Annotated in this window: 46 protein-coding genes (2 of these 46 cut by a window edge); 37 read left to right on the forward strand and 9 right to left on the reverse strand. The window is 53.4% G+C overall.

All coding sequences use genetic code 11. The features are described from left to right. From DK507_RS17860 to DK507_RS10255, 11 genes are all read left to right on the forward strand, one after another. Positions 1-45, forward strand: the 3' end of a protein-coding gene (locus DK507_RS17860) for a hypothetical protein (RefSeq protein ID WP_162558996.1). The gene continues 120 nt to the left of window position 1, outside the view; 45 of the gene's 165 nt are visible here — the last part of the coding sequence; its start codon lies beyond the left edge, outside the window; it ends in the stop codon at positions 43-45. Positions 46-65: 20 nt separating this feature from the next. Continuing rightward, positions 66-632 carry a cytochrome c oxidase assembly protein gene (locus DK507_RS10210; RefSeq protein WP_254054337.1) on the forward strand — a complete coding sequence of 189 codons (567 nt, stop codon included), beginning with the start codon at positions 66-68 and terminating at the stop codon, positions 630-632. 34 nt (positions 633-666) lie between these two features. Next, entirely contained in the window at positions 667-1,536 is an 870-nt protein-coding gene (locus DK507_RS10215) for a cytochrome c oxidase subunit 3 (protein ID WP_109356318.1), read from the forward strand. 21 nt (positions 1,537-1,557) lie between these two features. Further along, positions 1,558-1,950, forward strand: coding sequence for a DUF983 domain-containing protein (locus DK507_RS10220; protein ID WP_109356319.1), 393 nt, complete (start codon positions 1,558-1,560; stop codon positions 1,948-1,950). Between the two features lie 29 nt (positions 1,951-1,979). Next, positions 1,980-2,537, forward strand: coding sequence for an SURF1 family protein (locus DK507_RS10225; protein WP_254054338.1), 558 nt, complete (start codon positions 1,980-1,982; stop codon positions 2,535-2,537). A 42-nt stretch (positions 2,538-2,579) separates the two neighbouring features. Beyond that, positions 2,580-3,983, forward strand: coding sequence for a threonine synthase (gene thrC / locus DK507_RS10230; RefSeq protein WP_109357608.1), 1,404 nt, complete (start codon positions 2,580-2,582; stop codon positions 3,981-3,983). A 22-nt stretch (positions 3,984-4,005) separates the two neighbouring features. Beyond that, positions 4,006-4,860, forward strand: coding sequence for a class I SAM-dependent methyltransferase (locus DK507_RS10235; protein ID WP_254054339.1), 855 nt, complete (start codon positions 4,006-4,008; stop codon positions 4,858-4,860). Positions 4,861-4,939: 79 nt separating this feature from the next. Next, on the forward strand, positions 4,940-5,311 hold the full coding sequence (locus DK507_RS10240) for a dihydroneopterin aldolase (RefSeq protein WP_109356322.1): 372 nt from the start codon (positions 4,940-4,942) through the stop codon (positions 5,309-5,311). Continuing rightward, positions 5,308-6,081, forward strand: coding sequence for an SDR family oxidoreductase (locus DK507_RS10245; protein WP_109356323.1), 774 nt, complete (start codon positions 5,308-5,310; stop codon positions 6,079-6,081). The genes DK507_RS10240 and DK507_RS10245 overlap by 4 nt, the downstream gene beginning before the upstream one ends. Before the next feature lie 114 nt (positions 6,082-6,195). Then, the gene (locus tag DK507_RS10250) at positions 6,196-6,753 is read left to right on the forward strand and encodes a fasciclin domain-containing protein (RefSeq protein ID WP_254054340.1); all 558 of its coding nucleotides are present in this window, start codon (positions 6,196-6,198) and stop codon (positions 6,751-6,753) included. Positions 6,754-6,858: 105 nt separating this feature from the next. After that, positions 6,859-7,266, forward strand: a complete 408-nt coding sequence (locus DK507_RS10255; RefSeq protein ID WP_109356324.1) for an EVE domain-containing protein — start codon at positions 6,859-6,861, stop codon at positions 7,264-7,266. A 64-nt stretch (positions 7,267-7,330) separates the two neighbouring features. Here DK507_RS10255 and DK507_RS10260 read toward each other — a convergent pair whose 3' ends face one another. From DK507_RS10260 to DK507_RS10270, 3 genes are all read right to left on the reverse strand, one after another. Next, on the reverse strand, positions 7,331-7,834 hold the full coding sequence (locus DK507_RS10260; RefSeq protein WP_216822380.1) for a VOC family protein: 504 nt from the start codon (positions 7,832-7,834) through the stop codon (positions 7,331-7,333). Positions 7,835-7,913: 79 nt separating this feature from the next. Further along, positions 7,914-9,563: a thiamine pyrophosphate-binding protein gene (locus DK507_RS10265; RefSeq protein ID WP_109356325.1), complete on the reverse strand. Its 1,650-nt coding sequence runs from the start codon at positions 9,561-9,563 to the stop codon at positions 7,914-7,916. A gap of 11 nt (positions 9,564-9,574) precedes the next feature. Then, positions 9,575-11,011 (reverse strand): NAD-dependent succinate-semialdehyde dehydrogenase, encoded by a 1,437-nt coding sequence (locus DK507_RS10270; protein ID WP_109356326.1) that lies wholly within the window; start codon positions 11,009-11,011, stop codon positions 9,575-9,577. Between the two features lie 85 nt (positions 11,012-11,096). On the opposite strand from DK507_RS10270, the gene DK507_RS10275 reads away from it, so the two are divergent. From DK507_RS10275 to gspM, 12 genes are all read left to right on the forward strand, one after another. Then, entirely contained in the window at positions 11,097-12,017 is a 921-nt protein-coding gene (locus DK507_RS10275) for an SMP-30/gluconolactonase/LRE family protein (RefSeq protein ID WP_109356327.1), read from the forward strand. Beyond that, a complete protein-coding gene (locus DK507_RS10280) occupies positions 12,014-12,676 on the forward strand; it encodes an HAD-IA family hydrolase (protein ID WP_254054341.1) in 663 nt (220 codons plus the stop codon). The genes DK507_RS10275 and DK507_RS10280 overlap by 4 nt, the downstream gene beginning before the upstream one ends. Before the next feature lie 185 nt (positions 12,677-12,861). After that, positions 12,862-13,236: a hypothetical protein gene (locus DK507_RS10285; RefSeq protein ID WP_109356328.1), complete on the forward strand. Its 375-nt coding sequence runs from the start codon at positions 12,862-12,864 to the stop codon at positions 13,234-13,236. Positions 13,237-13,535: 299 nt separating this feature from the next. After that, a complete protein-coding gene (locus tag DK507_RS10290) occupies positions 13,536-15,056 on the forward strand; it encodes a hypothetical protein (protein ID WP_109356329.1) in 1,521 nt (506 codons plus the stop codon). Positions 15,057-15,133: 77 nt separating this feature from the next. Continuing rightward, positions 15,134-17,830 (forward strand): TonB-dependent receptor, encoded by a 2,697-nt coding sequence (locus tag DK507_RS10295; RefSeq protein ID WP_109356330.1) that lies wholly within the window; start codon positions 15,134-15,136, stop codon positions 17,828-17,830. Between the two features lie 119 nt (positions 17,831-17,949). Next, positions 17,950-18,789 (forward strand): type II secretion system protein N, encoded by an 840-nt coding sequence (locus DK507_RS10300; RefSeq protein ID WP_254054342.1) that lies wholly within the window; start codon positions 17,950-17,952, stop codon positions 18,787-18,789. Then, positions 18,789-20,993, forward strand: coding sequence for a type II secretion system secretin GspD (gspD, locus tag DK507_RS10305; protein ID WP_109356331.1), 2,205 nt, complete (start codon positions 18,789-18,791; stop codon positions 20,991-20,993). Before DK507_RS10300 ends, gspD begins: the two co-directional genes overlap by 1 nt. Further along, positions 20,993-22,558, forward strand: a complete 1,566-nt coding sequence (gene gspE / locus DK507_RS10310) for a type II secretion system ATPase GspE (protein ID WP_109356332.1) — start codon at positions 20,993-20,995, stop codon at positions 22,556-22,558. The genes gspD and gspE overlap by 1 nt, the downstream gene beginning before the upstream one ends. Further along, complete coding sequence (gene gspF, locus DK507_RS10315; RefSeq protein ID WP_109357613.1) at positions 22,551-23,765, forward strand: type II secretion system inner membrane protein GspF; 1,215 nt, start codon at positions 22,551-22,553, stop codon at positions 23,763-23,765. Before gspE ends, gspF begins: the two co-directional genes overlap by 8 nt. 55 nt (positions 23,766-23,820) lie before the next feature. After that, positions 23,821-24,273 carry a type II secretion system major pseudopilin GspG gene (gene gspG / locus DK507_RS10320; RefSeq protein ID WP_109357614.1) on the forward strand — a complete coding sequence of 151 codons (453 nt, stop codon included), beginning with the start codon at positions 23,821-23,823 and terminating at the stop codon, positions 24,271-24,273. Positions 24,274-24,426: 153 nt separating this feature from the next. Next, the gene (locus tag DK507_RS10325; RefSeq protein ID WP_109356333.1) at positions 24,427-25,554 is read left to right on the forward strand and encodes a hypothetical protein; all 1,128 of its coding nucleotides are present in this window, start codon (positions 24,427-24,429) and stop codon (positions 25,552-25,554) included. Continuing rightward, positions 25,551-26,033, forward strand: coding sequence for a type II secretion system protein GspM (gene gspM, locus DK507_RS10330; RefSeq protein ID WP_109356334.1), 483 nt, complete (start codon positions 25,551-25,553; stop codon positions 26,031-26,033). The genes DK507_RS10325 and gspM overlap by 4 nt, the downstream gene beginning before the upstream one ends. Before the next feature lie 4 nt (positions 26,034-26,037). Here the strand turns inward: gspM and DK507_RS10335 are convergent, their stop codons facing one another. After that, positions 26,038-27,135, reverse strand: a complete 1,098-nt coding sequence (locus tag DK507_RS10335) for an acyl-CoA desaturase (RefSeq protein WP_109356335.1) — start codon at positions 27,133-27,135, stop codon at positions 26,038-26,040. Positions 27,136-27,390: 255 nt separating this feature from the next. Next, the gene (locus DK507_RS10340) at positions 27,391-27,816 is read right to left on the reverse strand and encodes a MarR family winged helix-turn-helix transcriptional regulator (protein ID WP_109356336.1); all 426 of its coding nucleotides are present in this window, start codon (positions 27,814-27,816) and stop codon (positions 27,391-27,393) included. 79 nt (positions 27,817-27,895) lie between these two features. Here DK507_RS10340 and DK507_RS10345 point away from each other — a divergent pair, with 79 nt between their 5' ends. Continuing rightward, positions 27,896-28,945: a zinc-binding dehydrogenase gene (locus DK507_RS10345; RefSeq protein WP_109356337.1), complete on the forward strand. Its 1,050-nt coding sequence runs from the start codon at positions 27,896-27,898 to the stop codon at positions 28,943-28,945. A gap of 20 nt (positions 28,946-28,965) precedes the next feature. Here DK507_RS10345 and DK507_RS10350 read toward each other — a convergent pair whose 3' ends face one another. Beyond that, positions 28,966-29,769 carry a hypothetical protein gene (locus DK507_RS10350; protein ID WP_109356338.1) on the reverse strand — a complete coding sequence of 268 codons (804 nt, stop codon included), beginning with the start codon at positions 29,767-29,769 and terminating at the stop codon, positions 28,966-28,968. 219 nt (positions 29,770-29,988) lie between these two features. Between DK507_RS10350 and DK507_RS10355 the strand changes: the two genes are divergently transcribed. Next, positions 29,989-31,383 (forward strand): cytochrome P450, encoded by a 1,395-nt coding sequence (locus DK507_RS10355; protein WP_254054343.1) that lies wholly within the window; start codon positions 29,989-29,991, stop codon positions 31,381-31,383. Positions 31,384-31,399: 16 nt separating this feature from the next. Here DK507_RS10355 and DK507_RS10360 read toward each other — a convergent pair whose 3' ends face one another. Further along, complete coding sequence (locus DK507_RS10360; protein WP_109356340.1) at positions 31,400-32,014, reverse strand: TetR/AcrR family transcriptional regulator; 615 nt, start codon at positions 32,012-32,014, stop codon at positions 31,400-31,402. A 73-nt stretch (positions 32,015-32,087) separates the two neighbouring features. On the opposite strand from DK507_RS10360, the gene DK507_RS10365 reads away from it, so the two are divergent. From DK507_RS10365 to DK507_RS10375, 3 genes are read left to right on the forward strand one after another with little or no spacing between them, the layout of a single operon-like run. After that, on the forward strand, positions 32,088-32,483 hold the full coding sequence (locus DK507_RS10365) for a cytochrome c5 family protein (protein WP_162559001.1): 396 nt from the start codon (positions 32,088-32,090) through the stop codon (positions 32,481-32,483). Continuing rightward, positions 32,483-33,895: a D-arabinono-1,4-lactone oxidase gene (locus DK507_RS10370; protein ID WP_109356342.1), complete on the forward strand. Its 1,413-nt coding sequence runs from the start codon at positions 32,483-32,485 to the stop codon at positions 33,893-33,895. The genes DK507_RS10365 and DK507_RS10370 overlap by 1 nt, the downstream gene beginning before the upstream one ends. Before the next feature lies 1 nt (position 33,896). After that, positions 33,897-35,180 carry an alanine racemase gene (locus tag DK507_RS10375; RefSeq protein ID WP_109356343.1) on the forward strand — a complete coding sequence of 428 codons (1,284 nt, stop codon included), beginning with the start codon at positions 33,897-33,899 and terminating at the stop codon, positions 35,178-35,180. Positions 35,181-35,454: 274 nt separating this feature from the next. On the opposite strand, the gene DK507_RS10380 is transcribed toward DK507_RS10375, so the two are convergent. Next, on the reverse strand, positions 35,455-36,369 hold the full coding sequence (locus DK507_RS10380) for a LysR family transcriptional regulator (RefSeq protein WP_109356344.1): 915 nt from the start codon (positions 36,367-36,369) through the stop codon (positions 35,455-35,457). A gap of 705 nt (positions 36,370-37,074) precedes the next feature. Between DK507_RS10380 and DK507_RS10390 the strand changes: the two genes are divergently transcribed. The 3 genes from DK507_RS10390 (at position 37,075) to DK507_RS10405 (ending at position 47,241) form a co-directional block, all read left to right on the forward strand. Next, positions 37,075-45,609, forward strand: a complete 8,535-nt coding sequence (locus DK507_RS10390; RefSeq protein WP_109356346.1) for a hypothetical protein — start codon at positions 37,075-37,077, stop codon at positions 45,607-45,609. Between the two features lie 347 nt (positions 45,610-45,956). Continuing rightward, on the forward strand, positions 45,957-46,430 hold the full coding sequence (locus DK507_RS10400) for an invasion associated locus B family protein (RefSeq protein WP_301950674.1): 474 nt from the start codon (positions 45,957-45,959) through the stop codon (positions 46,428-46,430). A gap of 19 nt (positions 46,431-46,449) precedes the next feature. Continuing rightward, positions 46,450-47,241 (forward strand): EAL domain-containing protein, encoded by a 792-nt coding sequence (locus tag DK507_RS10405; protein WP_162559003.1) that lies wholly within the window; start codon positions 46,450-46,452, stop codon positions 47,239-47,241. A gap of 342 nt (positions 47,242-47,583) precedes the next feature. Here DK507_RS10405 and DK507_RS10415 read toward each other — a convergent pair whose 3' ends face one another. Further along, on the reverse strand, positions 47,584-48,525 hold the full coding sequence (locus DK507_RS10415) for a LysR family transcriptional regulator (RefSeq protein ID WP_109356350.1): 942 nt from the start codon (positions 48,523-48,525) through the stop codon (positions 47,584-47,586). Between the two features lie 509 nt (positions 48,526-49,034). Between DK507_RS10415 and DK507_RS10420 the strand changes: the two genes are divergently transcribed. The 6 genes from DK507_RS10420 to DK507_RS10445 all read left to right on the forward strand — a co-directional run. Beyond that, positions 49,035-51,611: a LuxR C-terminal-related transcriptional regulator gene (locus DK507_RS10420; RefSeq protein ID WP_162559004.1), complete on the forward strand. Its 2,577-nt coding sequence runs from the start codon at positions 49,035-49,037 to the stop codon at positions 51,609-51,611. 339 nt (positions 51,612-51,950) lie between these two features. Next, positions 51,951-53,378, forward strand: coding sequence for a hypothetical protein (locus DK507_RS10425; RefSeq protein ID WP_162559005.1), 1,428 nt, complete (start codon positions 51,951-51,953; stop codon positions 53,376-53,378). Positions 53,379-53,442: 64 nt separating this feature from the next. Next, complete coding sequence (locus DK507_RS10430) at positions 53,443-54,393, forward strand: hypothetical protein (RefSeq protein WP_109356353.1); 951 nt, start codon at positions 53,443-53,445, stop codon at positions 54,391-54,393. Positions 54,394-54,428: 35 nt separating this feature from the next. Then, positions 54,429-54,950: a peptidylprolyl isomerase gene (locus DK507_RS10435; RefSeq protein WP_301950669.1), complete on the forward strand. Its 522-nt coding sequence runs from the start codon at positions 54,429-54,431 to the stop codon at positions 54,948-54,950. 167 nt (positions 54,951-55,117) lie between these two features. Continuing rightward, on the forward strand, positions 55,118-57,364 hold the full coding sequence (locus DK507_RS10440; protein WP_109356355.1) for a TonB-dependent receptor: 2,247 nt from the start codon (positions 55,118-55,120) through the stop codon (positions 57,362-57,364). Between the two features lie 92 nt (positions 57,365-57,456). Continuing rightward, positions 57,457-57,671, forward strand: the 5' end (the start) of a protein-coding gene (locus tag DK507_RS10445) for a hydantoinase/oxoprolinase family protein (RefSeq protein WP_109356356.1). 1,846 nt of this gene lie beyond the right edge of the window; only the first 215 of its 2,061 coding nucleotides appear in the window; its start codon is at positions 57,457-57,459; its stop codon lies off the right edge, out of view.

Genomic DNA, 57,671 nt, shown 5'->3' on the forward strand with positions numbered 1-57,671 from the left:
TTTTACTTCATCACCTTCGTAAAAATAAACAGTTCGATATCATGAGCCACGCCCAGACGAGAGATATGTCGACTAAGAACCTGCGCATTGCGGCAATGGCGGGTGCGATGGGTATCGCGATGCTGGGTATGGGCTATGCCGCTGTACCGCTCTATGAAATTTTCTGCCGGGTCACAGGATATGGCGGAACCACTCAGCGGGTGGATGCGGCCCAAGCTGCCACGGTTCAGGCCACGTCGCGTGTCATGTCGGTTCGGTTCGATTCCAATGTCAATTCTGCCTTGCCATGGGCATTTAAACCGGAAAACCCGGTAGACCGGGTTAGTGTAGGCGCACGTGACATGGCGATCTACATTGCAACAAATAAATCAGATCAGCCGGTTGTGGGTACTGCGACCTTCAACGTGACACCGGTGCAAGCCGGAAAATATTTTCACAAAGTGCAGTGTTTCTGTTTCACGGAGCAACTTCTGGAGCCTGGGCAAACGATGCGGATGCCTGTGCTTTATTATGTTGATCCGGCGATTATGGATGATCCGGAAACGCGGGATATTGAAGAAATCACACTAAGCTATACATTTTATCGCTCGAAAGACGGCATTGCGGTAGACCCCGCAACTGGCGAGAGCTAAGAACAGTAACGAATAAAATCTGGGGAATAAAACCATGGCTGGAGCCAAAAACCACGATTACCATATTTTGCCGCCAGACATTTGGCCTTTTTTTGGCGCCTTTTCTGCGCTTACCATGGCGTTTGGCGGTGTAATGTGGTTGCATCCGGATGTCTTTGGATCATTTGGTCCGATGGTATTTGCAATTGGCGTCGCCACCGTTGCCCTGACTTTTTATGCATGGTGGTCGAATGTGGTCAAAGAGGCACATGCCGGTGATCATACGCCCGTGGTGCAATTGCATCTGCGTTATGGGATGATCCTTTTCATTGCCTCAGAGGTGATGTTCTTTGTTGGCTGGTTCTGGGCTTGGTTCGACTATTCCCTGTTCCCGCAGCCAATTGACTTTGCCGATGGTATAGCCACCAACCTGATCGGCCAGGAGGGCGCCGCGGCGCTTGTGCAATGGCCGCCAAAGGGCATTGAAGTTCTGAATGCTTTTGAGCTTCCGCTTCTCAACACTCTCATTCTGCTCTGCTCCGGCACAACAGTGACATGGGCGCACCACTCTTTGATCCATGGCAATCGTAAGGGGCTGATTACCGGGCTGTGGCTGACCATCATACTGGGCTTGGTGTTCAGTGGCATCCAGGCTTATGAATATAGCATCGCTCCGTTCCCGTTTGCCGGCGTGAACTATAGCAGCGCTTTCTACATGGCGACCGGTTTCCACGGCTTCCACGTGCTTGTCGGTACGATCTTCCTGATCGTTTGTCTGGCACGGGCTTACAAAGGCCATTTCACGCCTAAACAGCATTTTGGTTTCGAGGCTGCTGCCTGGTATTGGCATTTTGTCGATGTCGTGTGGTTGTTCCTGTTCATTGTTGTCTATGTATGGGGCGGCTGGGGCGCACCGGTTCACTAGGACATTTTCTGGGACAGTTTTTTGACGGATACCGAAAACTCAAAAGGGCAGCCGGATGTTTTTCCCGCTGCCCTTTTTGGACTCTGCCCCCATTGCGGTCAGAAAACCCTGTTTCGCAGTGTGACTGCGTTTGCGGAAAAATGCCGCGCGTGTGGACTGGATTACGACAAGTATAATGTCGGTGATGGCCCGGCCGCCTTTTTGACATTGATTGTCGGAGGGGTAGTGCTGGCGTTGGCATTGATCGTGGAGCTTAATTATTATCCACCGATGTGGCTTCATGTGCTGTTGTGGGTTCCGCTCACCGTCGCTGCTGTTGTGGGTGCCCTGAGAATATCCAAGGGAGTATTGCTGATTTTGGAACATCGTAATCAAGCCCGTGAGGGCAGTATCGATGACGGTGTTGAGAAATGAAAGGCCTGCCAATCATTGGAACTGTCCTTATGCTGGCCGCCGTTGCTACGATGGTAGGGCTCGGTATCTGGCAGTTGCAGCGCGCTGACTGGAAAAACAGCCTGCTGGCAAGTTATGAAGCGGCGCGTGATAAACCCGCCATTAGCTATCCCGCGGTTCCTGTTGAAGATGACCCATCCTATTTTCGCCGATCATCGGTAAATTGTCTGGAGGTCATTGATTGGCGAGCGGTTAGCGGCCGCAATGCCAATGGTCAGGCGGGCTGGGCCCATATTGCGCATTGCAAAACATCGGGAGGCGAAGGGCCTGGGGCGCATATTGTTGCTGGCTGGTCCAAATCACCGGAGGATCCGGAATGGGGAGGCGGCTTGGTCGACGGCATTGTCGCGCCGGATAGCCAATATATGGTGCGTCTTGTTGCCAGCGAGCCGGTGGCTGGATTACAAAAAAGCCAAGAGCCTTCAACAGACGACGTTCCCAACAATCATATGGCCTATGCGGTTCAATGGTTCCTGTTTGCCGGTATAGCACTGGTCATCTATTTTCTGGCTCTCAGAGGGCGCAACAAGGCTGCCAGCCAAGCTTAAAACTTGCCCTTGGCGAATGAGGCCGCTAACCCGCTGGCCATCATGGAATATATCTCAACCCGCGGTGGTGCACAGCCGCTGAATTTCGAACAGGTGACACTTGCTGGTCTGGCTGGTGACGGCGGCCTTTATGTGCCGACTCATTGGCCCAAACTGACCGAAGCGGAAATTGCCGACATGGCCGCGTTCCCCTATTCGGAAATTGCCGTTCGTGTGATGCGGCCGTTCATCGGCGATGTGCTGACCGAGGAGGAACTGCGCGATTTGTGTGAAAAGGCATATGGCCGTTTCGCGCACAAAGCCGTGACACCTCTGGTACAATTGGATGGACAACATTGGCTGCTGGAGCTGTTCCATGGGCCAACATTGGCGTTCAAGGATGTGGCGCTGCAATTGCTCGGGCTGTTGTTCGAGACTTTCCTGGCTCGGCAGGACAGACATCTGACAGTTGTGGGGGCAACATCGGGTGATACCGGATCGGCGGCCATTGATGCGCTGGCCGGACGGGAAAAAGTCGATATCTTCATGCTCCATCCCGATGGACGCATATCGGATGTGCAGCGGCGTCAAATGACAACGGTGCTCGCACCCAATGTTCACAATATCGCCATTGACGGCAGCTTTGATGATGCTCAGGCCATGGTGAAGCGGATGTTTGCGGACACCGAGGTAACCGACCGGTTTGCCATTTCTGCGGTGAACTCCATCAACTGGGCGCGGCTGATGGCCCAGATTGTCTATTATTTCTATGCGGCCTCGCAATTGGGAGCACCGCACCGCAAAGTGGCATTCTCTGTACCGACGGGCAATTTTGGCGATGTATTTGCCGGTTACGTGGCCGCGCAAATGGGATTGCCGGTGGAGCGGCTGATTGTCGCAACCAACGTGAATGACATTCTTCACCGCGCCTTGAGTGCGGGTGACTATTCTGCCGGAACAGTAACGCCAACAGCTGCGCCATCGATGGATATTCAGATAAGCAGCAATTTTGAACGGTTATTGTTCGACCTTGAAGGTCGTGATGGTGCCAAAACCGCTGCCCGGATGAAAGCGTTTGAAGAGACGCGTGACATGCAGATTGACCCGGATATGCGGGCCAAGGCGGCATCGCTCTTCACCAGCCAAAGAGTAGATCCGGATAGCATGACCCTGGCGATGAGCAAGGCGCAGGAAGAGGCTGGGCAGGTGATTGATCCGCACACAGCAATCGGTCTGGCGGCAGCACGGGCGAGCGACATTGATCCATCGGTACCGGTCGTGACTTTGGCCACCGCCCATCCCGCAAAATTTCGCGAAGCGGTAGAGCGGGCCACCGGCACGCGCCCGATCTTGCCGCGCCGGATTGGCGATCTGTTTGACCGGGAAGAGGCATGCGACAAACTGCCGGGAGATTATGATGCGGTTAAGGCATTTGTAACCGGCAAAGCAACACCTGCCGATGGTTGAGGCGGCGTCAAGGCCCGGCGTGATGATCAGCGATCCGCGCAGCGACTATGCGCTGATCGATAGTGGCCATGGCCGCAAGCTGGAACGCTATGGCGATTATCGGTTCATTCGCCCCGAACCGCAGGCGATGTGGTCGCCTGCGCAGAATGAATGGCAGGCGGATGGCGAGTTTATTCCGGCTTCGGATGATGACGGCGGCGGGCGCTGGCATTTCAATCGACCTGTTCCCAAAGAAGGATGGCCGCTCACTTGGGAAGAGGTCACCTTTACCGCCCAATGCACACCGTTTCGCCATCTCGCCTATTTCCCGGATATGGACCCGGTGTGGCGCTGGATCCGTTCCAATCTGGAAGGCGTTGAGGAAGCACAAGCGCTTAATCTCTTTGGCTATACCGGTGTCGGCACGCTGGCTCTATCCGCGGCCGGCGCAAAGCTGGTTCATGTTGATGCATCCAAAAAATCGGTGTCAGCGGCGCGGGATAATGCGGCTCTTTCTGGCATGTCGGAACGTCCGGTGCGCTGGATTATCGATGATGCGGCGAAATTTGCCGCAAGAGAAGTGCGGCGCGAGCGACGCTATGACGCGATCCTGCTCGACCCACCCAAATATGGCCGCGGGCCGGATGGTGAAATCTGGCGGCTCGAGGAAGATTTGGCTCCGCTGATCGAGAGCTGCGGGCAGCTGCTGGATGAGAATAGCAAGTGCCTGTTCCTGACCGTCTACGCGGTACGTATGTCCGCTCTCGCGCTCGGCTCGCTCCTTGAAGAGAAGCTAGCTCATTTGGGCGGCACGATAGAGGTTGGCGACCTTGCGGTAAGGGAAGAAGCACGCGGTCTGCTGCTGCCAACAGCAATCTATGCGCGGTGGTCCAGATAGAAGCTCTCAGCAGCCAGCCAGATTAAACAAAGCGGCTGCATGGCTTGCCAATAGGGCCGCAACATGGTGAAGACATATTATGACAGATACACTTACATTAGAGGTCAATGATCTGGAGGTCGATGTCCTGACCGGCATCTATTCCGAAGAGACCCATTTGCCGCAACCTTTGCGTATTTCCATCGCGGCAGATTTGAAAATTCAGGAACGCTATGAAGCGGACACACCGCTGGAAAGCTCCAAAAACTATATGGACCTGAAGGACGCCGCCACGACCGCTTTGCCGGAAGGCGTGCATTTCAAGCTGATTGAAGCGGTGGCGGATCATATTATCGAAACCCTGTTTTTGCAGGACGAGAGCGTGTTGCGGGTTACCGTGAAAATTGTGAAACTGCTGATCTCCGAAAAGGGAGAAGCAATCGGGATCACTTTGTCCCGGGCGCGTAAATGAGTGACTGCGCGGTGAAGTTGGCACTGATCACTGGCGGTGTTCGCCGTCTGGGCGCCTATATTGCGGCTGAACTGGCGGATGCGGGCTATGCGCTTGCGCTTCATGGCCATAGCGATGCAAAACCGGATGAAGGGCTTAAGAAAGCACTTGAGCGCAATGATACCCGCTGGGAAGGCTTTGTTGCGGATTTCAGCGATGATGGTGCGGCGGCCGGGCTACTGGGCGCCGTCGGCGAGAATTTCGGGCGGATGCCGGACTTGCTGGTGAACAATGCATCCCTGTTTGAATATGACGATGCCAGCAGCCTGAACGGTCAATCGCTTGAAAGCCACATGAAGATCAACATGATGGCACCAACCATGCTGACCACCTTGCTGGCACGCCAAGTGCCAGAGGGAGAGCGGGCGGCGGTTGTCAATATTGTCGATCAACGTGTTCGCAATCCCAATGGCGATCAGCTGAGCTATACATTGTCAAAACAGGCTTTGGCCGAATCTGTGCGAAGTCTGGCAGTCGCCTGTGCTGACAAATTGCGTGTAAATGGTGTGGCTCCCGGGTTGACGTTGGAGACTGAGGATTATAGCGAAGACCAGATGGACCGCTTGGCGACCAATATGCCGTTGCAACGGCTTTCCTCACCCGATGACATTGCTGCGGCAGTGCGTTATCTGGCCGGGGCGGGCAGTGTTACAGGTCAGATATTGTTTGTCGACGGCGGTGCGCATATGAAAAGTTTTGATCGCGATTTCATGTTCATGGAGCATCGTTAAGTCCCCAGTTAACACTCTACTCATCGATAAATACCTTACATGGCGGGGATCTGTCCCCACCCTGCCGTGCGGGCTTTCAGCTAAAACGGGGGACTTATTAGTGAAAGGACCATTGTGCGTAATATTTCTAAATTCCTCCTGGCTAGTGCAGCCTCCATTTCTCTAGTTGCTTGCGGCGAGCAGGCTGCGGAACCCGAAGAGGTCGCGGTAGTGGAACCTGCAGAACCGACCGATATTGTTGGTGTTGCACAAAATAAATCAGATTTGTCGACCCTGGTAGTGGCGATGACGGCCGCTGAATTGGGCAAAACCCTGTCCGGAGAAGGCCCGTTCACGGTGTTCGCGCCAACCAACGAAGCTTTTAACAAGGTTGATCCGGCAGAGTTGAGCGCTTTGCTATCCCCCGAAAAGAAAGACGATCTTGCAGCCTTGCTGAACTATCATGTCATTTCCGGCAAGATGACCGCGGCCGATGTGACCAAGGCTATTGCAGACGGTGATGGCACCGCAACATTGACCACGGTTCAGGGCGCGAAGCTGAAAGCGCATCTGGAAGGTCAGAAAGTCATTCTGGAAGACGCAACGGGCGGCAAATCAACCGTCACTCTGGCTGATGTTGATGCGACCAATGGCGTTATTCACGCGATCGACACGGTTGTGATGCCCGGTTAAAATCAAACCGAACAAGTCTTGAAAGGCCTCGCCCTGCGGCGGGGCCTTTTTTGTTGGCTTTGACAGGATTATTGATAGGTTGGTTTTTGAACGAGGAGCCGATACATGGCACAATATTGGTTGATGAAATCAGAGCCCGATGAATATGGTTGGGATGACTTGATCGCGGAAAAAGAAGGCACCTGGGACGGCGTTAAAAATGCGCAGGCCAGCAACAATATGAAAAAGATGAAGATCGGGGATCAGGTCTTTTTCTATCACTCGCGCCAGGGGCTGGAAATTGTCGGGATCATGGAAGTCAGCGAAGAACAATTCCCCGATCCGTTCGACGATACCGGGCGCTGGATCGCGGTGAAGGTAAAGCCGGTGCGTAAACTGGACAAAGCCGTGCCGCTGAAAGAAATGAAGCAAAATCCAAAGCTCGCCAATTTGGCGATTATTCGTCAGACGCGCCTGTCGGTAGCGCCCGTGACCGAGGCGGAATGGGATGCCATATTGGCGATGGCGACATGAATCATTGCCGGCAAGACTGCGCAGACGCAATTTAACGCCGACGCCAACTTTTCGCCCAAAAATCCTAGTCCTTTGGTTTGATCCGGCTCGCCGGAACAATAAATTCCAGCCGCAATCCGGATGGTTCGCGGATCATCATATGGGTTGTGGGGCCGTCGCCCAGAAATTCTGGTGCAAATTCAACGACCACATCCTCATGCGCAACAAATTTGCGATGCAGATCGTGCAGGGTTGGCAAATCGCGCACAGTGATCGCCATATGATGCAGGCCGACATTATTCTTGCGGTCAAAGGTGACGGCCTTGGCCGGGTCATTGACCTGCCACAGGGTGACAAACATTTTTCCGTTAGTGACAAACTTTGCGGGATATTCCGGACGCCCGCCCGCCGGTTTCCATCCCAGCGTGTCGACAAAGAAGGACGCCGTATCGTCGAGCTTCGTCACAGCAAAACCGATATGATTGAGGTCAAGTGTCGCAGCTTCTTCCTGTGAAGCGGCTTCGGTCTGAGCCAGAGCAGGAGATGCAAACAACATGCCAGCGATCAGCAGCGGCGAAAGAGGTTTCATTTTATGATTCCTTTGATCAAATATCAGAGCGCTAACAGGTCATATTCGCTTTTGAAGCAGCCAATGTTACAGTCGGCCTCTATTTGTTTCGCAGTCCGCTGACCGTGGCGCCGGCGGCGGTCAGAAATTCCACTTCAGTCTTCAGATGCAGCAGGCGCAGGCCTTTGTGCTGCATGGCCTGTTCCAGAGCCGGGGCAAATTGGTCTGTACTCTCGACCGTCGCACTCCATCCGCCATAGGCTTCCGCGAGCATTGCAAAATCCGGGTTTTGCAGGGATGTGGCGGACAGCCTTGCGGGATATTCGCGTTCCTGGTGCAGGCGGATGGTACCGAAGCTGCCATTGTCGATGACCAGCACAAGCAGGTTGGCATCATATTGGACCGCTGTTGCGAGTTCCTGACCGTTCATCATGAAATCGCCGTCGCCTGCAATCACCACTGAGACACGCTCCGGGAAGCGAAGGGCTGCCGCGATTGAGGCGGGCACACCATAGCCCATTGCGCCGGATGTCGGAGCCAGCTGGCTGGGAAAATTGCCATAGGTCCAGTAGCGATGCCACCAACCGGAGAAATTGCCCGCGCCGTTGCAGATAATCGCGTCGGCAGGCAGCATGTCCTGCATCGCCGCAACGCAGGGCCCGAGATCGAGTTTCGCATCGGTGGGTTTCACCGTTGTCCACTGCTGATAGTCGGCATGGGCAGATTTGCCAGCGTCGAAACTCAGCAGGTCATCCTCCCAGAGCGCCGCCTGTTCGGCAAATTCGTGCATCTCCGCGCAGATCGGCAGATCGATGCGATAGACATGGTTGAGTTCGTCCGGATCGGGATGGATATGGACGAGTGTCTGATCGGGATGGTCCGGCGTGATCAGCGTATAACCATCGGTGGTTGCCTCGCCGAGCCGCGCACCGACTGCGATGACGAGATCAGCGGCCTTGACCCGCTCGACAAGTTTGGGATTGGGACCGTAGCCGAGGTTGCCGGCATAGACCGGGCTGGTATTGGGATAATTATCCTGCCGCCGGAATGCGCAGGCGACCGGCAATCCAATCCGCTCAGCATAGGCCGCAAAATTTTCGCGCGCACTCGCGCACCAGCCGGCCCCGCCAATAATGGCAATCGGGTCGGTGGCATCGCGCAGCAAATCGGTGAGTGTCGTCATCGCATTGGCGCACATGGGCTGTACCGGTGCGACCACTTTCGGGCGGTCGAGTGTTTCGACAACATCGCGCAGCATATCTTCGGGCAGGCTCAGCACCACCGGGCCGGGGCGCCCGGAACTGGCCGTATCAAAGGCCCTCGCGATATATTCCGGGATCCGCGCGGCATTGTCGATCCGCGCCGCCCATTTAGCGAGCGGGGTGAACATGGCAGTGAAATCGACCTCCTGAAAGCCCTCTCGATCCCGATCATCGCGGGCGACATCGCCTATGAACAGGATCATCGGCGTGCTGTCCTGCATCGCGGTATGAACCCCGATGCTGGCATTGGTCGCCCCGGGGCCGCGGGTGACAAAGGCGATGCCAGGGCTTCCGGTCAGTTTGCCATCGGCTTCGGCCATGAACGCGGCGCTGCCATCCTGACGCGTGGAAACGGTTTCAATGGTGCCGCAATCATGCAGCGCGTCGAGAACGGAAAGGAAGCTTTCACCGGGGACGGTGAATATCCGGTCGGTGCCCTGTATCACCAGTTGATCGACCAAAACCTGCGCGCCGGTACGTTTTTTCATCTTGCTTGTCCTCAACTCTGGTGAATGGCTTTGGTCACCATATAGGCTTTCAGGCCATCGGGGCCATCCTCTGATCCGTGCCCGGATTGTTTCACGCCGCCAAAGGGTGCATCGCCTGGGCTGACGGTGAGATTATTAATCGCGACCATGCCCGCTTCCACCATGTCTCCGACAATATTCGCGGTACGCAGATTTTCGGTAAAGGCATAGGCGGCAAGGCCGAGCGGCAGGCGATTGGCCTGTTCAATCGCTTCATCCAGCGTGTCAAACGGGCGCATGGCGGCAACGGGACCAAAGGGTTCATTGCTCATAATATCAGCCTGCAACGGGACTTCGGTCAGCACAGTCGGCCGGTAAAAATAGCCGTCGCTGTCCATCGCTTCGCCGCCAAGACGCACGGTTGCGCCTTTGGCTTTGGCATCGCCGATAAGCTGTTCCATCGCCTCTGGGCGGCGCGGATTGGCAAGCGGACCCATGTCGATATTATCGCCAAAGCCGTCGCCGACCTGCACTTTTTCGGCGCGTTTGGTAAACTCCGTCGCGAATTTTTCATAGATGCCGGACTGGACATAGAAGCGGGTGGGGGAAACGCAGACCTGTCCCGCATTGCGATATTTCTGCATCGCCAGCAGGTCGAGCGCCTTGTCCATATCGCAATCGTCAAAGACCAGTACCGGCGCGTGGCCACCCAGTTCCATGGTCGTGCGCTGCATATTTTCTGTCGCCAGTTTCATCAAATGCCTGCCAACTGGCACCGATCCGGTGAAGCTGATCTTGCGAATGATTTCAGACGCGATCAGATGCGACGACACTTCGGACGGATCGCCGAACACGACTTGCGCGGTGCCGGCGGGCAAGCCGGCGTCCAGCAGACAGCGGATCATCTCGATCGGGCTGGCCGGCGTTTCCTCGGCTGGCTTGAGAATGATCGAGCAACCGGCCGCCAGGGCAGGGGCCAATTTGCGGGCGGGTGTGTAGACCGGGAAATTCCACGGGCTAAATGCCGCCACGGGACCAACCGGCTGATATTTGACGAAGCTATTCTGTCCGGTCGGGCGGACCAGCACGCGGCCATAACAGCGCTTGGCTTCCTCAGCCATGGTGTCGAACATTGCGGCCGATGCGGTGACTTCGCCGGTTGCCTGACCCACTGGTTTGCCTTGCTCGGCCGTCATCATCCGGCCGATTTCCGGTGCACGTTCGCGCATCAGGTCGGCGGCTTTGTGCAATATCGCGGCACGCGCTGCGACAGGCGTATCGCGCCAGACCGGAAAGGCCCGATCCGCAGCATCCAGCGCGCGGTCAAGATCAGCCTTGCTCGCCTTGGGCAGATCGGAAATAGTTTTTCCAGTAGATGGATTGACGACTTGATGGACATCACGGCCCTCAATATCGATCCATTCGCCATCGATATGGAGTTGCAGGGAAGGGGGGTAGTTGTTGGACATGGTTGCTCCTGTAACCGGTTGAGACAGCACTAGACTTGTCGCTGCTTTCCCGCAATGACTGTGACAGCATTTTGAGAGGAAAAAGATGGAACTTGTCGCCGATGGATTACGTTTCCCCGAAGGCCCGATTGCGATGCCGGATGGCAGCGTCATATTGGTCGAGATTGCGGCCGGGCAACTGACCCGCATTGCACCGGATGGCACAAAGGATGTGATTGCAAAGCCGGGTGGCGGCCCCAATGGAGCGGCGCTGGGACCAGACGGCAAAATCTATGTCTGCAATAATGGCGGTTTTGAATATCAGGAAGCGAACGGCTTTCTGACCCCGCACGGGATTGCAAATGACTATTCCGGCGGCCGGATCGAACGGATTGATCCGCAAACCGGTGCGGTGGAAGTGCTCTACAAAAGCGGTGACTTTGACTGTGTCCTGCGCGGCCCCAATGATATTGTCTTTGATGAACATGGCGGCTTCTGGTTCACCGATCATGGCAAGATCGACTATGCCAAGCGTAGCCACGATATAGTCGGGATATTCTATGCAAAAGCAGACGGCAGCCATCTGGAGGAAGTCATCTTCCCGTCGCAAAACCCCAATGGTGTCGGTCTGTCACCTGATGGCAAGACGCTCTATGCTGCGGAAACCTATACCTGCCGCCTGATGAAATTTAACATTGCCGAACCGGGCAAAGTAGCGCCCGACGCAGGCCCTGGCGGTCCGGGCATCCCTGTTTACCGCCCCGCTGGCTATAAGTTTTTCGACAGCCTCGCGATTGAGGACAGCGGTAATATCTGTGTTGCCACCATCGGCGAATGCGGGATCAGCGTGATCTCGCCAACCGGTGAGCTGGTCGAATTTGTTGGCACCGATGATATCTTCACCACCAATATCTGTTTTGGCGGCGATGACATGATGGATGCATGGCTCTGTCTGTCAGCATCGGGCCGCCTTGTCAAAACCCGCTGGAAACGCCCCGGCCTCAAACTGGAATATCTCAATAAATGAACACCAATGTTATGAACTACGACACTGTAATTTTCGATTTCGGCGGGGTCATTACGTCCTCGCCCTTTGACGCGTTCAACCGGCTGGAGGCAGAACGCGGCGTACCGATTCATAGCGTGCGCAAAATCAACAGCACCAATCCACATGATAATGCCTGGGCGAAATTTGAACGTTCGGAAATTGATGCGGCAGGCTTTGATGAACTGTTCGCTGAAGAAGCGCGGGCCATTGGTGTGGATCTGAAGGGCAGCGAAGTACTCGCCTGTCTGGCTGGCGATATCCGCCCGGCGATGGTGGCGATGCTGGATACGCTAAAGGCGAAGGATTTTACCATTGGCTGTATCACCAACAATGTTCCATCCGGCAAAGGTTCCGGCATGGCGCTGGATGACGAGAAGGCGGCCGCCATCGCGGCTATCATGGCGCGATTTGATCATATTATTGAAAGCAGCAAGGCCGGCATCCGAAAACCCGACCCACGGATCTATGAAATAATGTGCGAAGCTCTGGACGTCCAGCCCAGTCAGTGCATCTATCTCGACGATCTCGGTATCAACTGCAAGCCAGCGGCGACTCTCGGCATGGCGGCTATCAAAGTTACCGGCGAGCAGCAGGCGCTGAAAGACCTGCATGAACTGCTGGATATGCCGCTCGGATAGCAACAGGTTTCTACACGAGTTTACGGTTTTCTGCTGATCTTAACATACTGAAGTCAGATGATTTTCAGTAAAGACGGTGCTTGTCCGCCGTTCTTAGTGACTCTTAGATGACAAATTTATTACAGTTATGTTGCAGATAGAGTCATAAAAGTGTAATAAAGCGTCAAAGAAAAAGGAGAGTGAGTATGAAAAACGCAAGGATTATTGCCGTTGCCATAGGCTTGACCATGGCAGCCCTACCCGCAGTAGCGCAGGCGCAAGAGGGTGAAATTGGCTATGATAAAGGTGCATTGGCCTATGATGCCCTGATGGCCGGCGACAATGAGGCGGCTGTAGCAAAGCTGGAAAGTGGAAAGCTTACTGATCCTGCTGTCATGATCAATTTGGGGCAGGCTTATGCTCGTACCGGACGTTCCGGCGATGCAGCGAAAATGTTCGTGGCCGCCATGAACAGCAATCGCAGTTTTGATCTTGTGCTTGCCGATGGCCAGGTGATTAATTCTCGCAAGGCGGCCGAGATGGCGTTGAACAATCTGAATGGACGGTTGGCTTCCCGCTAAACGGGCATATCCTATCGTTATAGTGAGGCGGCCGTTCGCATGGCCGCTTTTTTGTTCATTAATATTTACGCTGCAGCATTTTTGCATCGCAGCATGAAAAGCAGAGCGCTTTTGCGGCTTCCAAAGCAACTGCAACAATCCTGAAATATTATTGTCTCCAAAGAGTCATGCAAACGGCATCGGCGGGTCATTTGCCGCGCCTAGTGCCCAAGTCCGAAGGCGATGGGGGCATCTATGATTCGTTTCCACATCATCTGATCTGAAATGTTTGAAATCAGTAATCTGCGGAGACTTTTTCCATGTTAAATAAGCAAATTCGTTCAGTTCTCTTTGCTGGTGTTGCAGCAATGGCAGTAACGGCCTGTGGTGCCGATGATGTGGCTTCCCCCGGCGAAGGCACTATTGTCCTGCCAGCTCCGACCCCGACACCAACGCCTACTCCCACGCCAACACCCACCCCGCCAACTGGTGGTCCGGCAGCTGACTGTCCGACAGGCACAGCCAACGTCGGAACAATAACGACCGGTAATGGTGAAGAAGTTCGCAATTGCCAGATATCTGGTGTGATAACCAGTAATCTGACCGTACCCAATCGGAACGGCACGATCTATTCCTTTTCCGGCGCAGTCGAAGTTGGCGTTGATGGCGGAACTACCGGCATCATGACAATCGAACCCGGTGTTGTTATTTTTGGTTCATCCGGCGGTGATTTCTTGCTGGTGAACCGCGGCTCGCAGCTATTTGCGGAGGGTACTGCGGCAGAACCAATCATCATGACGTCGCGTCAGAATATATTGGGCACGACCGGCGTTAACAGCATTGGTCAGTGGGGCGGTGTTGTCATTTTGGGCCGTGCACCAATTTCTGACTGTGCGACAGGCGGTGCGTCCAACCCGGGCGGTACTCGTACCGACTGTGAAGCCATCGTGGAGGGACCATCCAATGCGGTTTATGGCGGGACCTTGCCAGCCGATTCCAGCGGCCGGATGTCTTACCTGCAGGTGCGTTACCCCGGTTTCGAAGTGTCGCCCGGCAACGAGCTTAACGGCATCACCCTGGCCGGTGTTGGTAGCGGAACATTCTTCCAGAATATTCAGGTCCACAACAGCTCGGATGACGGCGTGGAATGGTTTGGTGGCCGCGTAAATGGTAAAAACCTCGTCATGACCGGTATCGACGATGACTCGGTCGACTCTGATTCCGGCTACCAAGGTAATAACCAGTTCGTGCTCGCCGTACAGCGTGCAGGCGGCGGTGACCATGTCATGGAAGCGGATTCCAATGGCGATGAAGATGCTGAACCACGTCAGCGTCACCGTTTGGCGAATGTTACCTTTGTTTCCAGCGGCCAAGACCATGTCATATTGCTGCGCGGTGGCGGTGACTATGAATTCTATAACAGCGTATTCAATAGTCCGGCAGCCTGTATCGATATCGACAGTGCAACCACCATTCAGGCAGCTGGTGCAGCGGCGGACGAAAATGGGCCGCCGGTATTCGAATCTCTGTTTATGAGCTGCGCAACGGCATTTGTGGATGATGGCAATATCACGGCTGCCCAGATCCAGACGCTGTTCAATGCCGGCAGCAACAACACCGAATCAGGGACATCGACGCTGGCAAATTCCGCGGCGGCATTCCCGTTCATCAACGGTGCAACCGAAAATGCGGTTACCCCGTTTGCGGTCAGCGCTGTGGACGCTTTCTTTGAAGATGTCTCCTATATCGGTGCCGTGCAGGACGCGAATGATACTCGCTTCCAGGGTTGGACCTGCGGTCTCTACGCGGATGATTGCGCGACCGCTCCCACAATTGGCTAATTTACGAAATGACAAAGGGATGGCGGCTTTCATTGGTCGCCATCCCCTTTTTTGAGTTATAAAAAGGAAAAATTCCGATGACGAAGCGGGCATCTTTGGTCACCAGTCTATTTTTGAGCACGGCTTTGTTTTCGCCTGCTGCATTGGCACAAGCCACCTCAGAGGATACGGCCGCTCAGCCGGGCTCCGCGGATACTGCCCCGGAAAAAGATGTCGATATTTCTGCGCCTGGTGGTGATTTCAGCGGAGAGATTATCGTTCGCGGCAAGTTTATTCCGAACCCGATCCGGGCGACGTCAGAGGTTGTTTCGGTTCTCGGTGAAGAGGAAATCGCCCGTGCGGCTGATGGCGATATTGCCGGCTCCCTGCAGCGCGTAACCGGCCTCAGTGTTGTTGGCGGGCGCTTCGTTTTTGTCCGCGGCCTGGGTGAACGCTATTCTCTGGCGTTGCTCAACGGTCTGCCACTGCCTTCTCCCGAACCGCTGCGCCGGGTTGTACCGCTCGACCTTTTTCCGACCAGCGTGATCGCTTCCACGGTTGTCCAGAAAAGCTACTCGGTAAATTATCCCGGTGAGTTTGGCGGCGGTGTGATCAATCTGACCACCAAGGCGACGCCGGATGAACCATTTTTGAAATTCAGTTTTGGCGTGAGCGGTGACAGCGAAACCACAGGGAAACTTGGTTACACCTATGATGGTTCCGACCTCGATATCCTCGGCTATGATAGCGGAGTTCGTGATATCCCAAATGGTCTGGGACAGGCCATTGCACAGAATGTACCTATTTCAGTTGGTGATAATTTTACCAGTCTGGATCTGCAGAATTTTGCGGCCAGCCTGAACAATGCGGAAACTTCTCTGATCCAGCGGAATAATGATATTCCGGCCAATTTCTCAGCGGAAGTCACCGGTGGTACAACCATAGATGTCGGCAATGCCTTTGTCGGTATCATTGCGACTGCCGGTTTTGAGAATAGTTGGCGCACGCGCGGCGGTGTGCAGCAAACATCGCAGGGTATCGTCAATATTGACGGCACACCGGGATTGCGGCCTGATCAGGATTTCAATTTCCTGACCACGGAAAACCGCATCATCGTCAATGGTTTACTGGCCTTATCTGCGGAAGTTGGTGAACATAAATTTCGGTTCACCAATCTCTATATTCATGACACGGTCAAAGACGCTTCGATCAAGCAGGGCATTGATGCGATCAACGTCGATGAAGAAACCCTGCTCAATCAAGGCCGTACGAGCTGGTTTGAACGACAACTGTTCACAACGCAGTTTGTCGGGGAACTGAAATTTGACGAACTGTCTGTCGATCTGCGTGGTAGCTACGCGAACTCCAAGCGCGATGCGCCTTATCAGCGGACATATAGCTATGCCTTTGATCGCCTTTTCGCCAATGATTTCGTCAATGATCTGACATCCCCAGGCGAGTCAGCGCGCATCCGCTTCAGCGACTTGAACGATGATGTCTATGGTGCTGGTCTCGACATTGGGTATGAGACCAACATCGGCGTGCCCGTCAATTTCACTGCGGGTTACAGCTACTATCTCAATGACCGCGATGCACAGCGCCGGGATTTCCGCTTCATACCTTCCAATGGACTGCCCAGCCCATTTGACCAGCAGCGGATCGATTTCCTGCTGTCCGACCTCAATGTCTTCACGCAGGAGATTGAACTGCGCGAAGTGGCTGCGCAGACCTCTGTACCGGCCTATACTGCAGAGCTGGAAATCCATGGCGGCTATGGTCAGGTGGACGCGGAGCTGGCTGACGGCCTGCGTCTCAATCTCGGTGTGCGTTATGAAGATGCACAGCAAGAAGTTCTCCCCATCACGCTGACAGGAGGGCAGGCTTCTGTCGCGACCGGTCTCGACAATGACTATTGGTTGCCCGCCGGCACGTTGACCTGGAATTTTGCGGATGACATGCAATTTCGTCTCGCAGCTTCCAAAACCGTTGCCCGTCCTCAATTTCGTGAACTGGCGCCGCAACAGTTTCTTGACCTTGATACCGACCGGACCTTCATCGGTAACCCGTTGCTTGAGGATAGCGAGCTGGTCAATGTCGAGGGCCGTTTTGAATATTATATCGGCCGCGGCGAACGGATCACACTGGCCGGCTTTTACAAGGACATCGACAATCCGATTGAGAATGTTGCCTTTGTTCAGGGTGGCGGTACGCTATTCACCGGTTTCTCCAATGCGCCAAAGGCACGACTTTATGGAGCAGAAGTGGAGCTTGTGAAATATTTCCCGCTTTATGACATATTCGGCGGTAAATTCTTTGAAGACCGGCGGTTGTTGCTGGCGGCAAACTACACCTACACAAAGTCAGAAATCCAGGTCGCCGACGGCGATACTGCAATCAATCCGGTGACGCTGCAACCTACTTCGGCCCTGAATCTGTTTGATGACGGTGACCGCCTCACTGGCCAGTCAAAACATGTCGCCAATCTGCAATTCGGGATGGAGGCCGAGGAAGGCCTTTCACAGCAGACCATTTTGCTGACCTACAATAGCCCGCGGGTTACCGCACGCGGGCCGCAGGATCAGCCTGATCTGATCGAACGAACCGGCTGGCAGATCGACTTCGTGATGCGGGAACAACTGAAAATTGCCGGACAGGAATTTGAGCTGAAATTTGAGGCGCGTAACCTGCTCGGCACTGACTACCGCGAATCCCAGACGCTGAATGATACCCGGATCATAAACAATGGTTATGATGTGGGTACACGTCTGTCGATGAGCATCGGGATCAACTTCTGACGACTGGCTTTCGGGGTTCATGGCCGCAAACGGTTTGCTGTAATTTTTCTGTCATCAATGAGTCGCAGGTTGGTCACCAAAGCGTTATAGCCACTCTGGGAAGCAGAGTGCGGGGATTCGTGGATATTCAATCTTCTAACCAGTTTTTGGCAAAGGGCCGGAAGGTACCCGTGCCGGGTCTTTATTCGGTCTTGCTGGGCTTGCTGGCGGTTTTTGTGGTGGTTCAGGCGATACGGCTGATCTGGGTTGTCGTAACGCCACTGGGACCGATGGGAGATTGGCAGGCACGGGAAGTGCAGGTTTTATCGCCACAATCCCGGTTGACGCTGTTCAGCAGTTTCGATCCATTTTATCGTACTGGCCCGGCCGCAACAGCCAATGTCGTCACGTCGTTGCAGCTCACCCTATATGGTATCAGAATGAATGAGGGCTCCGGCCTCGGATCGGCGATATTGGCCGGACCGGACGGTGTGCAGGAAAACTATGCTGTGGGTGATGAAATCATGTCCGGTGTCAAACTGGATGTAGTCAATTTCGATCATGTTGTGATTGATCGCAGCGGTACGAAGGAAAGCCTGTATCTGGATCAGTCCGTCCCGGCAGAAACCGTGGGCGGCGAGTTTGATACGGATCAGGCTGCGATCTCTGGCTCGTCATCAGGCCCTGCTGGAACTACGCCAGCAGCCGAGGCAATCGCCAATGCGGTTGATCTTGCGCCGCGCAGTGCAGATGGCAAAGTGACGGGTATCGTTGTGTCACCACGCGGTGATGGCGCCCTGTTCCGGGCTGCCGGTTTCCGGGACGGCGATATTATCGTCTCGGTCAATGGTCAGCAGGTCTCCTCGACCAGCGATATTGCGGCACTAAAACGCCGTATTGTACCGGGTGCACGACTCTCTGTAGAAGTAGAACGCGGCGCTGATACTGTTCCCCTGGCAATTAACATGGGGACACAATGATGAACCACGCACTTACGAAAATGGCTGCCAGATGGGCAGTATCCCTTGCTATATTGGGACCTGTGGCACTGACCCCGGCCTTTGCCCAGCATAGCCTGAACGTTCGTGATGCTGACATCAGAGCTTTCGTGCAGGATGCGGCGCGGGTTACTGGCCGCACATTCATTGTTGATAGCCGGGTGCAGGGCAAAGTGTCGGTGGTTACGGACCGGCCATTGTCCCGCTCCGAATATTTTGAGATTTTTCTGTCGACATTGCGAGCAAATAATCTGGTCGCCATCCCGACCACGGGCGGTGCCTATCGTATCCAGCCGGCCGACGGGGCTGCGACCCAGCCAACCCGGATTGGTACACGCCAATCGGCGGCGAACCAGTTTGTCACCGAAGTTGTCCGCCTGAAATCCATTGAAGCAACGGCAGCTTTGGAAACCCTGCGCCCGTTGATCAGCAAGCAGGGTGCAATTACTGCCAATCGCAACGCCAACAGCCTGGTGATTGTCGACTATGCCGACAATATCCGCCGGGTGCGGGCACTGGTCAGCCGGATTGATAAAGACAGTGCGGCTTCCACCATAGTGAACCTCAAAAATGCGGGTGCGCGGGAAATTGCGACATCGCTGCAAACACTGGCTCAACAAGGCGGCAATGGCACGGCTGCGCCGGTTACGGTTGTCGCGATTGACAGCAGTAACAGCATTGCGCTGCGCGGTGATCCCAGTGCGGTGGCCAAATTTGTGTCGATGGCGCGGGAGCTTGACCAGCGTGCTGAATCCGGCACCGAAATCCGTGTCCATCAACTGGACTATGCCAATGCGGAACAATTGCTGCCAGTGATTGAGCAGTTAATGGGGCAGGGTAGCGCAGGCTCAACCGCCGCGGTCCCGTCATCTGTTGCACCGGCATCTGGGAGTAATGGAGGCGGTAACGGTGGTGCTGCGCCTGCGGTAATGCCGGTATCAACAAACGGCAGTTCCGGTGGCGGGATTGCCCGTCATGGTCCGGCGGTGGTCACACGCTATGAAGGTACAAACGCCATCATCGTTGCGGCCAATCCCGATGTGCAGCGCATGATTGGTGAATTGATCCGGCAGCTGGATACGCGTCAGGAACAGGTGTCGGTAGAAGCGATCATCGTTGAGATTTCTGACTCACTGGCGCGTGAACTGGGCATCCAGTTTTTGATCGGCGGCAAAGACACACCTTTTGCAGTAACCAATTTCTCCAACGCCGGTCCCAACATCGTCGATATCGCCGGTGGTTTACTCGCGGATCAGTTTGACACGACGACGACCACCACCACCGATACGGCCACGACAACCACGACAAATAGCGCGGTTGGCGACCAGCTGCTGGAAAATGCCGCCGATGCGATTTTGGGCGCGCGCGGCTCCTTCACCGGTTTCGCGACGACGCTGGGCGGTGATACGATTCTGGGTACGATCATCAACGCGGTGCAACGGGATTCCGATTCCAACCTGCTTTCCACGCCGTCTCTGACGGTGAACAACAATCTCAAGGGCAGCATCTTGTTCGGGCAGGAAATTCCTGTTTCCACGGGCGAGGCTTTGTCCAATAATTTCGACAATGCATTTCGGACGATACAACGTCAAAATGTCGGTATCGAGCTGGAGGTCACACCGCAGATCAATGCCGGGGATGAAGTGCGGCTGGAACTGCGTCAGGAGGTCAGCTCGATTGCCGGACCGGTTTCGAATGACTTCAATGAACTGATCATCAACAAGCGTGAGATAAAAACCACGGTCACGGTGGGCGACGGAGAGATTATCGCATTGGGCGGCTTGTTGGACGATAACGAGCGTCGCACGATTGAGAAAATCCCGTTTCTGGGAGATATCCCGCTGATCGGCGAACTATTTAAATCGCGTGGCAAAGAACGGATAAAAACCAATTTGATGGTGTTCATCCGGCCGAAAATCCTGCGCGACCGTGCCGATGCCCGGGCGTTTTCGGCTCGCCGCTATGGCTATATCAGGGGGCGCCAATTGCGCCGCGATCCAGAGCTTGAACCGTCAATTGATGTGCTGGTTCGTGACTATATGGGAGCAGTGCCTCCGGTCGCGGAAACCCAGCCCGGTGATCAGATTATTTATGCGCCGGGTGCAGTTACGCAGTCCCAGAATAATGAAGCTTTGCAGCAAGTTCCGGTTTTACCCAGCAATCCCGGTTCGGAGAAGGATGACTGATGAAAATCGCGAAGGGAACAGATACAGACGTTTCCGGCGATGATGAAAAGCCTGTGGGTGAAGAACCCGCATCTCCGCCGCTTCTGGATATTCCCTATGCGTTCGCGCGTGATCAAGGCGTGCTGTTGAGGCGGACAGATGGCAAACGGCTGTCAGTTGCGATGCGTGAAGGTGCTAATCCTCAGGCCTTGCTGGAACTGCGCCGCTATCTGGCCATGCCCTTTGATGTCGATCTGGTATCCCCCGACGCATTTGAGAAAATTCTGTCCGATCATTACGCCATGGATGGCAGCGCGGCCGCCATGGCCGGGGACATGAGCCTCAGCAACGATGCACTGGACGATATTGCCGGAGATATTCCCAGCGCTGAGGATTTGCTGGACAGTGCCGACGATGCGCCAACCATCCGTTTGATCAACGGCATTATCGCAGAGGCGGCCCGGCAGGGCGCTTCCGATATTCATATCGAACCTTATGAGACAGGTCTGGTTGTCCGGATGCGTGTCGATGGCGTGTTGGAAGAAAAACTGCGCATGCCGCCGCATGTCGCGTCTGTTATTGTCAACCGGATAAAGGTCATGGCGCGGCTGGATATTGCCGAGCGCCGGATACCGCAAGACGGCCGGATTAGCTTGACCCTTGGCGGGAAGCTGTTGGATGTGCGTGTCTCGACATTACCCAATCGCGCGAATGAACGTGTCGTTATGCGGATATTGGACAAGGAAAGCGCGGCGATATCGCTGGACCTGCTGGGTATGTCGAAAACAACCCACGAGATTTTGACCGAGGCCCTGTCGGAGCCCAATGGCATCATCCTGGTCACCGGGCCCACTGGTTCGGGTAAAACCACAACCCTATATGCCGGTCTGAAGCAGCTGAATGATGGCAGTCGCAATATCCTGACGGTCGAAGACCCGGTGGAATATGCTATTGAAGGCATAGGCCAGACACAGGTGAATGCCAAAGTCGGCCTGACCTTTGCCGCTGGTTTGCGCGCGATTCTGCGGCAGGACCCCGATGTTGTCATGGTGGGTGAGATCCGCGACCGGGAAACGGCGGAAATTGCCGTGCAGGCGTCTCTGACCGGTCATTTGGTACTCTCCACAGTCCATACCAATGATGCCGTTGGCGCGATTACCCGGATGCGTGACATGAAGGTCGAGCCGTTTCTGCTGGCCTCTACATTGCGCGCTGTGATTGCCCAGCGGCTGGTGCGCAAGCTGTGCCCGCATTGCCGCGTTCCGATCCAGGCAGATGGCAGCCTGGCCTCCCTGCTTGGCTTTGACAACGGCACTGTGGTGTACCGTGAAGTCGGCTGTGATAAATGCAACCATACCGGTTTTCAGGGACGCATTGGGGTTTTTGAAGCGATCCGCGTCGATGAAACCATCCGCAAACTGATCAATGATGGCGGTGATGAAGCACGTATCGCGGCTCATGCTTTCCTCAAAAAGCCGAATCTGGGTTCGGCTGCGCGGGCCCTCGTCCGTGAAGGGCTGACGACGGCAGAAGAGGGAATCCGCATATCGCGCCGTGACGCGCTGGATGAGCAGGTTGATGCCTGACTTTTCCTACACGGCAATCGATCCGAAGGGCCGGGAGAAAACCGGCAGGCTGGCGGCGGAAAGCAACGATGCCGCCCGTGCCAAACTGGCGGAGCGCAATTTGTATGTCGTGAAGGTGGAAACCGCGCAGGGCGTGGAAGCAAAGCCTACCCGTTCGCTTTTTGGCCCCAAAAAACTCCGTGCCAAGGAATTGACCCTGTTCACCCGGCAATTGTCGTCCCTTGTTCAGGTCAGTCCGCTTGAAGAAGCACTGCGGACCATTGGCAGCCAGAATGAAAAAGAACATGTCCGCGCGCGCATCGGTTCGGTCCATGCCGGTGTCATGGAAGGGCAACGGCTGGCCGAGGCCATGCGCCGCGAGCCGGCGAGCTTTCCGCCGCTTTACCGCGCTATGATATCAGCTGGGGAAAGCTCGGGAACATTGCCAGACATTACCGAAAGGCTCGCCAGCCTGCTGGAGCGTCAGGCAGAGATGCGCGGCAAGCTGATCAGTGCGCTGGCCTATCCCATTGTACTGGCACTGGTGGCGATTGTGGTGGTCGCGCTTTTGATGATTGCCGTCGTGCCCAAAGTCGTCGAGCAATTTGACGACGTGAATCAACAGCTTCCCTTTGTCACGCGGCTGGTCATCGGCATATCCGATTTTCTCGCCAACTGGTGGGGCGCAATTTTAGGTGTGATCTTGATTATCGGCTTTGCCGGTTGGCGGGCGTTGAAAGAACCAAAGGTCAAATACCGCTTTGACGGTTTTCTGCTGCGGATTCCCTTTTTGGGCAGATTGCTGCGCGACTTAAACGCGGCACGGTTGGCGAGGACCTTGTCCACCATGGTTGCAAGTCGCTTACCGATATTGGAAGGGCTGCGGCTGACGACCAACACGATCGGCAATAGCGTGCTGCGCAAAGCGTGTGAGGACATGACGGAAGCCATCAGAGGTGGCGGAAGCTTGTCCAAGGCGCTCAAAAATACGGGGGTTTTCCCGCCGATGCTGGTCTATCTGACCGCCAGTGGGGAAGCATCGGGGCAGCTTGACGAGATGCTGGCCCGGGCCGCCGATTATCTCGAACGCGAATTTGACAATTTCAGTTCCACCGCTTTGTCATTGCTGGAACCGCTGATCATTGTTTTGCTGGGCGGTGTTGTTGCGGTGGTGATTTTGGCTATATTATTGCCGATATTGCAGCTTCAGAATCTGGCCGGACTGTAAGGCGGGATCGATGGGAAAACATATGTTCAAGATTTCACACAATCTCTTCACCGACATGGGGCGCCCAACTGCACGTGGTGACAAGAAGAAACCGAAACCCAATGGCTTCACACTGGTCGAATTGATGGTGGTCATTTTCATTCTCGGCCTTCTGACCACGGTGGTCGTCATCAACGTGTTGCCGAGTCAGGACCGTGCGATGGTTGAAAAGGCGCGGGCTGATATCGCCACTTTGGGGCAGGCGCTGGAAATGTACCGGCTTGATAATCTCTCCTATCCCGCTTCATCCGACGGTTTGGCGGCGTTGACGAGCGCGCCTGCATCGCTGCCGCCATCGGCGCGCTATCGGCAGGGCGGTTACATCAAGAAGCTTCCCGATGATCCGTGGGGGCGGCCGTATCAATATGACAATCCGGGACGCAATGGGCCGGGTTTTGATCTCTATTCACTGGGCGCGGACGGTGCTCCGGGCGGCGAAGACGACAATGCGGACATTTACGCGGAATAGCCAAACTGCCAAAGGTGACATTGCGGCCAAAATTGACTAGCTAACCGCTAAAGACGCAATAAAGTTTTTCAGCCGAGTCGGGGAGGTCATGTTGGAACAAAATCCGTTGCTGTCTCTTTCCATTCGTCGATCGATCCGGGCCATGGGCGGCTAATGTCGGCATCCAAGCTCTTTGTGACAGTTTTTCCGGATGCAGAGGCGCAAGCCCTGCAATGGTGGCTTGTGATGGACGGCGTACTGAAGGCCAAAGGCTGTGATACTGACCCTCTGCTCGCTGCTGGACTAAAGCTGCCTTCGGCCGAAAACGAACCGATTGTCCATATCGCGCTGCTGTCCACAGCGCTTGGCATCGTACGCTGGCATGATCCGCTTGATGATATAACCGAACAGCAGGCATTGGCGGCAGCCCGCCTGGTTGCGCAGGAAAACAGCCTCGATGTGGAAAACCTCCATATAGCGGCTGTTGCCGATGACGCGGGGCAGGTGGCGACCGCATCGGTTGGCAAGGATGTGATCGCCAGTGGACTGGTCCGACTGCAAGCCCTTGGCATTGATTCCGATGTAATTGTCCCGGCTGGATGGCTGATCGCGCCCGAAGAAGACACCGTCGTGGAGGCCGATTTCGGCTTTGAAAAATTGCTGCGGGCACAGCAGATGATCATTCCCGATGAGCCATCCTTGCGCGCGCATCTTGTTGGTGACGGCAGCGTCACTATTTTGCCAGAAGCATCGGTTGATCAGGCGCTCGTCAATGCCGCGGACAGCGGCACGCTGAACTTGCGTTCCGGTGCTTTCGCCAAAAAAGCCGAAAGGTCGATGACTGCGCCGCAAAGGCGGCTACTGGGCTGGCTGGCCGTGGCTGCTCTGGTCATCTCTTTGCTGATTCCGGTTGTTCAATTGGTGAAGTATCACTGGGCTATAGCGGATGCGGAAACGGCAGCGCTGGCTGCGGCTAAACCGGTGATTGGACCCGCGGAAAGCGTGGATGAAGCAGACCGGCTGCTCAACGAACGGCTGATCCGTGAAAATCGCGGCAACATCGCCTTTTCGGTGCCAGCATCTGCGCTGTTCTCGGCCGTTCAGCAGACCCAGGGCGTTTCGATAGAGCGGATCAGCTATCGTAAGGACGGCACTGTTCTGGCAGGTCTGACGGCGGTGAGGAATGAAGACATAAACCCGGCTCTGATCGCGCTTCAAAATGCGGGATTCCTGATAACCGCGACGCCCCGGACCGATGCGACAGGATCATCCAAGGCTGACATTACGGTGCGCGCACCATGATCGCTGCCCTGAAAGAATGGTTCCAGGCGCTTAGTCAGCGCGAGAAGGTAATGATCGGGATATTGGGCGTTCTGGTTGCTTTGGTTGTCGGATATTACGCAATCGTCGCGCCTTTCATCAACGCCTATGTGTCGGCTGAAAAAAGCTATGCGGATGCCATTGAAAGTCAGGCGCGGATTGAATCCAAGGTGGCGGCATTGACCGCACCGGCAGACAAGACGGTAACGCCCGTAGCTGGCCCGTTGGACGTTTTTATCAGCCAAAATGCCGGGGAAGCAGGCTTTGCAGTCGGACGGCTGGATCCGCAGACCAACGGTATGGTCAGATTGGCGATTGATTCCGCCAAGCCGACGGCCCTGTTTGGTTGGCTGGCAACGCTGGAAGCCCGCGGCATATCTGTCGAGGAACTCGCGGTTAATCCCGCAGGCAACGAAACCGTTACTGCAACAATATTGCTACGATCTACAAAACCGGATTAGGTGTTCAGACTGCCTCGGCGGTCGTCTTGGATTTGTCAGCTTTCGCGTCTTCGCTGAACATCAGGCCGCCATCATCTTCAGACATGGCTTCCGGACTTGTCTGTTGATCTTCCACGTTCAGCTTTTTCTCCTGCACCCAGTTGCCGTCGGCATCGCGGATATATTTCGGTGCGCGCTGAACGTTCCAGACCAGACCCATTTTTTCCCAGAGCGAGATGATATAGCCGTTCACGTCCACTTCCCACCACATCATGCCGGCATAGGCGGAACGAGGATGCTGGTGATGGTTGTTGTGCCATCCGTCGCCAAAGGTCATCCAGGCCATGAACCAGTTATTGCGGGATCCGTCCTTGGTCTTGAAGCGTTGTGATCCGAAGACATGGCCGACGCTGTTTACGCCCATGACGAAGTTGAGGAAGAAGAAATTGCGGAAAAACCCGCCGATCAGGATCGTACCGATAATATGTTCCGGTCCGCCAAAGGCTAGCGCCCATAGTGCGGGGAATACAACACTGGAAAAAATTGCAATGGACCAGCGGTGCCGGTGACACCACAGGACTTGCGGATCATCGATCAGGCCCTTGCCGTAAACTTTCATATCCGACGTGGTGTTGTCGAACAGCCAGCCAAAATGAGCGATGCCGAGGCCCTTCCACTTCGACATTTTCTTGCCATGGCCATCAATATAGGGGCTGTGCAGGTCGCCAACCCGGTCGGAAAAGGCATGATGCCGCCGGTGATCGGCCGCCCATTTCAGGACCGAAGCCTGACAGGCCATTTGCGCCATAATGCCAATGGCAAGACGCATTTTCGGACCGGCTTCAAAAGCGCGATGCGTATAAAAGCGGTGATAGCCGATACCAACACCCATGTTGATCAGGACATAGCCAAACAGGAAAGCAGACCATTCGACCCAGCCAGTGGCATGGGTCAGCGTCCAGTAAAGTGCGCCAAGTGATCCGATAACCATAGAGGACAGCAGGATGCCATATTCGATGCGTTTGGCCCGCGCGGCGGGTCCGCCGATGATTACACCATGTTGTGGATGCGATTCTGAAGGTTCAAACCGGTCTGGTTGAATGTCACTATACGCGGTAGCCATAGATATGCCCCTGATACTATTTACATCAGTGAAATTAGCGGTTTTGGGAAAAGATTACAATTCTCTTAACTATTATTCGAACCGATATGGAGGCGATTGGCCAAAATCGAAAAAGTTTCGTTTGGAATCAAGTTAGTGCTGCCACTGTGGCCATGACCTCGTCGCATCATCCGTCCGTCTCGTTCGGGGATATCATATGTTCATGAAAGGAAAGTCGCCTTTCGGGGGATTCGCAATCCGCCATGCTCATGCCTGTCACCGGAAAGTTTCGGTCAATCTCTCCAGATAGTCAGCCAGATTCTCTATCTCGGTGTCATCCAGCACGGATTCTATGCGGTTATTTATCTTTTTGAACGGCGGGCGGGTGTTTTGGTGGATTGCATGCCCGTCGTCGGTAAGGTTCAGGAGCTTGGCCCTGCCATCATGCTCGCTTTTCTGACGCTCAACATATCCAAGGCCAATGAGCCGCCTGACCATTGCGGTAATGGCCGATTCGTTCAGGCCGAGGGCTACAGCCACGTCCTTTTGGGTCACATCTGTGCCATTACCAATGACTGCAATCACGCCAAGCTGCGCCGTGGTCACATTACCGCTTTCCAGAAGGTCCCGATCCGCGCGTTTTTGCAGGAAATGCGCAGCCAGTTGCAAGCGCCAGTATAGCTTCAGTTTCGATGCAGACATGGGCTTTCTCTAGCCCCCTTGAAAATTTCTGTCCTCTGGAATATACTTTAGGAGTGAAGTATATTCCAGAGGACGTTCGATGATAGATAGCAGCATGCAACAGTTTACCTTTTTGGCAGCCAGGCAATTCGAATGGCGCGAAGTCCCCACGCCGAAAATAGAAAGCCCGGGGCAGGCCATTGTCAGACCATTGGCGGTCACCCGCTGCGACCTCGACCTCTATATAGCGAACGGCATTGTTCCCATGCGGAACGAAGCGTTTGCCTTTGGTCATGAAATTGCCGGCGAAGTTGTCGAAATTGGCGATGATGTAAATGGATTTGTTCCCGGTGACAGGGTCATTGTTCCATTCCAGATTAACTGTGGGACATGCAAAAATTGCCAACTTGGCTTTCCTAACGCCTGCACCAGTGTTCCGGCCTTTTCAGCTTATGGCCTGGCGCAAAGTAGCGGCAAGGACTGGGGCGGTGGATTGAGCGATTATGTGCTGGTCCCCTATGCAGATGCAATGCTGGTCAAAATTCCCGATCAGATATCGCTGCCGGTGGCGGCGGCCATTTCTGACAATGCCAGTGACGGATATCGGACGGTTGCAGGCCCCCTGGAAAAACAGCCCGGAGAAGATGTTCTGATTGTCGGTGGTCTTGCTCAAAGTGTCGGGCTGTTTGCTGCTCAGGCGGCGTTAGCTCTGGGGGCAGGACGCGTCGTTTATACAGACTTTGACAGCGACAGGTTGAGCCGGGCAAAAAAGATCGGCGCACAGGTACTGGAGAGGCAATATCATGCCGACATGCCTGTTGATGGACAGTTTTCCATCGTCGTCGATGCATCCAATATGCCGGATGGTCTGATCTATGCGCTGAATTCCACTGCGGCTTGTGGCCATTGCACCGGCGTATCTGCGCCCGGGAGAAAGATGGACAATATCCCGTTGGGATCAATGTACATGAAGGGTATCACCTATGACATAAGCCGGGCCCAAGCGCGGGCGACGATGCCGGGTGTCATCAAATGCGCCTGCGACGGACGCATAAAGCACGAAGAGGTGATTTCAAAATCAGTGCCTTTTGCGCAGGCCGAAGAGATGATCACAGATCCCGACATCAAAGTCGTTTTTGTCAAAGACTGAACCTGCCTTTCAAGGCTCCATCAATCGATATTGACGTTGTTGCGAGAAGATCGCGGAGTTGACCGGACCCTCGGCGCAGTACGAGGCGTCGATCTTGACCTTGTCTTTGGCCTGGCTTGCTGGCGCCGCTGCTGTGCTGCGGCTGGCCGCGCACGGCGTTCGGACCGGGCGTTGTCGCTTCGGCGGTTGGCGCGCCGGTTTTGCCTGGTCTCGCCGCTGCGCTGACCACGGATTGCGCCATCACGCAAGGCTGCCCGGCCTGTACGGGCACCACTATCGGTTCTGCGTTCCCGTCTTTCCGCTCTCCGCTCGCGGCGCTCGGCGCGCTGTTCCGGGGTTAGGTTGCGGAGTCTTTCTTCTCTGCGTTCCCGGCGTTCTGCTCGTTGCTCGGGTGTGAGGTTGCGACGCCGTTCGGCACGGCGGTCTCGGCGCTCGGCGCGTTGCTCCGGTGTCAGGTTGCGCCACCTTTCCCCTCGGCGACCGCCTTTGCGCCAACCATATTCAGCGCGCTTTCTGGCCCAGTGGCGCCGGTGATGGCGCTTCATCGCATAGCGGGATCCGCGCCGGTCGAAAATATAGATGCCGTAACCGGGATAGTAGAAACTGTCATACCAGCCGCCGCCAAATCCGATATTGGCATAGCCATAACCATTGTCGCAAGCATAATAATCATCGAAGGGCGCATAGGGATCGCAGCCATAGCCTACGCCGTTCACATAGCCGTCACCATATGAGCCGCCGCCATAGGCGCAGGCGCTGAGACCGAGCATTGCTCCGCCAAGCAAGGCCGGTTTTGCAAGCTTGTTGATCCAGTTATGAGCCATGTTCATTCCCCTCTTTGCACCGGCCGCGCAGCATCGAGTGCTGCCGTTCCGATATTAGTTGCTTTAGACTGGCTTGGCCCCGCGAGTCCGACTTGTTTTCCTGTTGCCCTATTTTGTAACATTGACGGATTGAATTGGAAATGAACACAGATGCTTGCTGACATTAATGAAAGTAGTTAGTATGATCCGGCAAAACTGAGTATTTTCGGAGAGATTATTTTGGCCAGCGCAGCACAAGCCCACGGATATCCCTATACCGAGACCGCCAACCCGCATTGGGTGAAACCCCCGAGCAAGGAAGCCCTTGAGCATATTCCAGGTGAGGAAGGTATACCCATATTCGGTTCGACGCTGAGACTTATCAAGGATCCCATCGCGTTCGGGCGTCAAATGTTCGAAAAATATGGCTCGGTTTATCGGACTTATAATTTTGGCAAGCATAATGTCACGCTGCTCGGTGCCGATGCCACTGAACTGGTGATGTTCAACAAGGACAAGATTTTTTCCAGCGAGCAGGGCTGGGGACCGGTGCTCAACAATCTCTTTCCGCGCGGGTTGATGCTGATGGATTTTGAACGTCACCGGGCGGATCGCAAAGCGCTATCGGTTGCGTTTAAGCCGGGGCCGATGAAACATCACTGCAAGGTTCTGAACGAAGGGATAGCGGAGCGCGTGGCCGAGTGGAGCGGAACCGCATTTGAATTTTATCCGGCGATCAAATCCCTGTCACTGGACACAGCGGCGAGCGCGATTCTCGGCATTCCCTGGGGTCCGGAAGCGGACAAGATCAACAAGGCTTTTGTCGATGAGGTGCAGGCCTCCGTCGGCGTTGCCCGCAAACCTATTCCGTTCACCAAGATGTGGCGCGGCGTAAAGGCGCGCGAATATCTTCTGAGCTATTTCACACCGCAGGTGAAGGAACGGCGGCAAAAAGGCGGCGAGGATATTTTTACGCAAATCTGCCTGGCGACCCATGAAAATGGTGAGCTTCTGACCGAAGATGAAGTTGTCGATCACATGAACTTCCTGATGATGGCGGCGCATGACACCATCACGTCTTCGGCCACAAGCATGACCTATTTGCTCGCCAAGCACCCGGAATGGCAGGACAAGCTGCGCGAGGAATGCCTGTCTGTAGCTCCTGCCGGGCAGCCGCTGGCTTATGAAGATCTCGGCAAACTGGAATTGACCGAAATGGCATTCAAGGAATCCCTGCGCCTGATCCCGCCGGTGCCGAGCATACCGCGCCGGGCAGTCAAGGAATTCACTTTCCGCAACTATACCATCCCGGCCGGCACCAATATCGGCATCAGCCCGCAATTTGTTCACAAGATGGAAAAGCACTGGCCGAATCCGAGCAAATTTGACCCGATGCGCTTCACGCCGGAAAACAGCGCCGGTCGGCACAAATATGCCTGGGTGCCTTTTGGCGGCGGTGCCCATATGTGTCTGGGGCTGCATTTCGCCTATATGCAGATCAAGATCTTGATGCATGCGATGCTGACACAGAATCGTATCGTCCTCAGCGGTGGACCGGATTACGAACCCAAATGGCAGGTTTTCCCGATCCCACAGCCACGCGATGGTCTGCCGGTCCAGCTAGAAGCGCTGTAAAACGCGAAAGTGGCTGCTAGGAATCCCGGTTTTCGGCCGCTGTTTCATTTATCAATTGTGATATCATAGTGGCGGTATCGAAAATTGTCGCTTCTGTATCCAGGACAGCATTGTCGACCAGCATCTCTACAATGGCGTAGCCGGTCTCTACGATAATTTGAGACCGTCTTTCCATCTTGTCGCGATCCTGATCCTGGCCTTGGACCATCTGGATCGCAATAAAGCGCTCAACCATCTTCTCATGAGATGATCGGCGAACGTCTACCAGTTGCGGGGTGGCGTGGAGCGCTCGCATGATCCAGGAAGCGCCTTTCTGGGCGATGGTGACTTCATATTGCCCACGCAACTGGTCGGCAATTTGCTGGACGGTCGGAGCAGGGCCTGATTCTTCAAGCGCTTCATAAAGCGCTTCGTTCTGCACCCGCATCAGACGTTCCCCCAATTGCTTGAGCACGGAATATTTGTTGGGAAAATAGCGATAGAGAGCAGGCGGCGTTAACCCGGCGCGTTCGCAGATCAGATTGGTGTTGAGTTTGTCGAAACCGAGTTCCTCCAGCAGTTCCGCAGTGGCATCCAAAATGCGGTCGATAGTGCCCTCACTCCGCTTCTGTCTCGGTTTTCTGCGTGTCATGGCAACATCTTGACCTGTCTCATTACTAATGATAGTTATAACTACCGTTTTGGAGATTGGCAAGGATCAAATCATGAAAAAACTGATGGCTTTCGGGTTTTTAACTCTGGTCGCCTGTGGGCAGCAAAATGATGGAGCGACAGCGGATGGTCAGGCAGATACCGTGGTCGATCTTGCGCCAACCGAATTGGATATTTCAAAGGCGGCCGAGACAGTGCCTACCGATTTACAGCTCGCGGCGAAATATGATCGCAGCTGCCGGTCTTGCCATTCAACACCGGATGCCGGTGCACCTTTAACAGCACATAAAGTGGCCTGGGATGAGCGCTTCAAGGCCAAGGACGCGAACGCCTTGCTCACCTCCACCAAAAATGGACTGAACGCCATGCCTGCCATGGGGCTTTGCAATGACTGCACGGACGATGAGCTTATGGAACTTACAGCCTTTATGGCCGGGAGGACGATCTGATGGCTGTATCACGAAGAACCCTGTTGCTCGGCGGCGCGGCTGCTGCGGTCGCGATACCGGTTGGCAGTCAGCTTTGGTGGTCATCCAAGGATTTTGTTCGAGAAGGTTTTGATCCTGCACTGCCCAAGGCACCGGCCGGTGAACGCGCGTGGGTGAACTGGTCAGGCATTCAAAAGGCGACTCCAAAATCGCTTTTGGCACCAGCCAATGCGAAGGAGCTGGCGGCTCAAATCCGAACCACGCCTGCACCTGTTCGGCCGGTTGGTAGCGGTCATAGCTTTACCCCGCTTTGTCCGTCTGAAGGCACCATGATTGACGTCAGTGCGATGTCCGGGCTCGTGTCTCATGACATAGCAGCGGGCATCGCTAGAATGGGAGCAGGAACACGATTGCAGCAAGCCGCACGTCTGCTCCACGAACAGGGGCTGGCCTTCGCCAACCTGCCCGATATTGATGTACAAACACTTGCTGGTGGATTTGGAACAGCAACCCACGGTACCGGTCGAAATCTGACCGCAATTCACGACTATGTGCGCGGTTTCGAAATGGTCACCCCAGCAGGAGAAACTCTTGAAGTCAGCGCAGATCAACAGCCAGAACTGTTTCAGGCAGGCAAGGTTTCGCTTGGCGTTCTTGGCATAATTGCGCGCTATGATCTGGCGGTTGAGCCGGCCTTCAACCTGCACCGGCGGGTCAAGCTGGTCAAAACGGAAGAGATACTTGATCAATATCTGGCGCTATCCGAAAAGCACCGCAATTTTGAAGCGTTGTTTTTCCCGGGAACCGGTCATGGCGCTACGCTGATCCATGACAAATATGACGGAGCTGTAGAAGGCGAAGAACCCAATCAGGATGAAGACTTTCTAGCCGATCTGCGGCAATTGCGTGACTATTTTGGCTGGTGGCCATGGCTGCGGCGAAAAATCTTCGAAACTTCTACCGACCCTGACACCGGTGAAGACATGACCGATGCGGGCTGGAAATTGCTGGCAACCAGCCGCCCCACCAAGTTCAATGAAATGGAATATCATATTCCTCTGGACAATGGGATGGAGACACTTCGCAAGGTGCTCTCTAAAATGGAAAGTCGCAAGGATGCCTTTTTCCCGATCGAGGCACGTGTAACGGCACCCGATGATGCTTGGCTATCTCCCTTTAACGACGGCCGGCGCCTTTCCATCGCCATTCACGCGCAGGCGGATGAAAACTATGAATTCTTCTTCTCAGAATTTGAACCGATATTTCGTGCCGCGGGCGGACGGCCCCACTGGGGAAAGCTGCATAGCCTGACGGCCAAGGACCTGGCGGCGCTTTATCCGCAATTCGGGGCGTTTAATGACCTGCGCCAACAGCTTGATCCAGATGGGAAAATGCTAAACCCCTATATGGCAAAATTGCTGGGAGCAGGATAGGATGGCAAAACTCAGCCGCAGAAAAATCCTGATTGGCGGCGCAGTTGTTGCGGGAGGAACAGCGTTGGCAATCGGAAGATCATCGGATGAAAGTGGGCCGCGCAAGCCCTATTTTCTGGACATGCAAAAGGCGTTGAAGGCGGCCAATATTGCGCAACCAACATTGGTAATCGATCGCGCGCGCCTGAATACCAATATCGACCAGCTTATGTCGGACCTGCCTGATGGAATGGGCTACCGCATCGTTGCAAAGTCGCTGCCTTCGCTGGACCTGATCGGCCATGTCCGTGCGCGCAGCGGTACTGATCGTTTGATGACGTTCAACCTCCCGATGTTGTTGGCGCTTTCAGAAGCTATGCCGGAGGCGAGTCAATTGCTCGGCAAACCGTTACCTGCCCAAGCGGCGAAAAATTATTTCAATGCTTTATCACCGGACAAAGCCGAAGCGGGAGCACGGATTGAGTGGCTGGTCGATACGCCGGCGCGGCTTGATCAATATGCGGCAATTGCGGATGCGCAAGGAGCAGACATGGCGATCAATATCGAACTGGATGTCGGTCTGCACCGCGGCGGTATGGAGCCAGGCGATGCGCTATCGGGGATGATGGAGACAATTCGCCAATCCAACCGTCTCAGCTTTGCCGGAATGATGGGTTATGAGCCCCATCTTTCGAAACTGCCCATAGCTTTGGGTTGGCAGGAAAGAGCCAAAGAAGGTGCCTGGGCGATATATCGGGAGGCTCTTAGTACAGCTGACGATGTTTTTGGTGAGAGCAACGTCAGGGCTTCGACTCGCAATGCAGCCGGCAGTCCGACATATCGGCTTTATGAAGACACTGAAATTGCCAACGAATTGTCGATTGGGTCGGCGCTCGTCAAACCAACTGATTTCGATACGGACTTGCTTGAAGCGTTTCAGCCAGCTGCCTTTATTGCGACGCCGGCAATCAAGGTACTCGACGAAACCCGCTTGCCGGCACTTGAGTTTGCTGATGGCGCCAAGCGAATGATCGACCCAAATCTCGACAAGACGATATTCATGTACGGTGGTAAATGGATGGCTCTTCCCGAAGATCCGCCGGGCTTGCGTTACAACAGCACTTTTGGTCATTCCAGTAATCAGGAAATGCTAAATGGAGGCCCTAATACCGACCTAAAGCCTGATGATTTCGTCTTCCTGCGTCCGACCCAAAGTGAGGCTGTTTTTTTGCAATTTGGAGATATTGCCGTTTACGAGAACGGAGCCATTGTTGATAGCTGGTCGGTATTTCCGGCGTCTGCATGATTGCGTGCGCTTTCCCGGATCAAGCGAACGCCTCCAACTTTCAGTCTATTCAGGAAAGGACCAATAGATGTGATCTTACATTCTGTCGTTACCATTAGGATTTGTCGCGGGATAAAGCGAGATTATCCGGGATAATGTGGGACAGAATAGATTTTTTGGGAGAACTGATATCCTATGCCGGTGAGGATGTTCTTCATTTGTGATTATCAATGCCATCGCCATTGAGAACGAATGATCAAATTCCTGATATTGCAGTTTGGGACTTTGGCCGTTGTCAGGGTGCGTCCTGATAGAGCGTTTCACATACGGTTCTAATGATCTCGATCATGTTTCTTGCCGGCGGGGACAGGGGGCTGCGGCGACGATGGGTTATATAGGCTGAGCGTGGCGTAAATAGAGAGGCGTGGGTTATGCCAGTTAAGATGCCGCTTTTTTCCTCTAGAGCAAATATGTCCTTGTTGAGCCCGCAAACATAATTGTCCTGTTCTATCAAAGCTTTGGTGAGGGTATCGGACGTTGTTTCGACAGCTATTTTGGGTGGCTCCAATCCGGCCATCAAAAAGGCGCTACTGATTCTATCCCAATTACCTAGCCCGCGAGCAACGACCCACGGATATTTTGCCAGATGCTCAAGATCAATATCATCGGTTCTGCTGAGCGGATGATCCCGGCGCATGACCAGCCGCCGTTCATGTTTATACTTTAACTCAATGCTGGTCAGTTCGTTGTGTAGCAGTCGCGCTGGTGGCAGCGACACGATGAAATCAAATTCGCCACGTTCCAGTGCCGGGAAAAGCGCTGGTGATAGGCCATGTTCGACATGGATATGGATGTCAGGCCAGCGTCTGCGAAACAGATGCAAGGCTTCGGGCAATATTCTGGGCAGGAATGGAGGCGCACCGCCTATCACTAGCTGGCCTTTGTGGGAATCACGTAGCGCTTCAACTTCTGCTTGAATCAATCGGCTTTCTGTCAGCAGCAGCTTTGCCCGCCGTTCAATGGCCTCTGCAAATTTGGTTGGTTCGGCCCCGTGGCGCCCACGTTCGAACAGTTTTACATCCAGTTGATCCTCAAGCCTTTTTATATTCTTGCTGATCGCGGGTTGTGACATGCCCATAGCATCTGCTGCCCGCGCGAAGTTGCGAGAATCCATCACAGCTAGAAAGACTTGTAGGCGTGAAAGTTCCATTGGTTACCAGTCAATCGCTCGGCAAAATTGCCGGGCAGTTTGGGAGATGAGTGATATTTGACGAAGCAGCCCGTTACTCAGGAAAGCCCGTCAAACAATGACCTGAGGTTTGGATAACAGCCTAATCTGCCCCGGTATTGGCCAATGGTTTTGTTGTGGAGTTAATGGAGGCTGCCCCATTTCCACCCTCAAGTTTCCTGAGTTTGCTGGCGATTGGCCGCTTGCGACCTTTCAAGTTAATCTGTGTCATTGGTAAAGTCCCTGTTTCCCGCAATGGTAAAAAATACCAAATTATAGATAAGATATCGGTAAAAATGCCTATTCCGATAAGTTATAGAAGTGGCTCTTGATGGAATTATATTCCACTGACAATTGCTATTTTTAATATATTCCATTTGGTTATTGATTTTTTACTTCGTGGAATTGTTCAATACTATCTGATCATTGCTAATCCAGCTCCCGTAACAGGGAGTTAGCAATGATATTTTCTGAATCGGCTGGTTTCACACCCTGTCTCGCGTTTCTGCGGGCTACAGCGTTGATACCAGCTTCGATCATCCGTTTTTTGCGATCATTCGATTCGGCTCAGGGCGATTCGGCTCAAGTCGGCAGCCTGCCCGAACGGGTTAGGCCGGTGGCGCAAGCTCCTCATCCAATTCCATAATATTCCAGCATCTATTTTTTGAAGTTCAGGGAGAATTTTCAGTGACTGTATCAACCATCAAATCCGACGATTTCGGCGCCAATGATTTCCGTGAGAGCATCTTTCACCAGAGCCACGGTGGTCGCGTTGTAAAAGTCGATGGCGGTGCAGGCAGCTACGCGCCTTCTTCGCGCTTATTTGGCAGCCTGTTTGCGGGCACCAGTGCGGCAGCGATGGCGCTGTCCACCATGTTTGCGGGCACGATGCTGGTCGTGCCCACCGATACGGCGATGGCGGGGGCGACTTGTGCCACTGTTGACGACGGTAGTGGTTCGGGTGGCGCGGGAGTCCCAGATGACGGTGCGGAGGCTGATGGTGATAGGTCTTTTGCCTGTGGTACCGCTGCAACAGCAACCGGCACGGAGGCTCTAGCCCTCGGCCATACCGCTCAAGCTAGTGCGGAAAATGCCGTGGCAATAGGGAGAAATGCTGTTGCGAGTGGTTTCGAGAGCCTGGCAATTGGTAGAAATGTTCAGGCGATAGGCGCTAGATCTGCCGCAATCGGATTCGATGCGCGGGCGGAAAATGCTGGTACCGCCATTGGGACCAGTGCAAGGGCTACCGGACAGGCATCGAACGCATTGGGCCGACTAGCTCAGGCTACCGCTACTCGGGCTACCGCCGTCGGACTATTGGCTGAGGCAAATGCCGAGAATGCAGTCGCGCTTGGTCAAACTTCGATGGCCACTATTTTGGACGGAACGGCACTTGGCAGCACCGCAAATGCCAGTGGCACTGCGGGTAATGTCGCCCTTGGCGCTGCGGCAACCAATGCTGCCCCGGTCGCTGCGACGGCTTATGGTGTCGGTGGTGCGACGGTGCAGACTCAAGTATCGGTCGGCGGCGGTGCCTATCCTGTTCGGCGCATCACAAATGTTGCGCCGGGCGCAGATGGCAATGATGCGGTCAATGTTTCGCAACTTACCGACCAGGTCACGGTCATCGACAATCTGCTAAGTTCAGGCGACTTGGTTGATGCCGCCGGCAATGCTGTCGCCAATCCCTTTACCTATGAAGGCGCGCGTTCAGATGTTCAGGCGGTGTTTGACGCGATTGATACCGATATTGATGCGCTTCAGGCCGCCGGACCGGGCGCAGGTGATTTTGTCTCCGATCAAACCGCGCCCTATGTCGCGCCGGTTGCGTCCGGAAATAACGCCTCTGCTGGTGGCGATGGAGCGGTAGCTTCGGGGGATAGCGCACTGGCTTTGGGCAATGCCGCACAGGCGACGACGGGTGTTGCCGTGGCCGTCGGCTCCAGTTCCATGGCAACTGGCAATCTTTCAACGGCAGTTGGGGCTGGAAGTAGAGCGGAGAGTGAGGAAGCTGTTGCGGTTGGTCATCAAACGGTAGCCTTTGCGGAGAACGCTTCGGCTTTTGGTTCTAACAGTGGAGCGCGCCGCTTGGGTGGCACCGCCATAGGTGCGAGTGCCGATGCTCAAAATGACTTTGATGTGGCGCTGGGTGCGTTATCGGTCACAGGTGTGGCTGGCGGTGTGGCTTATGGTACACAGGCCGCGGCACCAGGCTCGGTCGTTTCCATTGGTACGGCGGGTAATGAGCGGCGCATTCAAAATCTATCAGGCGGTGTAAATGCTACTGATGCGGTCAATGTTGCGCAGCTTTCTGATCAGGCGGATCAGATTGACGCATTGATTGGCAGCAACAATTTGGTCGACGCCAATGGTAACTTGACCAATGCTACAGTCGCGACGGTGGGTGGAACAAACTACACCACCGTTCAATCGGCGATTGAGGCTGCTGCCGGGCTTGCCGGTTCGGGCGGCGGTGATTTTGCAACCAGCGTGGTGTCGACTACGGTTGCCGCTGCAGCTTCCGGTGACGATGCATCGGCTGGTGGTGATGGCGCTGTTGCGTCTGGCGTTCGTTCGTTGGCACTTGGTGCTGGTGCGACCGCAAGTGCGAACAATAGCGTGGCACTGGGTTCCGGTTCGATAACTGCTGCAATAGGCGGCGCGGCCTATGGTACAGGAACTGCAGCCCCGGCAAGCGTTCTGGCTATCGGTAACCGCCGGATCCAGGGTGTTTCTGGTGGTGTGAATGGCACTGATGCCGTTAACGTGGCGCAGCTGACGGATCAGGCGGACCAGATTGATGCGCTGATCGGCAGCAACAATCTGATCGACGCCAATGGTAACCGGACCAATGCTACAGTCGCCACTGTTGGCGGCACAGCCTACACGACGGTTCAGGAAGCGATTGAAGCAGCGGCCATGACCGGAGGATCCGGTGGTGGTGATTTCCTGAGCGATCCTCTCAGTGGCGGTGCACCCACTGTAGCGGCTGGTACCGGGGCTTCGGCAGGCGGAGAGGGGGCGGTTGCCTCAGCTAGTCGTTCACTGGCGCTTGGTGCATTTGCAGAGGCAACATCTCAAGCTGCGACGGCGATTGGTCTTCGTGCAGAAGCCAGCGGTGCTTTCTCCATAGCGGCAGGTTTTGACTCAACGGCTTCGGGCGACAATGCGGTTGCAATTGGTCGGGATGCGACCGCCACGGCTGCGGGTGATGTGGCCCTTGGCCAAGGTTCGACAACCGGCGCGATCGGCGGTCTGGCTTATGGTACGCAGGCAGCAGCGCCAGCCAGTGCGTTTGCGATTGGCAATCGCCGCATCCAGGGTGTTTCGGGCGGTGTAAATGCCACCGACGCCGTCAATGTTGCGCAGCTTTCCGATCAAGCAGACCAGATTGACGCGTTGCTTGGCAGCAACAATCTGATCGATGCCAATGGTAACCAGACCGGCGGTACAGTCGCGACGGTTGGTGGTACGGCATATACAACGGTTCAAGAGGCGATTGAGGCGGCTGCGATGACCGGCGGCTCTGGCGGCGGTGATTTTACCACCGATGGAACAACTGGTACGGCCGCGCAGTCCAATGGTGCGGACTCTTCGGCAGGCGGTAACGCGGCTGTGGCAACAGGCGACAGCGCGCTCGCACTGGGCGATGGCGCGACTGCATTTGACAATGGCACGATTGCAATTGGCCAAGGCGCGGCGGCTGGTGATGCTGATGCTGCGACAACAACGGCACCAAATGCGATCGCAATAGGTACCGGTGCCCGTGCTTTCGGCTCTACCGCCCTGGGCACCGGTGCATTGGCAGCCGGTGGCGGAACGGCCGTAGGTGACGGCGCGCTGGCGGGTGTCGTTGGCGGTGCCCCTGATGGGACGAATAACAACAATGCTTTTGGCAACACAGCTGTTGCCACAGGTGGAAACGCGACAGCGATCGGTTTTGGTGCATCTGCTAGCACCAATGTCGGCGATGTTGCGCTGGGTGCGGGGTCGGTCACCGGCGCTGTCGGCGGTGCGGCTTACGGTACACAAACCGCCGCTCCTGCTAGCGTGGTCGCCGTCGGTGACCGCCGCATTCAAGGCGTATCGGGCGGCGTAAACGCCACCGATGCGGTCAATGTTGCGCAGCTTTCGGATCAGGCGGATCAGCTTGATGCGCTGATAGGCAGTAACAATCTAATTGATGCCAATGGTAATCTTACAAATGGCACGGTCGCGACGGTAGGTGGTACCGCTTACACAACGGTTCAAGAGGCAATAGAAGCCACAGCAGGGTTAGCGAGCGCGGGAGGTGATTTCGTTACGAGCAACGTTTCAGCCACAGTCGCACCCTTGGCCTCCGGAGATAAGGCGTCTGCTGGCGGTGATTCTGCGGTGGCTTCGGGCGACCTATCGCTTGCATTGGGGAATATTGCTAACGCTTCTGGTGTCGCTTCTGTTGCACTCGGTAATCGATCAAGCGCAGCGGCTGATACTACAATCGCCATTGGCTCTGTCGCCAGTGCTACCGGCGTAAATGGCATAGCAATCGGCCAAGGCGCAAATTCCACTAATGGCGTAGCGCTGGGTGCTTCTGCAATGTCCACTGGCGACAGCGCTGTATCTTTGGGAAGCAATTCGGTAGCCAGCGCCCTAAGTGCCACTGCATTGGGGGAGAATGCCGGTGCAACCGCCGACTTTGGTATCGCTCTGGGTAATGGCGCGAGGGCAACCGAGTTGTTTAGCGTTGCTATTGGTGCCGGCTCGGTAACTCAAGCATCCGCTAACAATGCTTATGGAACCGGGAGCGGTACGCCAGCAAGTGGTGTTGTAGCATTCGGTGACCGCCGGCTTCAAGGTGTCGCCGCCGGTGCCGAGGCTGATGAAGCGGTGAATGTGGCGCAACTTTCTGATCAGGCAGATCAGTTTGACGCGCTGTTGGGGGCGGCTGACCTGATTGATGCCGCTGGCAACGCGACGGGCGCAACCATTGCGACCGTTGGTACGGTTGCGCAAACCAATGTTGGCGGCGCGCTCAATGCGCAAGACACGATTGTCACGAACCAGGGTAATACTACCGCCTCTGTTTTGGGCGGTACAAGTGCCTACAACGCGGCGACTGGTGCAGTGACGGGCGGCTTTACCTATGACAGCAATGCTCAAACAACTGTTCAGGCTGTGTTTGACGAGATTTCCACAGACATCACCAACATTAACAACGGCGGTGCGGGATTGGTACGGCAGGCAACGCCCGGTGCACCGATTACGGTTGCAGCGGCAAATAATGGTACAGAGGTACAATTTGATGGTACCGCCGGTACACGCGTGTTGTCAGGCGTATCTGATGGTGCGGTAACGGCAGCCTCAGATGAAGCGATTAACGGATCGCAGCTTGCCAGTGTGACCAATAACATCGATGCCTTGGTTGGTAGCGGCAATGTGCTGGCTGGAACTCTGCCAAGCTTCACAACACCCAATGGTGGTACCGCCGATGATGTGACCGAGGCTTTTCAGGAAGTCACGACGCAGGTTGACACGAACACGACCAATATTACGAACATAAACAACGGTAATGTCGGACTCGTTCGGCAGGCCGGTGTTCCAGGCGCAGGCAACGCGGCGGCGATCACCGTGGGTGCTCAGACCAACGGTACAGTGGCTGACTTCACCAATCTGGCGGGCAATGAACGCAGGTTGACTGGTGTGGCAGACGGGATAATCTCTGCAACATCAACCGATGCTATCAACGCTCGCCAGCTCATCGCGGCAAGCAATCTGGCTGACACCTTGATCGGGCAGAATTACTTCAACGACGATGGTTCGACCAATGCGATTAGCTTTGCAACACCCAATGGTGGCACTGCGAACAATATCACTGACGCGTTTCAGGAGGTGACGACCGGGGTCGATACCAACACAACCAATATTACGAACATAACCAATGGCGCGACCGGTGCCTTCCGTGCTGAGAATGCGGCGGTGGACGCCGATCCATCGAACACGGGCACCGATTCAGTGGCTGGTGGTTTCGGAGCGCAGGCCAATGCTCTTCAAGCAACTGCGGTCGGTAATGATAGCCGTGCCAATGCGGAGAATGCAGCTGCATTCGGCTTCAACGCTCGTGCCTTTGCCAATCGGTCGACAGCCATTGGTGCGAACTCGCAAATCTTTGGTGAAAACGGTTCTGCTTTTGGCTTTGACGCCCAATCCAATGGACCTAATTCGACAGCTTTAGGTTCGTCTTCGCGGGCGCTGGGCGAAAACTCTGTCGCAACTGGTACTGGTGCACAATCGGTTGGAACCAATGCCACCGCGTTAGGTACGCAAAGCCGTGCCAATGACACAAATGCAGTGGCAATCGGTTTCGGGACACAGGCTAATGCGGTTGATGCGACCGGAGTAGGTACGCAAAGCCGTGCCAATGGACTTCGGGCTACAGCGTTGGGTGCAACGGCAACGGCCAATGCGGAAGACGCCACAGCGATTGGCTTCGGTTCGACAGCTGGCGCTGACAATGTCGCGCTGGGTGCCGGTTCGGACGCTACTGCGGTTGCCACCAGCACTGCAGACTTTACCGGTGTCAACGGTACAGTCTTTGGGCCTTTTGCCGGTGGTACGGCAGCCGGGCTTGTATCGGTCGGCAGCGCGGGTAATGAGCGCGTGATTGCTAATGTCGCGGCGGGCAGTGTTGCAGCATCGTCAACTGATGCGGTCAACGGTTCGCAGCTATTTGCTGTGGCTGAGATTGTCGATCAGGTCGCAACTGGTACGACCGGTGCTTTCCAATCGGAAAATGCGGCATCGGATGCTGATCCATCTAATGCGGGTACGGACGCTGTGGCAGGCGGCTTTGGTTCGCAAGCCAATGCTTCGCAGGCAACAGCAATCGGTAATGATGCGTTGGCCAATGGCAGCAATGCGACGGCTCTCGGTTTTGGTGCACAGGCCAGTGCTGCCAATGCGGCTGCCATCGGGTCTGATGCAAGGGCCAATGCGGCAAACGCCACGGCATTGGGTTTCCGCGCTTCGGCGACCAATGTGGGTGATGTAGCACTTGGTTTTGGTACGATAACATCTGCCTCAACAGATGCTGCCTATGCCACGGCAACAGCGGCTCCTGCTAACGGCGTAGTAGGTGTGGGAAATCGCAGAATCCAGGGCGTGGCAGCCGGGGCTGAAGCTGATGAAGCCGTGAATGTTGCGCAGCTGAACGCTGTTGCGCAGGCTGGCGCAACGGCCTTTGGCGGCGGTGCAGCGGTTGATCCTGTTACCGGTGCCTTTACGGCTCCGACCTATACGGTTGGTACCGCAAACTATGATAATGTTGGCGCGGCAATTGCGGCGCAGGACAACATCACCACTATGCAAGGTAATACAACGGCGTCCACATTGGGCGGCACGAGTGCTTATGATCCGGCAACGGGTGTAGTGTCGGGTGGTTTCACCTATGATGCGGCTCCACAGACGACCGTACAGTCGGTGTTTGATGAAATCGATGCTGATATTACCAATATTACCAACGGTAATGTCGGACTGGTTCAGCAAGCCGGTGTTCCCGGTGCCGCCAATGTCGCTCCTATCACGGTAGGTGCAACAACCAATGGCACCGAGGTGCTGTTCAGTAACCTTGCTGGTGCTAATCGTAGGCTAATTGGTGTGGCCAATGGTGCGGTGACGGCATCGTCCAACGAAGCGCTAAATGGTTCACAGCTCTTTGGTGTGACAACCAATATTGATGCTCTGGTGGGTAGTGGTGATGTGCTGGCAGGAACTTTGCCATCGTTCACAACGCCTAGTGGCGGAACTGCTGACAACGTGACCGACGCATTTCAAGAGGTGACGGACCAGGTCGATATCAACACAACCAATATCGCAAACAACACAACTAATATAACAAATCTCGACAATCGGGTGACCACGAACGAGACGAATATTGCGAATAATCGTACGGATATCGATCAGAACAGGACGGATATTGACAACCTCGACAACCGCGTGACGGTGAACGAGACGAATATCGCAAACAACCGTACTGATATCGATACGAACACAACCAACATCGCAAACAACCGTACCGATATCGATACGAACACAACCAACATTGCGGGCAACCGTACCGATATTGATACAAATACGACCAATATTGCCGACAACCGGACCGATATTGACAGCAATACGACCGCGATCACGAATATCAATAATGGCGGTGGTATTAAATATTTCCGGGCTGACAATACGGATCCGGCCGACGCTGTTGCGTCGGGAGAAAATTCGGTAGCTGTGGGCCAGAATGCCCAAGCGCTTGGTACAGACTCCGCTGCCTTCGGTCACAATGCCTCTGCGCAGGGTGACAATACGACGGCTGTAGGTGCCGGGGCGACCGCCTTTGCCTCAACTGCCGTGGGGGCAGGGTCAGCTGCGGCTGGAGGCGGTACGGCCGTGGGTGACAATTCTCGCGCCGGTGTTGACGCAAACAACATGCCCGACGGTACCAGCAACAATAATGCCTTTGGTAATGAATCGGTTGCGACTGGCGGCAATGCAACAGCGCTTGGTTACAACACGCAGGCTACCGGGGAAAACTCTACTGCTGTGGGTAATGGTGCTCAGGCAACATTTTCCAATTCCACGGCGGTCGGTGCAGGCGCTCAAACCCGGATGGTCGATCAAGTGGTGCTGGGCACGGCAACATCTACCATCACTGCTCAAGGCGTATTGCAAAACGGTGACGTAACCAGCGATCGGATCGTCAGTATCAATGCTGAAGGTGATATGCGTTCGGTTACTGTTGCTGATCTTACCGGGCAAGTGGCGGGTAACATTACGGTTGTTGGAGGGTCTGACACCAATGTGAACGGTCCCAATGTCATCAACATAAGGGATGGTTCTATCACTTCAGTCGATATTGCTGACGGCGCTATCAATACCCGAAACATCGCTGACGGTGCTGTGACTTACAACAAGCTTGGTGCTGATGTCCGGAACCGTTTCAACGAACTGAACGACAGGGATAACCGAAACACCGCTGGTGTTGCGCTGGCCACTGCAATTGCCAACATCCCTCAACTTTCTGAGGAAGGTAAATTCTCAATCGGCGGTGCCTTCGGCGCGTTTAACGGCGAAGGCGGCTGGGCATTTGGTGCTAATGGCCGGTTTAGTGAGAATGTCGTCGGACGGACCAGTGTCGGTATTACATCACAGGGTGATGTGGCCGTCGGTGCCGGAATAGCGATGGAATTCTAATTGTAAATTCGATGAAAGAAAACAGAGTAAGACAATGATCAAACCAGTCAAAAATACTCGCTATTGCATAGCCCTATCGGCCCTGATTACAGGGCTATGCATTACGGTCCAGGCGAACGCGCAAACATCTTCCAATGAAGATGCCCCTACACCCCAGACGCAATCGCCTGGACCGGCTATGTCGGCACTGATTGGTGCCGGCTTTGAGATTAAGGCAATGCAATATTTGCCTCAGTCGATGGTTTTCGTGCTCCAAAGGCAAACCCAAGCTTTTATTTGCGACACCGATCTTGCGGGTCGCAGTAAGCTTTGTATCCGGATCGGGTAGGCAGCGCGTATTGGCCATGATGATATCTCGGATCCTTGTGTTTGCTGTTCTGCTACTTGCCTTTCAGGCCATCCCCACTGCGGCGCAGCAAACACTGCCATCGGATTGGCAAGTCTCATGTCGCAAAGGTGATTGCAACATGAGCAACACCATCAACAACGGTCAAGGGATAGTGACTAATCTGAATATCTATATGGTCGGGCGCACACCAGTGTTGGAATATCTGATCCCGCTCGGCATGGGGCTTGAACGTGGCGTGGTTCTGCAAATTGATGGGCAGCAGGCGTTCCGGACGAGCCTGCTAACCTGTCGTGCGAATGGATGCAGTGGTTTTGTGAAGTTGGAAAAACGATTGCTGGACCGCTTGCTGGGCGGCGGCGTACTTCGTGTTGCGTTTCAAAATTTTGCCGACAGAAAATATTATTCGTTCAATTTCGATCTACAGGATTTTGCCTCCCGATATACTGCTTTCCGGCAGGGATCGGCTAGATAGAGTGAAGGAAGATCGGATCTTGAAGTTGACCGAAGCTTTTCAGGAATCCTATCAGCCGGTGGCAGTCTTGGATGATGACGCTATCTATAACCATTGCAGCGACATATTTTATCATGAGTGTTTAGCGGTGTTCCATGACGCCGATGGATCTGTCGTAGAAACCGACGAATATCTGAAGAACAATAATATAGCTCAAATCGGACAAAGATTTGATCAACACATCGTGGGAGTCGTTCTAGAACTGCTGGCCACCCCTGCTACGCCCGCTTTGGGTTGTAGTATTTCAGCACGTTCGTTTTTAAAAGATGGTTGGTGGAAAGAGCAACTCAATATGCTTGCTGGCCGTCCTGATATCGCGGGCCGACTGATACTGGAAATTCATGATGTTGAAGAATTCCGCAAAGCGCCATCAACTATGCTGTTGCTCAAAAAGCTGCGCAACGCCGGATGCCTCCTGGCGCTGGAGGATTTTGGCGTAGGGCATTCCTCTTTTCATGCGATGATGACAATGGAACCCGATATCATCAAGATAAATAAGTCTTTCCTGTGGCGTGCAGATAGTGGCCTTCGTTATCGCGATACCTATCATCATCTGGTGGGTCTTGCCCGAACAATCGCTCCTATTGTGGTTGCAGAAGGTGTCGAATCTTACAGTCATCTCAAAGCGGCATTGAAAGCTGGGGCAACCCATGGACAAGGCAATGTGCTTGGTGTCGCGCAGGTTGCCCGCCCACAGCAATCAATAAGGTGGGACAAGGACAAACAAAAACAGCGTGATCTGTGTTTGAAAGCTTTGGGTGCAGAGGATTGAGATTATGGTTGATTTATCACTGGATGTGAATCCAAAACCAAACAAATCGCAAACTCGTGACCTTACGTATGCGGATGATGTTGGCTCCGAATGGAGATTTAGCGTCCGGAAGAGCGCTGCAATAATATTTGTGAGTTCTCTGGCTCTTTGGGCCGTTCCGGTCGTTTTTTGGTTGCTGATGTAGGGCTATTCAAAACGTATGCAACGTCAGCAAAAGTTAAAAAGATATTTGGGCAATAGTTAGGAAGGTTAGGATCGAGCAGGCCGGTGCTGACGAGTGATCAACAGGAGAGTGGTTCGATTCGATCGGCGTGGATGAAGGAGATTTCCTTGGCACATATACTATTGCAGTCTCGGGCTTTGACCATTTTTGGAATCATCTCCAATGGACTGTTTGATAGAGTTTTTAATGATCTCGATCATGTTTCGTGCTGGAGCGGACAGGGGGCTACGGCGCCGATATGTTATGTAGGCTTGGCGCGGTTCAAACAGCGAAGGATGGGATATTCCGATCAAAATGCCGTTTTTCTCTTCCAACGCAAAAATGTTATTGTTGAGCGCGCAGATGTAGTTGTCTTGTGTAATCATTGCTTTGGTGAGAGTGTCAGAGCTGGTTTCCGCAGCTATTTTGGGTGGCTCCAACCCGGCCATCAGAAAGGCGCTGCTGATTTTCTTCCAGTTACCAAGACCGCGTGTGACGATCCATGGATATTCTGCAAGCTGTTCAAGACTGATGTGATCGGTCTCGCTGAGGGGGTGATCCCTGCGTATCACTAGTCGTTGTTCATGCTTATACATTAACTCTATGCTGGTTAGCTCGCTATGCAACAATTGTGCAGGCGGTAGCGAAACAATAAAATCAAACTCGCCGCGCTCTAATGCCGGAAACAGGTTCGGGGACAGCCCGTGGTCAATGTTGATATGGACATCGGGCCAGCGTCTGCGAAACAGATATAGTGCTTCGGGTAATATTTTGGGCATGAATGGAGGAGCTCCGCCTATCATCAACTGCCCTTTGTGTGAGTCTCGCAGTGCTTCGACTTCTCCCTGTATCAGGCGACTTTCTGTCAGCAGCAGTTTTGCACGCTGTTCAATCGCCTGTGCATATTTGGTTGGTTCAGCCCCATGGCGACCGCGTTCGAACAGTTTTACATCCAGATGGTCCTCAAGCTTTTTGATATTTTTGCTAATGGCCGGTTGTGAGATGCCCACTAAGTCAGCAGCCCTCGCAAAGTTGCGAGAATCCATGACAGCCAGAAAGACCTGAAGACGTGAAAGTTCCATTGGTTACCCGTCAATCCCGATTTCGTTCCGGTCTTTTCCGATGCGTACGGAAAAAATGCAAAGCTCATTACGGGTAGTTTCTGAAGGAAATAGGGTAGGTATGGTTAGGTTATAACTTCTAAAGGAGCCAATGCATTAGTGTAACGGACAAGTGATGAAGCCGGTTCGATTTCCCCTCTTGTTAATGCAAGATACACAAATATAATGGAATTTACATTACTCATCCCGAGCGTTCAATCTGGCCTGTTAGAGTATTTTGGATCAATCCAATTTTATGACTGAACGCGTCTGTTACATATTCGCTGTCGCATGACTGCAAAAATCAAAATGCGATTTCAACTATGGCGGGACGGCTAAATGGCAGTGGCCGAGAAATAGGAACGTTACAAAGAGATTGCGATAGCTAAATGAAACCTCCTCAACTCAATCGTCATTGGCTTGTTAAGTCAAAGTTGGAGATTCCTCGCAGTAAAGTACCGTTGGTCCCTCGTTCTCGACTAACTTCGCAAATGGATGACTGGTTAAAGTTCAATTTATGCATCGTTGTCGCTCCGGCAGGTTATGCCAAATCGTCCACTATCTCGCAGTGGAGCAGGCGGGAAAGCGGACCCAAAAAAGCCGTAGCCTGGTTAACTTTGGATGAGGCTGATAGCGAGCCGACGCAGTTCATTTCGTATTTCATAGCTTCGCTATCTTCAGCCAGCATCCCGTTGAAAGGGCTTGAGATGAGTGCGGAGGAAGGTTTCGCTGCGGGTGGGATTTTAAACGCGCTATCATCTATCCTGGAGATGATCGAAGAATTTGATTCATCAGTGGTCGTTGTACTGGACGATTACCACCGGGTCGGCTCTCCTGAGGTCGATGAGCTTGTGGTCGAAATGCTCAGCGCAGCACCTGATAATCTTACCATTGTCATATCATCTCGCACGGTTCCGGCATTTCAAATGTCACATCTATTTGCGGAAGGTCGGGCCTGCGAATTGAGCAGCGATGATTTAAGATTTTCCAAGGATGAACTGGGAGAGGTTTTTAACCACCACATAAGCGATGAAATACATACAGCATTGTTTCACCGAACAGAAGGATGGCCAGTAGCCGTTCAACTTGCAAAGCTGTTAGTTAAGGGTAATTCTGACAACACCGCCTTAGGAAGTTTCAAAGGCAGCAGCGGGCATATCGCATCATATTTGGCTGAGCAGATTGTCGGTAAACTTGATGCAGATCTGCAAATGTTTTTAATGCAAACATCCCAGCTAGAAAATTATACGTCACCGCTGGCCGCCGCTGTTACAAATCGAGCAGACTGCGATTCCATGATTGCGCAATTAGAGCTGCTGAATGCATTGATTGTTCCCGTCAACGAAGAAGAGGAAAGTTATAGATATCACCATCTTTTCAATGAATATCTGCGCAAAGAACTTCATCGAAGACACGGAAGTCAAGGCGTTCTTGAGGTTCATCGCAGAGCTTCACGCTGGTACGAAGAGAACGGATATATCGCAGAAGCAGTGCGCCATGCTCGATTGTCCCACGACATTGATCGTTGTGCAGAACTGATTGCGGAAGCCGGTGGATGGGAACTTATCCTTTTTGGAGGCATTGGATATCTGCGAGGTTTGTTACAGCAAGTGCCGCCAGAGGAGATAAAGCGTTATCCCCGGCTCTTATTGGCTCAAGCATATCTTCACATGAAAGACGGTCTCCTTCAAAAAGCACGCGCTTTGTTTGACATGGCTGCGAACAACGACAGACATTCCTGTGATTTGAAACATCAAAATCAGCTAGAAAGAGACCTACTCAATGTGGAAACACTCTTATCTGTTTATGAAGATATTCATATAACCGCTGACACAATAGAGAATATTCAAACTTCGATAGATCAGATTCCCGCCTCCGATCCTGTCACGAAGTCGATCATAACATCCCGACTGATAGCAAGTGAGCTTGCCATAGGGCAATTTTTTGAAGCTGAGGATCAGACACAATCCGCGATCCGGGGCATGCGTGAGGCGGGATCTGTTTTGGGCGCTAATTATATGTTTCTGCATGCCGGCATTGCTGCAATGTACCAGGGACGGTTACGAGCTGCCGAGGCCCATTTTAGTCTAGCAACAAAAAATGCGGAAGAAAATTTTGCGTATGACCCGGGTCCGCGGGCGATATCCAGGATTCTGGCAGCTTATTTAAATTACTGGACAGGGAGACCACAAAATAACCCCGATGAACAAATTGATCGGGATATTGATCAAGTCGAGCGATACGATGGTTGGTTGGACGTATACCACACGGCGCTAATAGTCGAAAATGTGGTTCTTAATAAAGCGACTCGTTCCATAGAAAGGTTTAATGGTGTTGCAAAGGAGCGAGGTTTGGTTCGCCTGGCGCATCTAACGAACGCCGCTGCCCTTAAGCTCAAAGATTCGATAGATAAGGGCTCGCTGGCATTGAGAATTCAGGAGAGTTTTCCAATAGGCCGTTGGGAAGAGGATCCGTTTTGTTGGCTTCCCTATCTGGAGTCTCGTCTTGCTCTTGCTCATTATTTCTCATCTATTGATCGCTCGCTTGCCATTGAACAGCTTGATGACGGGCTTGAATGTGCTCGATCAATTGGCGCAAATCTGCATTTGGTGGCGCTATTTATCAATCGATCAAAATTGTTTTTTATTGCTGGGCAGCGGGAAGCTGCAGTCATTGATTTGGTCGAGGCATTGACGATTGCGGCTCCAGAATCGATGCGTGGGCCCTTTATACATGATCACAGCATCTTGCCTCTTTTGAGAGCTGTTTTAAGACATGCTCATGACGCTCTCATTGATATCTTGGTAATTGATTTTACCCAGTCCCTCATCACCGAGCTATCCAAGATGAACATCTCTCAATCAGAATTCGAAGATTTACTATTGAGCCGCAGAGAGCAGGAAGTTTTGGCGGAACTTGTCCATGGCCGCTCAAACAAAGAAATAGCTCGCATACTTGATATGACCGAGCACACTGTCAAATTTCATTTGAAGAATATCTATGCAAAGTTAAAAACGAACACCCGGACGAAAGCAGTCATTGAGGCAAAGAGACTTGGCCTTGCCTGACGCAGATATGCTATATGTCAGTCGATTGGCGGCAGTTTGAAGTTGCCATAAGTGAAAGCTCTTCAAATAATCTGTGTTCCAAAGTCAGCTGATTTGGCTTTTTTTGGTGAGCCATAAAATATGGTTTCTTTTGGAGGTTGCGTACCAATAATCCGAGCTGTTTTACCTGTGTTTTTCAATATTATTATTTAAAATCATAAACTTAAATGAAACCTGCTCGAACGGGTAGTTGACAGAATTGCTCTTTCCATGAGATTTTTATTTCGAATTTAAATGCGAGTTCAGAAGGTTATCTATGTGATATTCTGATGTACTCTTTCTAATTTCATAGGGTGTCAGATGGGGTATGTAATGGTCAAATATTGTTCAAATTTCTCGTATATAAAAACTTATAAATATTCATGTATAGCTTCCATTTTATATATCTCAGCTTTAGCGTCTGGATCAGTCAGTGCAGCTGAAGCGCAAGAAGAAAGCCATGCCGAGCGCCAAACGAGTTATATCGAACTCCCGCTGCAACGAGGCGGATTGTCAGGCAATGGTGCCGTGCCTTGGTTTACCGATGCCCTCAGCATTGGGGAAAGCAAAATGCATGTTGCCTTGGATAATGGGTCGCATTTCAATTGGGCGACCTCTGATAGATGTACGACGCCGGCCTGTAATGCTCATAGAAAAGTTAACACGCGCACTGGTGATATTGCTTGGATTGATGAGTCTCCCATGGACATCAGTTGGGGCCCATGGGGAACAATGGCCGTAGGTGTTGGCAAGGGAACCTACAATCTTGCTGATAGTAACGGCTCATATCTCAGCTATGATCAAAACCTAACCCTGTCTTTGAACTATTCTGGCCCGAAATTTGAATATTTGCCGTGGGGTGGTGGCATTACCTTGCCTGCGGACTCACGATGCGTATGGGCGGTTCCAGCAAACCCGCTTTGTCCTACCTTTGACGGAACAGTTAAAAAATCCAAAGATTCAAGGAGATCGAGTGGTCTGTCGTCCAGCTTCCTACTCTATGATCTCTACTTTAACACGGACAAACTTCAGTCCCCCCAATATTCATTCTTTACTGACCGCCCAACCCGGTCTGGAAGCTTCTATATGGGAGGCGATAATTACAAAGTTTTCGACCAGTCGACAGCTGTAAACCTTCCACCGCGTCTAACACCTTTTGGTTATCTGTGGGGCACAAAGCTGCACGAAATGAAGGTCGGGTCAAACTCTCTAGGTGCTTTTGAAAGTGCCACGATTGTTCTGGATACAGGATCATCCCGCTTTAAAGGCGATGCGGCTCATATCATTCCTATTTTGAACCAGCTTTTAAGCATTCGCGATGGCAACGGTATGCCTGTATTTGAAAGAATCTTTGAAGGAACGCCACAGAAATGGACGGGCCTGAAATATCGCAAAGGGGGACCAAAAGATCATCCGAATCTGCCCCCGATTTCAATTGAAATTGGCCAAAGCTGTAACGGTGTGGATGGTCAGCATCTGATCTTGACCCTTGCTCCCGATCAATATTCTTACCTGATCGAAGCAGGTGATCAAAAGGGCACATGGGCAGTTTCCGCTCATGTCCTTGACGGTATTCCATTCCTGTTGGTTGGCTCAACCGTTCTGGACCTTGTGTATAGCCGTTACAGTTACAACGTGCTTCAGACGAAAGATAAGCCCGAGCTTATCCAAGGCGATATGACTGTTTTTCGAAAGGCAACGGGCGAACAGCCTGCGGGATATCAATGTGTAAAGCCCGGGTCGGCCTAATCCCAGCCAGCAATCAAGCAATCATCAACAGAAGCAGACTTTGCATCCAAATTAGGAGATCGTCATGAAGGTAAAGGCATTTCTAAGTTCCGTCGTTATATTCGGATTGACCGCACCGGCTAGTGTTGCAGCCGCTCAAAGCGGGAAATCGGATAATGGATCCATTGCTGGCACATGGTATAACTCATATTGTTCTCAAGTTGCACTCACCACTGGTCCTGGAAACTTGGTCCAGGGAACCTACACGTCGCATACCGGATCTACTGGTTCGTTTAAAATTACCGGTTATGTGGGGGTAGCAGCAAACGACCCTCAAAAAACGAACGGAACTCCGGTTGCGCTGAGTCTCCATTGGCGGGCAATCAACGTGGACCCATCCAAGGGCGATGGGTCATGGCATTGGGTATCGAATTTTGGCGGTCAGTATCATCCGGCACAGACTGTTTCCGTTCCGGGACAAAAGCCTTACTCTGTTGAAGAAACACTAGAAATTATGAATATGATAATTGCAACATCTACGGTGCCTGGCTTCAACAGCAAGGCTCCGCTCATGTGGCCGGAAACAATTCAATTTCACAAAACCCCACCAAGCTATTGTGAACCTATTACGCCTCCCCCGCCCATATCTTACAAAAGTGAAGCTTCTGACTTAGTGTCCGGTAAATGGCGCACCAGTGCCGGAGATACCTTGAATTTATACGCTAATATTGAGGATGGGACTGTCAGTGGCCTGTTTTATAGAGCCTCGGGTGAAACCTACAGCGTTAAGGGGCTGGTGGATAACTTCTCAAACTATGTACCCGGTGTGACCATCGAAGAACAAGGTGTCAGTTTATCACTATATCAGACAAATGGAGCGGCGAGCGGCTTGATCACGATGGGGGGAGGGGTCCCGTACTCAAACAAAACTTCATTGAGCTTGTTCACAAATGATTTGTCGTCCACGGATTGGAACAGTCGCTTCCTCGAATCTACAGTGGACAAGATTAATTTTCAGCGCGTCGGTCCAAACTAGTTTGATTCCAGAAAAAATATAGCGCTTGTCCAGTGGTGCAAAACTGTATCGTAGAGTTTGAAACCGATTATGGTCTGTTCTCAATGGAGTTGATGCTTGACGTCGCTCCGGTGACTGCCGGCTATTTCAAAGCCTTGATTGAAGCAGGTGCTTTGGATGGTAGTTCGATTTTCCGTATCGTGGGAAAGGATAATGCTGAACATAGGCCGGACTATCCTATTGAGGTCGTGCAAGGCGGTTTGAAGGCGGAAGATCCACAACCCATCGCGCCCATTGCGCATGAGCCGACATCGAAGACGGGAATTCGGCATATAAAGTGGACTGTCTCGGCGGCGCGTTTCGGTCCTGGTGAAACTTACGGTAGTTTCTTTGTTTGTATGGCAGATACACCGAACCTTGACGAAGGTGGCCAACGACATCCCGATGGTCTTGGCTTTGCGGGTTTTGGGAGAGTGATCAGCGGTTTCTCTGTGTTAGGCGCCATGTTTGTGCATAGGGAAACATTAGAAATGCTCGAGGTTGAGATACCGATTCATCGTGCGCGAATTCGAAAATGAAATCCAAATCAAAGCGCAGGGCGCTACCTAACTGAAAGGATAGGCCGCAGTATCAAAGCCCATCCCAAAAATGAGATGACCTATACTTTTCCGCGATTGCCGGATGATTTTCCAAAGGTCTATTTTAATCGCTCAGATAAGCCAATTGATGGTCTTCGGGAGGAAAAATGACAACAGCAACAATGAAAATCGCGGTTGCCGCCTTTATGGCAACAACATCTCTTTCTTCATTTAGCTCTGCAGCTTATGCTCAGAATGGGGAGCAAGCAGATGATGATAATGTCATTATCGTAACTGCACGTGGCCGTGAAGAAACGCTTGTAGAAGTTCCCCTCTCGACAACGGTATTCAATGGGGAAGATATCGAGGCTGCTGGGATAGACCGGGTCGATGACTTTTTGGGTCTGACGCCAGGGGTCTCCATTGCAAATTCACAGGATTCAGGGACTAATTTCATTACCATTCGCGGTGTGTCTCAAACGCGTAACGGGCAGCCGCCCGTAGCCGTTTTGATTGACGGCGTGTTGCAGGTGAACTCACGGAGTTTTGACCAACCACTTTATGAGATAGAGAGCATAGAGGTGCTACGTGGGCCGCAGGGCGCACTTTATGGCCGCAATGCTACCAACGGCGCCATCATTATCAATACCAAGGATCCAAGTGAGAAGCTGAGCGGATATGTAAAAGGCGGTTATGGAACTGGCGAGGAATATCTCATTGAAGGGACGGTTTCGGGGCCCTTAGTCGAAGATAGATTGGGGCTTCGGGTCTCTGGGCGCTATTATAGCAGGGATGGCTATTTCACCAACGTGGCGTTGAATGACGAGGTCGGCTTTTATGATGAATTCAATGTCAAAGGCCACTTGCACTTCACGCCAAGCGATGAGCTTACGGTTGATTTGCGCGCCACCTATACAGAAAATGATGGTGATTCCCTCAATTATACCTTTCAGGGTGTCACAACCGATCCTGTGACTGGTGAAGTTAATGGTTTTGCAAGTGTAGCGGATGCCAATGTCGTGCAGCGCCGTTTTTCAGCTAATAACAGAGGTTTTGATGATCGCAAGGTTGGCCAGATATCTCTCCTGATCAATTATGATCTGGGCTTTGCGAATTTGTCATCGGCAACAGCTTGGGACAAGCTTCGCCAATCGATCGGCGGTGATCAGTTTCCCTATAGTGCGAATACGACTGTCAATCCCGGGTTGTCTTTCTTTGATGGTACGCAAACACAATTTGTAGATGTTGAAGCTATTAGTCAGGAAATCCGGCTGACATCCCATGATGATTCTGCCTTTCGCTGGATGGTTGGCGGCTACTATCTAGCTACTGACCGGTTTATCTCAACTTCTACGGGTGATGATTTGGAACTAGGTCTGTTGCCTGTTTCTCGGTCGCCGCTCCTTGGTAATGCTGTCAACCCAACTAATGGATTTACCGCGGATGACAATGACAATACGGCGTGGGCCTTTTTCTTCAATGCTGCCTATGACGTAACCGAACAGCTGGAAATTGCCGTTGCTGGTCGATACGATGAGGATCGGCGCAAACAGACGGTTAGTTTGCAGAACGGGTTCTTTGATGCTGCGGGGAATCTGCTTGCACCTCAAGGTACACCCGGTGCGGTCAATCGTCGTACTTTTTCGCGTTTTCAGCCCAAAGTTAGCGCGCGTTATCTGGCCACTGATAACTTCTCTATCTATGCGTCTTGGGGCCGAGGTTTTCGAAGCGGCCAATTCAACCAGAACGGTGTTGCAGCTGCGGCCGCTGGCGCAGGACTGGTAGGCGTGACGGATATCTATGATCAGGAGAATACCGAAACTTTCGAAGCTGGCCTGAAGTTCAACCTACCCGGTCGTCTCTCCATCTCCGCTGCCGCTTACCATACCACGGTCGAGAATGCCCCTTACTTTGTCTTTGTCGGTGCCGTTGGCGCGCAGATATTGGTGGGTATTGACGAAGTCGAAATTCAGGGCGGAGAATTGGAGGTTTCCGCTAATTTGGCTGATGGTCTGGATCTCGATCTCGGGCTTGCGATAAGCGATAGTGAAATCAAAGCCTATTCGCTTGATCCCATGCTAGTTGGCAACAAGGCGCCCTATGTGCCTAACGCCTCATTCAATGCTGGTTTGCAATATCGTACACCGATTATTGGTTCAGTAGGCTTCTTTGGCCGTATGGACTATGAAGTGCGCGGCCAGCAGTTCTGGGATCCTGAAAATTCGACTGCCCGCCATTCGCTTGATTTGGTCGGTTTGCGGGCGGGTATCGAGGATATTGAAGGCAAATGGTCGCTGATCGGTTCCGTGGAAAACGTGACTGATGTGGTTTATAACTCTGAATATGTGACCGGCGGATTTGCGCATGCTGCAAGTCCGCGCATCTGGCGCATTGAAGGCCGTATCAACTTCTAAAGATAGTCAATGAGGGGCCCTGCTTGGCAGGTCTCCCTCATTCATATCAGCTCATGCGTTGCATGCCGCGGTACATTTATGGGATTAGGTATATGAAGATTAGGGCAGCTTCCGACGTGGGCGGGACTTTTACCGATTTGGTATATTGCGAGTTGAATGACCAAACGGGGGCTATTGAATCCATCCAGACTGAAAAAGCGCATACTACCCCTCCCGATTTTGAGAAAGGCGTTCTTAGTACGCTGAAAAAGGCGGACATCTCCTTCGCAGAAATGATATTTTTTGCTCACGGTTCAACCGTTGTCAT

The sequence above is a fragment of the Sphingorhabdus sp. EL138 genome (genome assembly GCF_900258045.1).
Taxonomy (GTDB): domain Bacteria; phylum Pseudomonadota; class Alphaproteobacteria; order Sphingomonadales; family Sphingomonadaceae; genus Parasphingorhabdus.

Coding starts and splice junctions, on each gene's coding strand:
- DK507_RS10210 (WP_254054337.1), top strand. CDS start 66: ATGTCGACTAAGAACCTGCGCATTGCGGCAATGGCGGGTGCGATGGGT.
- DK507_RS10215 (WP_109356318.1), top strand. CDS start 667: ATGGCTGGAGCCAAAAACCACGATTACCATATTTTGCCGCCAGACATT.
- DK507_RS10225 (WP_254054338.1), top strand. CDS start 1,980: ATGCTGGCCGCCGTTGCTACGATGGTAGGGCTCGGTATCTGGCAGTTG.
- thrC (WP_109357608.1), top strand. CDS start 2,580: ATGGAATATATCTCAACCCGCGGTGGTGCACAGCCGCTGAATTTCGAA.
- DK507_RS10235 (WP_254054339.1), top strand. CDS start 4,006: ATGATCAGCGATCCGCGCAGCGACTATGCGCTGATCGATAGTGGCCAT.
- DK507_RS10240 (WP_109356322.1), top strand. CDS start 4,940: ATGACAGATACACTTACATTAGAGGTCAATGATCTGGAGGTCGATGTC.
- DK507_RS10245 (WP_109356323.1), top strand. CDS start 5,308: ATGAGTGACTGCGCGGTGAAGTTGGCACTGATCACTGGCGGTGTTCGC.
- DK507_RS10255 (WP_109356324.1), top strand. CDS start 6,859: ATGGCACAATATTGGTTGATGAAATCAGAGCCCGATGAATATGGTTGG.
- DK507_RS10260 (WP_216822380.1), bottom strand. CDS start 7,834: ATGAAACCTCTTTCGCCGCTGCTGATCGCTGGCATGTTGTTTGCATCT.
- DK507_RS10265 (WP_109356325.1), bottom strand. CDS start 9,563: ATGAAAAAACGTACCGGCGCGCAGGTTTTGGTCGATCAACTGGTGATA.
- DK507_RS10270 (WP_109356326.1), bottom strand. CDS start 11,011: ATGTCCAACAACTACCCCCCTTCCCTGCAACTCCATATCGATGGCGAA.
- DK507_RS10275 (WP_109356327.1), top strand. CDS start 11,097: ATGGAACTTGTCGCCGATGGATTACGTTTCCCCGAAGGCCCGATTGCG.
- DK507_RS10280 (WP_254054341.1), top strand. CDS start 12,014: ATGAACACCAATGTTATGAACTACGACACTGTAATTTTCGATTTCGGC.
- DK507_RS10285 (WP_109356328.1), top strand. CDS start 12,862: ATGAAAAACGCAAGGATTATTGCCGTTGCCATAGGCTTGACCATGGCA.
- DK507_RS10290 (WP_109356329.1), top strand. CDS start 13,536: ATGTTAAATAAGCAAATTCGTTCAGTTCTCTTTGCTGGTGTTGCAGCA.
- DK507_RS10295 (WP_109356330.1), top strand. CDS start 15,134: ATGACGAAGCGGGCATCTTTGGTCACCAGTCTATTTTTGAGCACGGCT.
- gspD (WP_109356331.1), top strand. CDS start 18,789: ATGAACCACGCACTTACGAAAATGGCTGCCAGATGGGCAGTATCCCTT.
- gspE (WP_109356332.1), top strand. CDS start 20,993: ATGAAAATCGCGAAGGGAACAGATACAGACGTTTCCGGCGATGATGAA.
- gspF (WP_109357613.1), top strand. CDS start 22,551: ATGCCTGACTTTTCCTACACGGCAATCGATCCGAAGGGCCGGGAGAAA.
- gspG (WP_109357614.1), top strand. CDS start 23,821: ATGGGGCGCCCAACTGCACGTGGTGACAAGAAGAAACCGAAACCCAAT.
- DK507_RS10325 (WP_109356333.1), top strand. CDS start 24,427: ATGTCGGCATCCAAGCTCTTTGTGACAGTTTTTCCGGATGCAGAGGCG.
- gspM (WP_109356334.1), top strand. CDS start 25,551: ATGATCGCTGCCCTGAAAGAATGGTTCCAGGCGCTTAGTCAGCGCGAG.
- DK507_RS10335 (WP_109356335.1), bottom strand. CDS start 27,135: ATGGCTACCGCGTATAGTGACATTCAACCAGACCGGTTTGAACCTTCA.
- DK507_RS10340 (WP_109356336.1), bottom strand. CDS start 27,816: ATGTCTGCATCGAAACTGAAGCTATACTGGCGCTTGCAACTGGCTGCG.
- DK507_RS10345 (WP_109356337.1), top strand. CDS start 27,896: ATGATAGATAGCAGCATGCAACAGTTTACCTTTTTGGCAGCCAGGCAA.
- DK507_RS10350 (WP_109356338.1), bottom strand. CDS start 29,769: ATGGCTCATAACTGGATCAACAAGCTTGCAAAACCGGCCTTGCTTGGC.
- DK507_RS10360 (WP_109356340.1), bottom strand. CDS start 32,014: ATGACACGCAGAAAACCGAGACAGAAGCGGAGTGAGGGCACTATCGAC.
- DK507_RS10365 (WP_162559001.1), top strand. CDS start 32,088: ATGAAAAAACTGATGGCTTTCGGGTTTTTAACTCTGGTCGCCTGTGGG.
- DK507_RS10370 (WP_109356342.1), top strand. CDS start 32,483: ATGGCTGTATCACGAAGAACCCTGTTGCTCGGCGGCGCGGCTGCTGCG.
- DK507_RS10375 (WP_109356343.1), top strand. CDS start 33,897: ATGGCAAAACTCAGCCGCAGAAAAATCCTGATTGGCGGCGCAGTTGTT.
- DK507_RS10380 (WP_109356344.1), bottom strand. CDS start 36,369: ATGGAACTTTCACGCCTACAAGTCTTTCTAGCTGTGATGGATTCTCGC.
- DK507_RS10400 (WP_301950674.1), top strand. CDS start 45,957: ATGATATCTCGGATCCTTGTGTTTGCTGTTCTGCTACTTGCCTTTCAG.
- DK507_RS10415 (WP_109356350.1), bottom strand. CDS start 48,525: ATGGAACTTTCACGTCTTCAGGTCTTTCTGGCTGTCATGGATTCTCGC.
- DK507_RS10420 (WP_162559004.1), top strand. CDS start 49,035: ATGGATGACTGGTTAAAGTTCAATTTATGCATCGTTGTCGCTCCGGCA.
- DK507_RS10425 (WP_162559005.1), top strand. CDS start 51,951: ATGGGGTATGTAATGGTCAAATATTGTTCAAATTTCTCGTATATAAAA.
- DK507_RS10430 (WP_109356353.1), top strand. CDS start 53,443: ATGAAGGTAAAGGCATTTCTAAGTTCCGTCGTTATATTCGGATTGACC.
- DK507_RS10440 (WP_109356355.1), top strand. CDS start 55,118: ATGACAACAGCAACAATGAAAATCGCGGTTGCCGCCTTTATGGCAACA.